Annotated in this window: 61 protein-coding genes and 1 riboswitch (1 of these 62 running past the window's edge); of the genes, 26 read left to right on the top strand and 35 right to left on the bottom strand. The window is 69.4% G+C overall.

From position 1 onward, the window contains the following. Positions 1-346, top strand: the 3' portion of a protein-coding gene (locus G5C66_RS16810; protein WP_165112115.1) for a PH domain-containing protein. 1229 nt of this gene lie to the left of the window's left edge; 346 of the gene's 1575 nt are visible here — the last part of the coding sequence; its start codon lies beyond the left edge, outside the window; its stop codon occupies positions 344-346. 40 nt (positions 347-386) lie between these two features. Then, on the top strand, positions 387-794 hold the full coding sequence (locus tag G5C66_RS16805) for a VOC family protein (protein ID WP_165112114.1): 408 nt from the start codon (positions 387-389) through the stop codon (positions 792-794). Positions 795-796: 2 nt separating this feature from the next. On the opposite strand, the gene G5C66_RS16800 is transcribed toward G5C66_RS16805, so the two are convergent. Then, entirely contained in the window at positions 797-1849 is a 1053-nt protein-coding gene (locus G5C66_RS16800) for a WD40/YVTN/BNR-like repeat-containing protein (RefSeq protein WP_206444205.1), read from the bottom strand. A 285-nt stretch (positions 1850-2134) separates the two neighbouring features. Here G5C66_RS16800 and G5C66_RS16795 point away from each other — a divergent pair, with 285 nt between their 5' ends. Beyond that, positions 2135-3940: a glycoside hydrolase family 3 protein gene (locus tag G5C66_RS16795; RefSeq protein ID WP_338144207.1), complete on the top strand. Its 1806-nt coding sequence runs from the start codon at positions 2135-2137 to the stop codon at positions 3938-3940. Between the two features lie 60 nt (positions 3941-4000). Here the strand turns inward: G5C66_RS16795 and G5C66_RS16790 are convergent, their stop codons facing one another. The 4 genes from G5C66_RS16790 to G5C66_RS16775 all read right to left on the bottom strand — a co-directional run bounded on the left by G5C66_RS16790 (position 4001) and on the right by G5C66_RS16775 (position 7706). Beyond that, positions 4001-4804 (bottom strand): M57 family metalloprotease, encoded by an 804-nt coding sequence (locus G5C66_RS16790; protein ID WP_165112112.1) that lies wholly within the window; start codon positions 4802-4804, stop codon positions 4001-4003. 162 nt (positions 4805-4966) lie between these two features. Beyond that, positions 4967-6055, bottom strand: a complete 1089-nt coding sequence (locus tag G5C66_RS16785) for an ABC transporter substrate-binding protein (RefSeq protein WP_165112111.1) — start codon at positions 6053-6055, stop codon at positions 4967-4969. A 23-nt stretch (positions 6056-6078) separates the two neighbouring features. Next, positions 6079-6894 carry an ABC transporter permease subunit gene (locus tag G5C66_RS16780; RefSeq protein WP_165112207.1) on the bottom strand — a complete coding sequence of 272 codons (816 nt, stop codon included), beginning with the start codon at positions 6892-6894 and terminating at the stop codon, positions 6079-6081. 5 nt (positions 6895-6899) lie between these two features. Beyond that, positions 6900-7706, bottom strand: coding sequence for an ABC transporter ATP-binding protein (locus G5C66_RS16775; RefSeq protein ID WP_338144206.1), 807 nt, complete (start codon positions 7704-7706; stop codon positions 6900-6902). Positions 7707-7751: 45 nt separating this feature from the next. On the opposite strand from G5C66_RS16775, the gene G5C66_RS16770 reads away from it, so the two are divergent. Continuing rightward, on the top strand, positions 7752-8534 hold the full coding sequence (locus G5C66_RS16770; protein WP_165112110.1) for an exodeoxyribonuclease III: 783 nt from the start codon (positions 7752-7754) through the stop codon (positions 8532-8534). A gap of 922 nt (positions 8535-9456) precedes the next feature. Here the strand turns inward: G5C66_RS16770 and G5C66_RS16760 are convergent. The 5 genes from G5C66_RS16760 to G5C66_RS16740 all read right to left on the bottom strand — a co-directional run bounded on the left by G5C66_RS16760 (position 9457) and on the right by G5C66_RS16740 (position 12075). Then, a complete protein-coding gene (locus tag G5C66_RS16760; protein ID WP_165112109.1) occupies positions 9457-9651 on the bottom strand; it encodes a DUF397 domain-containing protein in 195 nt (64 codons plus the stop codon). A 272-nt stretch (positions 9652-9923) separates the two neighbouring features. After that, on the bottom strand, positions 9924-10778 hold the full coding sequence (locus G5C66_RS26890; RefSeq protein ID WP_165112108.1) for a Scr1 family TA system antitoxin-like transcriptional regulator: 855 nt from the start codon (positions 10776-10778) through the stop codon (positions 9924-9926). A 9-nt stretch (positions 10779-10787) separates the two neighbouring features. After that, positions 10788-11297: a DUF6879 family protein gene (locus G5C66_RS16750; protein WP_165112107.1), complete on the bottom strand. Its 510-nt coding sequence runs from the start codon at positions 11295-11297 to the stop codon at positions 10788-10790. Continuing rightward, complete coding sequence (locus G5C66_RS16745; RefSeq protein ID WP_165112106.1) at positions 11278-11544, bottom strand: hypothetical protein; 267 nt, start codon at positions 11542-11544, stop codon at positions 11278-11280. Before G5C66_RS16745 ends, G5C66_RS16750 begins: the two co-directional genes overlap by 20 nt. A gap of 204 nt (positions 11545-11748) precedes the next feature. After that, positions 11749-12075: a TfoX/Sxy family protein gene (locus G5C66_RS16740; protein ID WP_165112105.1), complete on the bottom strand. Its 327-nt coding sequence runs from the start codon at positions 12073-12075 to the stop codon at positions 11749-11751. A 190-nt stretch (positions 12076-12265) separates the two neighbouring features. Between G5C66_RS16740 and G5C66_RS16735 the strand changes: the two genes are divergently transcribed. Both G5C66_RS16735 and G5C66_RS16730 read left to right on the top strand, forming a co-directional pair. Then, positions 12266-13357: a DNA recombination protein RmuC gene (locus G5C66_RS16735; protein WP_165112104.1), complete on the top strand. Its 1092-nt coding sequence runs from the start codon at positions 12266-12268 to the stop codon at positions 13355-13357. Positions 13358-13361: 4 nt separating this feature from the next. Next, the gene (locus G5C66_RS16730) at positions 13362-13805 is read left to right on the top strand and encodes a DUF6542 domain-containing protein (RefSeq protein WP_165112103.1); all 444 of its coding nucleotides are present in this window, start codon (positions 13362-13364) and stop codon (positions 13803-13805) included. Positions 13806-13814: 9 nt separating this feature from the next. Here G5C66_RS16730 and G5C66_RS16725 read toward each other — a convergent pair whose 3' ends face one another. Together G5C66_RS16725 and G5C66_RS16720 are read right to left on the bottom strand one after the other, a co-directional pair. Continuing rightward, positions 13815-14444 (bottom strand): L-threonylcarbamoyladenylate synthase, encoded by a 630-nt coding sequence (locus G5C66_RS16725; protein ID WP_165112102.1) that lies wholly within the window; start codon positions 14442-14444, stop codon positions 13815-13817. Between the two features lie 33 nt (positions 14445-14477). Next, positions 14478-15476 (bottom strand): 4-hydroxy-3-methylbut-2-enyl diphosphate reductase, encoded by a 999-nt coding sequence (locus tag G5C66_RS16720; RefSeq protein WP_165112101.1) that lies wholly within the window; start codon positions 15474-15476, stop codon positions 14478-14480. A gap of 65 nt (positions 15477-15541) precedes the next feature. On the opposite strand from G5C66_RS16720, the gene xseA reads away from it, so the two are divergent. Together xseA and G5C66_RS16710 are read left to right on the top strand one after the other, a co-directional pair. Then, positions 15542-16774: an exodeoxyribonuclease VII large subunit gene (gene xseA / locus G5C66_RS16715; protein WP_165112100.1), complete on the top strand. Its 1233-nt coding sequence runs from the start codon at positions 15542-15544 to the stop codon at positions 16772-16774. Continuing rightward, the gene (locus G5C66_RS16710; RefSeq protein ID WP_165112099.1) at positions 16767-16970 is read left to right on the top strand and encodes an exodeoxyribonuclease VII small subunit; all 204 of its coding nucleotides are present in this window, start codon (positions 16767-16769) and stop codon (positions 16968-16970) included. The genes xseA and G5C66_RS16710 overlap by 8 nt, the downstream gene beginning before the upstream one ends. A gap of 136 nt (positions 16971-17106) precedes the next feature. On the opposite strand, the gene G5C66_RS16705 is transcribed toward G5C66_RS16710, so the two are convergent. Continuing rightward, a complete protein-coding gene (locus G5C66_RS16705) occupies positions 17107-17727 on the bottom strand; it encodes a DUF4245 family protein (RefSeq protein ID WP_165112098.1) in 621 nt (206 codons plus the stop codon). Positions 17728-17834: 107 nt separating this feature from the next. On the opposite strand from G5C66_RS16705, the gene G5C66_RS16700 reads away from it, so the two are divergent. From G5C66_RS16700 to G5C66_RS16665, 8 genes are all read left to right on the top strand, one after another. After that, positions 17835-18224 carry a TOBE domain-containing protein gene (locus tag G5C66_RS16700; RefSeq protein WP_165112097.1) on the top strand — a complete coding sequence of 130 codons (390 nt, stop codon included), beginning with the start codon at positions 17835-17837 and terminating at the stop codon, positions 18222-18224. After that, positions 18221-18976 (top strand): molybdate ABC transporter substrate-binding protein, encoded by a 756-nt coding sequence (gene modA, locus G5C66_RS16695; protein ID WP_165112096.1) that lies wholly within the window; start codon positions 18221-18223, stop codon positions 18974-18976. Before G5C66_RS16700 ends, modA begins: the two co-directional genes overlap by 4 nt. Before the next feature lie 58 nt (positions 18977-19034). Then, positions 19035-19796: an ABC transporter permease gene (locus tag G5C66_RS16690; protein WP_165112205.1), complete on the top strand. Its 762-nt coding sequence runs from the start codon at positions 19035-19037 to the stop codon at positions 19794-19796. A 79-nt stretch (positions 19797-19875) separates the two neighbouring features. Further along, complete coding sequence (locus tag G5C66_RS16685) at positions 19876-20574, top strand: ATP-binding cassette domain-containing protein (RefSeq protein ID WP_165112095.1); 699 nt, start codon at positions 19876-19878, stop codon at positions 20572-20574. Between the two features lie 43 nt (positions 20575-20617). Then, positions 20618-21637 carry a class II fructose-bisphosphatase gene (gene glpX, locus G5C66_RS16680; RefSeq protein ID WP_165112094.1) on the top strand — a complete coding sequence of 340 codons (1020 nt, stop codon included), beginning with the start codon at positions 20618-20620 and terminating at the stop codon, positions 21635-21637. Positions 21638-21782: 145 nt separating this feature from the next. Then, positions 21783-22706: an alpha/beta fold hydrolase gene (locus tag G5C66_RS16675; protein WP_165112093.1), complete on the top strand. Its 924-nt coding sequence runs from the start codon at positions 21783-21785 to the stop codon at positions 22704-22706. A 4-nt stretch (positions 22707-22710) separates the two neighbouring features. Beyond that, the gene (locus G5C66_RS16670) at positions 22711-23376 is read left to right on the top strand and encodes a TetR/AcrR family transcriptional regulator (RefSeq protein ID WP_165112092.1); all 666 of its coding nucleotides are present in this window, start codon (positions 22711-22713) and stop codon (positions 23374-23376) included. 33 nt (positions 23377-23409) lie between these two features. Continuing rightward, positions 23410-24387 carry a cytochrome c oxidase assembly protein gene (locus G5C66_RS16665; RefSeq protein ID WP_165112091.1) on the top strand — a complete coding sequence of 326 codons (978 nt, stop codon included), beginning with the start codon at positions 23410-23412 and terminating at the stop codon, positions 24385-24387. A 12-nt stretch (positions 24388-24399) separates the two neighbouring features. On the opposite strand, the gene G5C66_RS16660 is transcribed toward G5C66_RS16665, so the two are convergent. After that, positions 24400-25470, bottom strand: coding sequence for an ABC transporter ATP-binding protein (locus tag G5C66_RS16660; protein WP_165112090.1), 1071 nt, complete (start codon positions 25468-25470; stop codon positions 24400-24402). A 242-nt stretch (positions 25471-25712) separates the two neighbouring features. On the opposite strand from G5C66_RS16660, the gene eat reads away from it, so the two are divergent. Genes eat through eutC form a run of 3 tightly spaced genes read left to right on the top strand, consistent with a single transcriptional unit; the run spans position 25713 to position 29364 of the window. Continuing rightward, positions 25713-27152, top strand: coding sequence for an ethanolamine permease (gene eat / locus G5C66_RS16655; RefSeq protein ID WP_165112089.1), 1440 nt, complete (start codon positions 25713-25715; stop codon positions 27150-27152). Beyond that, complete coding sequence (locus G5C66_RS16650; protein WP_165112088.1) at positions 27149-28564, top strand: ethanolamine ammonia-lyase subunit EutB; 1416 nt, start codon at positions 27149-27151, stop codon at positions 28562-28564. The genes eat and G5C66_RS16650 overlap by 4 nt, the downstream gene beginning before the upstream one ends. Continuing rightward, positions 28561-29364, top strand: coding sequence for an ethanolamine ammonia-lyase subunit EutC (eutC, locus tag G5C66_RS16645; protein ID WP_165112087.1), 804 nt, complete (start codon positions 28561-28563; stop codon positions 29362-29364). Before G5C66_RS16650 ends, eutC begins: the two co-directional genes overlap by 4 nt. Here eutC and G5C66_RS16640 read toward each other — a convergent pair. The 3 genes from G5C66_RS16640 to G5C66_RS16630 form a co-directional block, all read right to left on the bottom strand. Next, complete coding sequence (locus G5C66_RS16640; RefSeq protein ID WP_165112086.1) at positions 29312-31033, bottom strand: sulfatase-like hydrolase/transferase; 1722 nt, start codon at positions 31031-31033, stop codon at positions 29312-29314. The two genes, eutC and G5C66_RS16640, sit on opposite strands and share 53 nt — an antisense overlap. Before the next feature lie 120 nt (positions 31034-31153). Further along, on the bottom strand, positions 31154-31849 hold the full coding sequence (locus G5C66_RS16635; protein WP_165112085.1) for a DUF1707 SHOCT-like domain-containing protein: 696 nt from the start codon (positions 31847-31849) through the stop codon (positions 31154-31156). 69 nt (positions 31850-31918) lie between these two features. After that, entirely contained in the window at positions 31919-32584 is a 666-nt protein-coding gene (locus G5C66_RS16630; protein WP_165112084.1) for a DUF1707 SHOCT-like domain-containing protein, read from the bottom strand. A gap of 137 nt (positions 32585-32721) precedes the next feature. Between G5C66_RS16630 and G5C66_RS16625 the strand changes: the two genes are divergently transcribed. Then, positions 32722-33633, top strand: coding sequence for an NAD(P)-dependent oxidoreductase (locus G5C66_RS16625; RefSeq protein WP_165112083.1), 912 nt, complete (start codon positions 32722-32724; stop codon positions 33631-33633). Between the two features lie 8 nt (positions 33634-33641). Here the strand turns inward: G5C66_RS16625 and thiC are convergent, their stop codons facing one another. From thiC to G5C66_RS16585, 8 genes are all read right to left on the bottom strand, one after another. Continuing rightward, the gene (thiC, locus tag G5C66_RS16620) at positions 33642-35327 is read right to left on the bottom strand and encodes a phosphomethylpyrimidine synthase ThiC (protein ID WP_165112082.1); all 1686 of its coding nucleotides are present in this window, start codon (positions 35325-35327) and stop codon (positions 33642-33644) included. Further along, positions 35324-36106 (bottom strand): bifunctional hydroxymethylpyrimidine kinase/phosphomethylpyrimidine kinase, encoded by a 783-nt coding sequence (thiD, locus tag G5C66_RS16615; RefSeq protein WP_165112081.1) that lies wholly within the window; start codon positions 36104-36106, stop codon positions 35324-35326. Before thiD ends, thiC begins: the two co-directional genes overlap by 4 nt. Further along, positions 36103-36735 carry a thiamine phosphate synthase gene (locus G5C66_RS16610; RefSeq protein ID WP_165112080.1) on the bottom strand — a complete coding sequence of 211 codons (633 nt, stop codon included), beginning with the start codon at positions 36733-36735 and terminating at the stop codon, positions 36103-36105. Before G5C66_RS16610 ends, thiD begins: the two co-directional genes overlap by 4 nt. Next, positions 36732-37496, bottom strand: coding sequence for a thiazole synthase (locus tag G5C66_RS16605; protein ID WP_165112079.1), 765 nt, complete (start codon positions 37494-37496; stop codon positions 36732-36734). Before G5C66_RS16605 ends, G5C66_RS16610 begins: the two co-directional genes overlap by 4 nt. Then, complete coding sequence (gene thiS / locus G5C66_RS16600; RefSeq protein ID WP_165112078.1) at positions 37493-37693, bottom strand: sulfur carrier protein ThiS; 201 nt, start codon at positions 37691-37693, stop codon at positions 37493-37495. Before thiS ends, G5C66_RS16605 begins: the two co-directional genes overlap by 4 nt. Then, positions 37690-38808 carry a glycine oxidase ThiO gene (gene thiO / locus G5C66_RS16595; RefSeq protein ID WP_165112077.1) on the bottom strand — a complete coding sequence of 373 codons (1119 nt, stop codon included), beginning with the start codon at positions 38806-38808 and terminating at the stop codon, positions 37690-37692. The genes thiS and thiO overlap by 4 nt, the downstream gene beginning before the upstream one ends. Beyond that, positions 38808-39419, bottom strand: a complete 612-nt coding sequence (gene thiE / locus G5C66_RS16590) for a thiamine phosphate synthase (protein WP_165112076.1) — start codon at positions 39417-39419, stop codon at positions 38808-38810. The genes thiO and thiE overlap by 1 nt, the downstream gene beginning before the upstream one ends. Next, positions 39413-39522, bottom strand: a riboswitch (TPP riboswitch). (Overlaps the previous gene by 7 nt.) 45 nt (positions 39523-39567) lie before the next feature. Then, a complete protein-coding gene (locus G5C66_RS16585) occupies positions 39568-40158 on the bottom strand; it encodes a carboxymuconolactone decarboxylase family protein (RefSeq protein ID WP_165112075.1) in 591 nt (196 codons plus the stop codon). A gap of 100 nt (positions 40159-40258) precedes the next feature. On the opposite strand from G5C66_RS16585, the gene G5C66_RS16580 reads away from it, so the two are divergent. Next, on the top strand, positions 40259-41947 hold the full coding sequence (locus G5C66_RS16580; RefSeq protein WP_165112074.1) for a FumA C-terminus/TtdB family hydratase beta subunit: 1689 nt from the start codon (positions 40259-40261) through the stop codon (positions 41945-41947). Between the two features lie 67 nt (positions 41948-42014). Beyond that, complete coding sequence (locus G5C66_RS26080; protein WP_165112073.1) at positions 42015-42326, top strand: TFIIB-type zinc ribbon-containing protein; 312 nt, start codon at positions 42015-42017, stop codon at positions 42324-42326. A 1-nt stretch (position 42327) separates the two neighbouring features. Here G5C66_RS26080 and G5C66_RS16570 read toward each other — a convergent pair whose 3' ends face one another. The 6 genes from G5C66_RS16570 to G5C66_RS16545 all read right to left on the bottom strand — a co-directional run bounded on the left by G5C66_RS16570 (position 42328) and on the right by G5C66_RS16545 (position 46111). Beyond that, complete coding sequence (locus G5C66_RS16570; RefSeq protein WP_165112072.1) at positions 42328-42870, bottom strand: GNAT family N-acetyltransferase; 543 nt, start codon at positions 42868-42870, stop codon at positions 42328-42330. Positions 42871-42930: 60 nt separating this feature from the next. Next, the gene (locus G5C66_RS16565) at positions 42931-43140 is read right to left on the bottom strand and encodes a hypothetical protein (RefSeq protein ID WP_165112071.1); all 210 of its coding nucleotides are present in this window, start codon (positions 43138-43140) and stop codon (positions 42931-42933) included. Between the two features lie 46 nt (positions 43141-43186). Beyond that, positions 43187-44221: an SPFH domain-containing protein gene (locus tag G5C66_RS16560; RefSeq protein ID WP_165112070.1), complete on the bottom strand. Its 1035-nt coding sequence runs from the start codon at positions 44219-44221 to the stop codon at positions 43187-43189. A gap of 15 nt (positions 44222-44236) precedes the next feature. Further along, positions 44237-44683, bottom strand: a complete 447-nt coding sequence (locus G5C66_RS16555; protein ID WP_165112069.1) for an NfeD family protein — start codon at positions 44681-44683, stop codon at positions 44237-44239. 61 nt (positions 44684-44744) lie between these two features. Then, positions 44745-45245 (bottom strand): DUF6328 family protein, encoded by a 501-nt coding sequence (locus G5C66_RS16550; RefSeq protein ID WP_165112068.1) that lies wholly within the window; start codon positions 45243-45245, stop codon positions 44745-44747. Continuing rightward, positions 45245-46111, bottom strand: coding sequence for a glucose 1-dehydrogenase (locus G5C66_RS16545; RefSeq protein ID WP_165112067.1), 867 nt, complete (start codon positions 46109-46111; stop codon positions 45245-45247). Before G5C66_RS16545 ends, G5C66_RS16550 begins: the two co-directional genes overlap by 1 nt. 39 nt (positions 46112-46150) lie before the next feature. On the opposite strand from G5C66_RS16545, the gene G5C66_RS16540 reads away from it, so the two are divergent. Then, entirely contained in the window at positions 46151-46813 is a 663-nt protein-coding gene (locus tag G5C66_RS16540) for a spermidine synthase (protein ID WP_165112204.1), read from the top strand. Positions 46814-46831: 18 nt separating this feature from the next. Further along, positions 46832-48235: a class II fumarate hydratase gene (locus tag G5C66_RS16535; protein ID WP_165112066.1), complete on the top strand. Its 1404-nt coding sequence runs from the start codon at positions 46832-46834 to the stop codon at positions 48233-48235. A gap of 42 nt (positions 48236-48277) precedes the next feature. Here the strand turns inward: G5C66_RS16535 and G5C66_RS16530 are convergent, their stop codons facing one another. The 3 genes from G5C66_RS16530 to G5C66_RS16520 all read right to left on the bottom strand — a co-directional run bounded on the left by G5C66_RS16530 (position 48278) and on the right by G5C66_RS16520 (position 51785). Next, positions 48278-48991 (bottom strand): aggregation-promoting factor C-terminal-like domain-containing protein, encoded by a 714-nt coding sequence (locus G5C66_RS16530; protein WP_165112065.1) that lies wholly within the window; start codon positions 48989-48991, stop codon positions 48278-48280. Positions 48992-49179: 188 nt separating this feature from the next. Then, complete coding sequence (locus G5C66_RS16525; protein ID WP_165112064.1) at positions 49180-50586, bottom strand: PhoH family protein; 1407 nt, start codon at positions 50584-50586, stop codon at positions 49180-49182. Between the two features lie 422 nt (positions 50587-51008). Continuing rightward, a complete protein-coding gene (locus tag G5C66_RS16520) occupies positions 51009-51785 on the bottom strand; it encodes an isoprenyl transferase (RefSeq protein ID WP_165112063.1) in 777 nt (258 codons plus the stop codon). An 88-nt stretch (positions 51786-51873) separates the two neighbouring features. On the opposite strand from G5C66_RS16520, the gene trhA reads away from it, so the two are divergent. Then, positions 51874-52614, top strand: coding sequence for a PAQR family membrane homeostasis protein TrhA (gene trhA / locus G5C66_RS16515; protein WP_241248599.1), 741 nt, complete (start codon positions 51874-51876; stop codon positions 52612-52614). On the opposite strand, the gene G5C66_RS16510 is transcribed toward trhA, so the two are convergent. Then, a complete protein-coding gene (locus G5C66_RS16510; protein ID WP_165112062.1) occupies positions 52575-53840 on the bottom strand; it encodes an MFS transporter in 1266 nt (421 codons plus the stop codon). The genes trhA and G5C66_RS16510 overlap by 40 nt on opposite strands. Before the next feature lie 56 nt (positions 53841-53896). Here G5C66_RS16510 and G5C66_RS16505 point away from each other — a divergent pair, with 56 nt between their 5' ends. After that, positions 53897-54859, top strand: coding sequence for an ArsR/SmtB family transcription factor (locus tag G5C66_RS16505; protein ID WP_165112061.1), 963 nt, complete (start codon positions 53897-53899; stop codon positions 54857-54859). Positions 54860-54881 lie beyond the last annotated feature (22 nt).

Here is a 54881-nt window from a genome sequence, read left to right as displayed (position 1 = left end):
CACCTGGATCTGGTGGATCCCGGTCGTCATGATGGCGCTCGCCCTCGTCCTCGGGCTGCTCGGTGCCGAACTGCGCCACCGGCACCTCGGCCACGCGCTCACCGACCGCTACCTGGTGGTCCGCTCGGGCTCCTACACCGCCGTGCGCACCGCCCTGCAGACCGACGGCATCATCGGCTGGCGGGTCAAGCAGACGTTCTTCGACCGCCGCATCGGCCTGGCCCAGGTCACCGCGATGACCGCGGCCGGTCATGAGCACGTCGACATCCCGGACGTGCCGCTCGAGACGGCCGTCGCCCTCACGGCGGCGGCGACGCCGCGTACGGTCTCGGAGTTCGTCGAATAACCCGTTCCACTTCGAACCGGCTTCGGTGGATGATCCGGCCATGACTATCCAGATCCGCCACCTCACCTTCGACTGTGCCGACCCTCGCAAGCTCGGGGAGTTCTGGTCGGCGGTCACCGGCTGGCACCTCTTCTATGACGAGGACCCTGAGGTGATCGTCGCCCGCAGCTTCCCGTCGAAGGAGCTGATGTTCCTCTTCGTCCCGGTGCCCGAGGCGAAGTCGGCGAAGAACCGGGTCCACATCGACATCAAGCCGGAGGACACCACCCGCGACGAGCTCGTTGAGCGTGCGCTCTCGCTCGGCGCCACCGTCTTCGGCGACCACCGCAAGGAGGACGGGACCGGCTTCGTCGCGCTCCGCGACCCCGAGGGCAACGAGTTCTGCATCGAGCGCGGCGAGCACGAGATGGCCTCGAGCGGACCGATGACGATCGGGCTCAAGATCTGAGCTCAGCGGGCGAGCACCCCGACCCGTCCGCCCGCACCGGCGGCCCAGCAGGTGCCCTTGGCGCAGTCGACGGTGTGGAAGCGGGTCTGGGTGGCGCCGAACGGCTTCCAGGAGCGGCCGTTGTCGTGGCTGATGTCGCTGCCGTTGGGGCCGACGGCGATCGCGGTGCGGCCGCCGATCCAGGCGACCGCCTCGCGGTATCCGCCCAGGTCGGAGTCGGAGTTGGTCCAGGTGCGACCACCGTCGGACGAGTAGGCGGCGCGGTCCACGCCGTCGTCCTCGAGGCCGAAGTCGCCACCGACCGCGATCCCCTGGCGAGGGTTGCGGAAGCCGAGTCCGAAGACGCCAGCGGCCTCGCCGGTCGCGATCGTGGAGTCGGCGGCAGACCAAGAGCGACCACCGTCGTGGGTGGCGTAGATCTTCGCGGCGGCACCGCCACCGCCGATCCACGCCTCGCGCGCCCCCGCGGTGACCAGGCAGGTCCCGCTGGCCGAGTAGCCGAACTCGCCGGGCGCCTCCAGGCCCTGCGTGTCCGCAATCGTCCAGGTGTCGCCGCCGTCGGAGGTCGTGATGATGCGCCACTCGCCGTCGACCGGGTCGCTCATCGCTATCCCGCGCTTGCCGCCGGGCCAGAAGTCGACGCAGTTGTAGAAGGCGGTCGGCTCCGCGGACCGGAACGTCTCGGTCCAGGTCGCTCCGCCGTCGACGGTCTTGTAGATCCGGCTCGCCTCGCCCTCGCCGATGGAGAGCACCACCGCCTCGCTGGCCGAGCGTGCCTCGACATCGCGGAAGAGCAGGTCGTCGGCTCCAGGCGGCGAGACCTCGTCCCAGGTCTGGCCGCCGTCGGTCGTACGGAACACTCCCCCGCCATCGCCGCCGACCCACGCGGTCTCCGCGTCGACGGCGTCGAGCGCCCGGAATCCCTGCGTCGTATCGACGTTCACAGACGTCCAGTCGTACGCACCCCCTGACTGCACTGCCTGCGCCGCCGGCGCGAAGGTGAGGGTGGTGAGAGCGAGAGTGGCCGCCGCTGCGGCTCCGACAACGATGCGCACGAAGGATCACCCTGGCCCTGCGAGGCCGTTCTGTCCACCGATCCGGCAAAACTCGTCCGCCGAATCGGTGGCAATGACAGGCGAATCTGTAGTTGTGGGCGCCGAAAGTCGAGTTTCGTCCTCCACAAGTGCCGATTCGGCGGGCCAGACGTGCGGACTCGGGAATTTTCTTCCGTGACCGGTTGGTAGCGCCTAGAGTGAATCGCCGTGCCGCACACCAGCGGTGCAGATGGGGAGGTTGTCATGAGCAGAACGACACTGACCAGACGCGGAAGGTTGGCGGCTGTGGGACTCGCGGCCGCGGTGGCGGTTGCGACGCCGTACGCAGCGACGCACGCCGCAGAGCCCGATCCGCCCACGACGACCGCCGCCAAGACTCCGACGCAGCACGGCCAGATCGTCTCGCTGATGCGACACATGTCGCTGCAGCAGAAGGTCGGCCAGCTCTTCGTGATCGAGGTCTACGGACGCGACGCCAACAACGTCAGCGACACGGCGAAGGCCGGCAACCAGCGGCTCTACGGGGTGGACACCCCGGCGCAGGCGATCGCGAAGTACCAGCCCGGCGGGGTCATCTACTTCACCACCCGCGGCCCCGACAACATCGGTGACGCGGCCCAGGTGGCGACGCTCTCCAACGGTCTCCAGCGCGCCGCGCTGCAGCAGCGGCCCAAGATACCGCTCAACATCGCGGTCGACCAGGAGGGCGGCGCGCTCGTGGCCCGCTTCGGTCCGGCCAGCGGCGCGACCCAGATGCCCGGCCAGATGGCGCTGGGCGCCGGCGGCTCGACCGAGGACGCAGCCCGCTCTGCCGAGGTGATCGGCACCGAGCTGGCCGCCGTCGGGGTCACCCAGGACTACGCGCCCGTCGCCGACGTCAACCTCAACCCCAACAACCCGGTGATCGGGATCCGCTCGGCCGGGGCCGACTCGGCCGCGGTCTCCGACATCGTCGAGGCCGAGGTCGGCGGGTTCGACGACGGCGAGCTCTCCTCGATCGCCAAGCACTTCCCGGGCCACGGAGACACCGGCACCGACAGCCACTACGGCCTGCCCGAGGTGACCCACAGCCGCGAGGAGCTCGAGGCGATCGACCTGCCGCCGTTCAAGGCCGCGATCGACGCCGGGATCGACGCGATCATGACGGCCCACGTCACCGTGCCCGCGATCGACCCGAGCGGCGAGCCGGCCACCATGTCCGAGCCGATCCTCACCGGCCTGCTCCGCGAGGAGATGGGCTTCGACGGCCTGATCGTGACCGACGCCCTCGACATGCAGGGCGCGAGCGCGACGTACCCGCCCGATGTCGCCCCGGTCGAGGCATTCCTCGCCGGCGCCGACCAGCTGCTCATCCCGCCGCAGATGGACACGGCGTACGCAGCGGTCCTCGACGCCGTCAAGGACGGCACCATCTCCCGCAAACGGCTCGACGAGTCGGTCTACCGGATCCTCGAGCACAAGCTCGAGAACAAGATCTTCGAGAGTCCGTACGTCGACGTGGCTGCCGCTCCGGCGGTCTTCAGCAACCCGGTGCACAAGGCCGACGCGCAGGCGATCTCCGACCGCACCACCACGTTGGTGAAGAACGACGACGACCTGCTGCCGCTGGCACCGGGGGCGAAGAACGTCCTGGTCGCGGGCTGGGGCGTGGACACGACGGCGGGCATCGCGGCCGGGCTCCAGAAGCGCGGAGCGACGACCCAGGTGCTGCAGTCGGGCACCACTCCGACCGACGCGCAGATCAACGCCGCCGTCGAGGCCGCCGCGGGCAAGGATCTGGTGGTCGTGCCGACGAACAACGCCTGGCAGATCAACCCGGCGACCGGCCAGCCGACCCCGGCGTCCGTGGCCCAGACCAAGCTGGTCAAGGCGCTGCTCGCCACCGACGTCCCGGTGATCGTGACCGCGATGCGCAACCCCTACGACGTCACCTCCTTCCCCGAGGCCGCGACGGTGCTCGACACCTACGGCTACACCTCCCACCAGCTCGAGTCGCTGGTGCGGGTGCTCTACGGCGAGGTGAACCCGAGCGGCAAGCTCCCGGTGGAGATCCCGGATCTCTTCCCGCTCGGGCACGGATTGTCGTACTAGGGACCACATGACGGCGGCCCTCCCGGAATCCGGGAGGGCCGCCTTCGTGCTGCTGGAGGATCAGGAGCCGTACAGCGCCCGGATCCCGGCCGCGTCGGAGGCCTGGAACTCCAAGTCCTCCGAGCCACCGTTGCACTGCGGGTAGTGCATGATCGAGGAGGAGTCGTACGGGGTCAGCGCACGCCAGTTGTTGTCCTCGAAGCAGGTCGCCGCCTCCGGGCGGGTGTGCTCGTGGCGGAACCCGAGGGCGTGACCGAGCTCGTGCGCGAGGATGTCACCCGGCTCCCAGTTGCCCGACGAGAAGATCGAGTCGTCGATGAGCACGTTGCGCGAGCGCTTCGAGGTCGAAGGAAAGAACGCCCGCGCGATGTACTGCGAGGTGCTGACCGGCTCGACCGAGAAGAGCACGTTGGAGTTGCGGGTGTTGCACGAGCCGTCCTGGGCGGGGACGTAGGTGAACTCGACCGCCGAGCTCGCCGCCTCCCACAGGCCGGCACCCTGCTCCATCGCGGTCACGATGCCTGCCTTGTTGGTGCCGAACCTGTCCGAGACACAGTAGGTCAGGTTGAGCGCCTGGGAGGCCGACCACTTGTCGTCCCGGCCGCTGACGGTGTTGACGATGAGGCCGTCCTTCGGGACGTGCTTCGGCGTCGAGACCATCGACTCGTAGAACTTGTGCAGGTCGCCCTGGTTGGACACGACCTCGTCGCCGTTGACGATGTACTGACCGTCGACGTCGACGTACGTGGACGCCTCGAACTCCTGGTAGCTCGGGGCCTCCTCGGCAAATGCGGGAACCATCGACGCAGTCAGCGCCGCGGCACCCGCAGCCGCGGCGATCATCATGGGAATACGAACTCGCATAGCTCTTCCTCCTGGATTCGTGAACGACCGCCGGCGATTGACGCCGGCGGCCACAGGAGATTCAAGCGTTACGACTAGGGGTGCACTATAGAAACTGCGGCGAAATTACCGTTGAACAGGCAAAAGTTTCGAGATGAATTCCTGCGTTTGCCGCTGGGAGCGTCACGGAGCGGGCCAGATCACCTTGTCGTTGTCGTCGACGACGGCCTCGGCGAAGGAGGAGTCGAACCAGGAGGCGGCCTGCTCTGGCGTGACCTTCTGACCTGCGTACGCCGTCACGACCCCGGCCAGCGCCGCGACGTTGTCGGGGTCGACCGAGCCGAACTTGCCCGGGAGCGGGTTGTCGGCCGCGACCGCGACCTCGGTGCGCCAGATGGCCGTCTCGTGTTTCTCGTCGGACTCGGCGCCGGCCAGGTCGTGCTGGTAGCCGATGCACTCCTCGACGTGGTCGGCGGCGGCGCAGTAGGTGTAGGCCCTGAGGACGGCCCTCAGGAAGTCCTCGACGGCGGTGGGGTGCTTCTCGGCCCAGGCGGGATTGACGGAGTAGGCACCGAGGGAACCGGGCACGTCGAAGTCGGTCGGCTCCCAGACCGTGACCTCCTCGCCGGCCTCCTTCAGCTGGTTGGGCTCGTTGGAGACGAACCCGACCAGCGCGTCGACCTGGCCGCGCGGCAGCACGCCGGGGTCGTAGCCGACCTTGACCTGCTTCACCTTCGCCATGTCGACGCCGGCCTCGGCGAGCATCGCCTGCACGCCCACCGGCACCCAGCCCTTGTGGCCGAGCGTCTTGCCCTCGAGCTGCTTCAGGTCGGTGATCGAGGCGCCGGTCATCAGCACGTCGAGACCCGCGTTGGAGTAGGACGAGACGCCCAGCACCCTCAGGCCGCTCGCGTTGGAGGTCATGATGTCCTGCTCGGAGAGCGGCCCGACCTGCACCTTCCCGGCGGCGATCAGCTTGGCGTTCTGGGAGACGTCGCCCGAGCCCGGCTGGAGCTCGACGTCGAGGCAGAGGTCGTTGAAATAGCCGAGCTGATCTGCGGCGATGGCCTCCATGATCGAGGCCGACGCCTGCCAGTAGTAGCCCGACATGTAGGTGATCTTGCCGGCCTTCTCGTTCTGCGCGCAGCGCTCGGCCGAGACCGCGCTCCCCTGCTCACCGGCGGAGTTCTGTGAGGGCCCGCAGGCGGTCAGCGCACCGAGCAGGACGACCGCCGACGTGAGGGCAGCAGCGATCGGACGTACGCGAGACATGAAGGGCTCCTTCAACGCAAGGATCAGGACTCGTGCCAGTGGAGCACTCGACGCTCGGTGAGCGTCACGAGCCAGAACAGCAACGACCCGAGCGCCGCGAGGACGAAGATCGCTGCCCACACCGTAGCCAGTCTGTTCTGTGAGCTGGCCACCTGTATCACGCTGCCGAGGCCGTCGGCCGACCCCGCCGCGGAGAGCTCGGCCACGACGGCGCCGATCATCGACAGCGGGAAGACGATCCGCAGGGACGCGAAGACGTACGGCAGCGAGGCCGGTACCCGCAGGTGACGCAGCACCTCCAGCCGGCTCGCGGCCACCGTGCGGTAGACCTGCAGCACCGGCGCCGGCACCGCCCGCAGCCCGGTCGCCACGTTGATCAGGATCGGGAAGAAGCAGACCAGCGCGGTCAGCACGACCTTCGGCCCCATCCCGAAGCCCAGCGCGACCACGAGAAGCGGCGCGATCGCCACCAGCGGGGTCACCGAGAGCACCACGGCCAGCGGCATCACCGCGCGACGTACCACGCCGATCTCGCTCACCACCACGGCGAGCGCGAAGGCGGCCAGGAACCCGATCCCGAGCCCCACCAGCGCCTCGCCGAGCGTGACCAGGGTGTTGGACAGGAAGTAGCCCGGGTCGCCGGTCAGCACGCTCGCGATGTCGCCCAGCGGTGCGAACAGGTAGGGCATCCGCCGCGCGCCCACCTCCCAGCCGAACCCGAGCACCACGAGGAGGAGGACGAAGGGAAGCCAGTACGCCGGCCGGAGCATCCTCGCGCGGCGCCGGCGGCTCCGCGCGCCGTTCGTCCCGGTGGCCGGGGCGACCACCTCGCCGATCACACGACTCAACGGACGACCTCGCTGTGGCTGAACGCGTCTCGCAGGCTCTCCCGGAGGGTGAGCTCGTAGGCGTGGAACTCCGGCGAGGTGATGATCTCCTGGTGCCTCGGGCGGGGCAGGTCGATGTCGATGACGTCGGTGATCCGGCCCGGACGCGGAGCCATCACCACGACCTTGTCCGAGAGCCTGACCGCCTCCGAGATCGAGTGGGTGACGAAGACGACGGTCGCGCGGGTCTGCTCCCACAGCTCCAGCAACTGCTCCTGCAGCGCCTCCCTCGTGAACTCGTCCAGCGCACCGAACGGCTCGTCGAGAAGGAGCACGTCGGGGCGCAGCCCGAAGGCGCGTACGATCGCGGTCCGCTGCTTCATGCCGCCGGACAGCTCGGCGGGGAGCTTGTGGAGCGACTCCCCCAGACCGACCTCGCGCAGCATCGCCTCGAGGTCGGGGCGACCACGGTCGTACTTGTCTCTTGGGCGCTGCCGGTTGACCTTGTGGGGTAGCGTCACGTTGCCGAGCACGCTCAGCCACGGCAGCAGCGCGGGCGACTGCGGCACGAACCCGAAGGCCTTCGCCTCGGCCGCCTCCCTCGGCGTCAGTCCGCACACCGTGATCGTGCCGGCGTCGGGCCGCTCCTGCCCGCTGACCAGCCGCAACAGCGTCGACTTGCCACATCCCGAGGGCCCGATGATGCTCACGAACGTGCCGGGCTCGATGGTCAGCTCGATGTCGTCGAGGGCTACCAGCGTGGAGAGGTCGGCCTGCTCATAGAGACGACGGACCCCGTGCATCTCGATCGTCGCGCTGCCCACGCCTCAAACGGTAGTCCACGACCGCCAGTGGATAGTCTGACGGGCGTGCGTATCGCCACCTGGAACATCAACTCCATCCGCTCCCGCATCGACCGCGTCGAGGCCTTCGTCGAGCGTCACTCGATCGACGTGCTCGCCCTGCAGGAGACCAAGGCCAAGCCCGACCAGATCCCGACGATGGGGCTGGAGGCCCGCGGCTACGAGGTCGCCTCGGTGGGGTACGACCAGTGGAACGGCGTCGCGCTGATCTCCCGCGTCGGCCTGGACGACATCCAGGTCGGGTTCGAGGGGATGCCGTCGTTCAGGGACGTCGCCGAGGCGCGGGCGCTCACCGCGACCTGCGGCGGGGTGCGGGTGACCTCGGTCTACGTGCCGAACGGCCGCAAGCCCGACGACCCCCACTACGCCTACAAGCTGGAGTGGCTCGCCGCTCTCCAGAAGGCCGCCACCGCCTGGTACGACGGGCCCTCGGCCATGGTCGGCGACTGGAACGTCTGCCCCTACGACGAGGACTGCTTCGACCCCAAGCAGTTCGTCGGCAAGACCCACCTCACCCCCGCCGAGCGCGACGCCTTCTTCGCCATCGAGAAGGACTTCAAGGACGTCGTACGCCCCTTCGTACCCGGTCCCGAGGCCTACACCTACTTCGACTACTACCGGCAGCGCTTCGAGCGCAACCGCGGCCTGCGCATCGACTTCGTCCTCGGCTCGCCGTCGTTCGCTTCGCGGGTCACCGGCGCCTTCGTCGACCTCGACGAGCGCAATCCCGCGATCGGCACCGGCTCCCCCTCCGACCATGCTCCGGTGATCGTGGACCTAGCCGACTGACCGGAGACGGTGTACCGAACACGTGTTCGGCGCGTCGCGCGTCGGTGTACGTCCCACTGAGTACGCTACCCCTGTATGTACAACTCGAGGGGAAGGCGAGTTGGCAGGGGTCGATCCGTACATTCGGAGCGACGCACTCAGGGAGCGAGCATGGCGAAAACCCGGGTCCACGAACTAGCAAAGAGTTCGGGATCGAGTCTCAGGAAGTCCTCGAACAACTGAAGTCGATGGGCGAGTTCGTAAAGTCCGCATCGTCCACCGTCACACTCCACGCCGAGATGGCTTTCCGCCGATCCCGCATCCAGCAACGATCCGGAATCCAAACGCCCCAACCTTCGGTCACCCCTCGCCAACAGGCAGTACCCAAGACGCGCTCCAACTCGTGGGACGTAGCGGGCATCTCAGAGGCAGGAAGGGCCGTGTGGTTCCGATACGGCCTCGGAGAGAACGACGCCAGCTTGGCAACCTTTCTCCTGGAGAAGGGTTTGCTGCCCGAGGATCTTCACCTCGACATTCGCGGACGCAAAGCGGTCCACAGGCTCCGAGGTGGAGAGTCGCGCGCGGTCATTGCCCGCGAGATGCGCGAGGCTCGCCGTACGCCGCCAGCGAAGGCCCGGAGCCTCCCCTCCACCGCAGTGCGCCGTTACCCCGCTTCGAGTTCACACAAAGCATCGAGGGCTAGCGACAGTTGAGGCTCGTAGAACTCGGCAGCCTCTAACGAGGACACTAGGCAGTGCTAGCGGCGTAGGTCTCTGGCGTCTGTCAGGCTGCGCAGGGCGGCGTTCAGGATGGGCCGGCGACCGGCGCATGCCTTGGGGGTGAACCAGGATTGCCAGCAGGACATGCAGCGCAGGACGCCAGGGTACTCGGGGTCTGCCTCAACACTGCCGCTGCATTGCGGGCACGCATCCATGACGACTCCCTACGAAACGTCGAACTCCCCCACCTTGGCACCGGCCAGGAAGTCTGTCCACTCAGTCGCCGTGAACAGGACGATCTTGCCGGTCACGGAGTTGCGAACCGCCACCTTGCCGGGGAGGTTGGTCGCGACCTCCACGCACCTCGGGTCAGAGTTGTCGTAGGAGCACTTGGTCGACGTGCGGAACTCGAACTTCATGCGCTTACCTCTCGTGGGTCCTCATGGACGGGCTTGTACGACCCCAACGCCCCGAGCCGCCTGCGCTCCTCGGGGGACAACTTCAGGCACGGGGGATGCCTCTCCGACCTCGGCCAGTCCAGGAAGCACGTTCCGCAAGTCGTTGAGTCCATCGCCGCACCTTCGTTGATCGAAACTGGATCCCGAGACGACCGCTAACGGAGGAAACCCTTCGGCCGCCTCGGGCTCCGTCAGTTTCGTGCGGCCCGAGCACGCGCTGCCAGAAAGTTGCTTCAGGTTTCTCGAAGTCGTGCCCGTGCGGTCTCGACGTGCTCAGTTGCCGCCGAGCCGAAGACCGCCTGAGCCTTGAGCGCGTCGAATGTGCGCAGGAAGTAACCCACGTCCTCAGGACGTGAGTTGCGCAGCATGCCCGACCAGAACTCCTGCCGAACGAGTTGGTCATCGAACAGGTAGAACCCTTCGCCGGGGAACAACAGGGTCCTAGGCTGCCCGAGCGGGATGATCCCAACCGAGACGTAGGGCATAGCGGCAATCTCCAGCAGCCTGTCGAACTGCTCGTTCATCACCTCAGCCCCGCCGATGTTGTTGTAGAGCGCCGATGCCTCCAGGACGAAGATGAACGCGTTCGTGCCCGTGCCTAGCAGTCGTTGCCGCTCCAGGCGGTTTCGAGCTGCGTCCTCGGCGTCCTCGACGGGGAGGCCGTGGTGGCGGGCGTGGATCTCGAACTGCGTTGCCGCGTAGCGGAAAGTCTGCAAGTAGCCCGGGATGTGTACGGCCTCGTAGACGCGCAGCAACTTGGTCCGCTCGAACAGCGGCATGCTGCGGATCTGGATGTGCTTCATGCCGGCGCGGAGCTCGCGGCGGTACTCCAGCCACATCTGCTCGACCTCGCGGCGTGCGGCGACCAGCGCCTGTATCTGATCCTCGGCTCCACACGCGGTCGCCCACGCCTTCACGTCGGCCTCGGTCGGGCTCTGGCCACCGTGCTCGATCTTGGAGATCTTCGACTTGTTCCAGCCGCAGCGCTCAGCCAGAGCCACACCACTCAGACCCGCGTCCAGGCGGAGGTCGCGGAGTCGAATGGCGAAGGCACGTTTAGCAGCGTCTGATGGCTGCTGGTCAGCCACGGCGAACTCTCAAGTTGCCACGTACTCGCCGTGAGGCGTGGCGAGGTCCCAGGCGGCCTCGAACGCTCCACGGCAGAACTTCACTGTTTCAGGGTCGCGGTGCACCTGGATCTCGGTGCGCTCGGCATTGCCGCCGAGCACGTTGAACACGACAAAGTCATCGAGCACGAAGCAGTCGTTGCCAGGCAGCGGAAGGTTTGAGGTCAAGCGTCGCGGGAGCCAACGGAGTTCCTCGCCGGCCTCGACCGCGAAGCCGCTAGTGTCGACCAACATTCGCTGGTACTCCGAGAGCGGCTCAGACACGACCCGGACTCGCCGGACACGTCGACCAGCGGCAGCCTCGGAGGCAACCCTGTCGCGCCACGGTGTCAGATACTTGGTGACGGTCTCCTCGTCCCCGTTGCGCCATGCATCGAGCAACTCGTCGTCAATGGCGTACCAGTCACGCAACTCAAGTTTGAGGAAGGGACGGCCTGCCCAGATCAGCGCGGTGCGCTGCTCAGCCGAGATCAACTCCATAACGCTCCTTGGCGTACTTCTTGACGAATGCGTTCACGGTGCGGTCGGACATCTCGCCGAACGTCTCATCCGGCGCGAGACTAACCAACTGCTCCCGCACACTCTCCCCGCGCGCCTTGAGTTGGACGATCCACGAGTCCCGATCGGTCTCGTAGAACGTCTCGCAGTCATCGCCACCGCTCGAATCGGGATCCTTGATGTAGAACGTAGCGGTCAGGTTGTCGTCCTGGCCCGAGAGTTGCTCCATGTTCCGCCCTCCTGATGGAACTGCCGTGGTGGCCTCAGCCTCGCGGGCCGAAGTAAAGAGGTCAAGGGCTACGTCCCAGCTCGCACCGAAATGGTCCCGTCTGCGTACAACTCCAACAGCGCCACAACGGCCTCGTTCGTCGCCGTCCCCGAGCGGTCACCGGGGCCATTGTCGACCTCGCCGACCGAGCGCTGCCGGGACCCGCTACTTCGGTGGCTTCGGCGGCAGCGACTCGGCCGTCTCCACGCCGCGCGTGACCCAGTCGGCGAGCGCGTCGCCGCGCAGCAGGTCGGCGGCGACGTTCACGTAGCCGGACATGGTCCGGGCGCCCATCACCATCGGTTCCGCCCCGGCTGCGATCGCGGCCTCGTAGGCCGACTTGCCGGTGCGTACGAGCAGGTCGTCGGCGCCCACCGCGCACGCCATGTTGCCGTTCACCATGAACGCCAGCCCACCGAACATCTTCACCTCGGTGACATCGGTGGGCATCAGGGCACGGACACGTTCAGCGAGCTCGGCGTCGTAAGCCATGTCTCCATGCAACCACGAACAAGTTTCGGCGGTCATGATCAGCGCTGGAGCGCCCCTCGTCTGGACGCAGCGCAGTGAGGAGCGAAGCGACGAACGGAGCGGAGGAAGACGAGGGTCAAGCGCAAGCGCTGCGCGAGTTGCGCAGCAATCGCAGACAAAATTGTCGGTGGTGCCTGCGAGGATCTGAGGTATGGAGATCTGGATCCTTGTACTCGGGCTGGCGATCGGTCTCGTCCTGGGTGCGCTGCTCGGTGTGCTCTGGGTGCGTGCGCGGAGCGTGGAGACGGTCGCGGCGGGGATGGTGGACCAGGCCGAGGTGATGCAGGGGCTCGACCGGCTCAGCGACCAGATGCAGCACCTCGACCGCGAGCGGGCCCGCTGGCAGGGACAGTTCGAGACCGAGGTCGGGCGGCTGCAGACCGAGACCCGGTCGCTGTCGACGGCGCTGCGGAAGCCCCAGGTCCGGGGCCGCTGGGGCGAGATGCACCTGCGCCGCGCGGTGGAGCTGGCAGGCCTGGTGGACAAGTGCGACTTCTCCGAGCAGGTCCAGCTGGAGAACGGACGGCTGCGCCCCGACCTGGTGGTCCACCTCTCCGGCGGCAAGGAGCTGGTCGTCGACTCCAAGGTCCCGCTCGACGCCTACCTCGACGCCGCAGCCGCGGACAACGAGGACGACTACCGCGCCCACCTGCGCCGACACACCGCCCAGCTGCGTACGCACGTGGACCAGCTGGCCTCGAAGTCCTACTGGCGCTTCCTGGATGAGTCGCCCGAGTTCGTGGTGCTGTTCGTGCCCGCGGAGTCGTTCCTGTCCGCGGCGCTGGAGACCGAGCCGGGCCTGATCGAGTACGCCGGAGAGCGCCGGGTCGTGCTGGCCTCGCCGACCACGCTGATCGCGCTGCTGCGCACCGTCGCCCACGGCTGGTCCCACGAGGCGCTCGCCGAGCAGGCCCGGGAGATCCACCGGCTCGGCCGTGACCTGCACCAACGGCTCTCCACGATGTCGACCCACCTGGACGGGATCGGGCGGTCGCTCAACACCGCGGTGACCCGCTACAACCAGGCGATCGGATCCCTCGACAACCGGGTGCTCGTGGCCGCCCGTCGTTTCAATGAATTATCGGTAACCGACGCCGATCTGGAGACGCCCCGCCCCGTCGAGATACGCGCTGTGGAGCGGCTGAGCAGCGTAAGGGAGGATGATCGGCGCGCCGCCGAAAATGACGGTGTGGAGGGCCCTACCGTGGGTTCTGATACACAGGCTGCATACGAGAGATCGTGACCCCATGAGTCAGCGCACCATCTGGGAGGAAGGACGAGAGTCCGGCCGCCATGTTGTCGCGCTCGGATCCGCCACCTCGCTGACGGTCACCTTCGTCGATCTGCTGATCGACGACCAGATCGGCCTGCTCTTCGACTTCACCTTCGTGGCGATCGCGGTGACGCTCGCGCTCATCGTCAGGCCCAGCGACTTCTTCGTGGTCGGCGTGCTCCCGCCGCTGATCATGCTCGGCATCTTCATCCTGCTGGCCGCGACCCAGCCCGGGTCGATCGCCGATGCCGACGACGGCTTCGTCCAGGCCGTGGTCAGCGGCCTGGGACACCACGCGATCAGCCTCTTCATCGGCTACGCGCTCTGCCTGGGCTCCCTGCTGATGCGCCGCCGGGTCCTGCGACAGCGCAGCGAGACCCGCGACGAGGTCGAGCGCGAGCGCGCGCTCGCCTCCTGACGTCGGTCCTCAGTCCATGGCCAGGAAGCCGGAGACGTCGCCGGCACCCTCGCGGATGACCTCGGGCTGACCGTCGGACCAGTCGACCACCGTGGTCGGCTCCGCCGGGGTCTCGCCCGCCTCGATCACGATGTCGACCTGGTGGTCGAGCGCCTCCTTGACGTTCCAGCCGAAGACCTCCGGCTCGGTCTCACCGGGCAGGATCAGCGTCGAGGACAGCAACGGCTCACCGAGCTCCTCGAGCAGCGCCTGCACGACGGCGTGCTCTGGGATGCGTACGCCGACCGTCTTCTTCTTCGGGTGCATCAGCCGTCGCGGCACCTCAGGGGTGGCCGGGAGGATGAACGTGTAAGGCCCCGGCGTCGCGTGCTTGATCGCCCGGAACGCGCTGTTGTCGACGTGGACCATCGTGCCGAGCTGGGCGAAGTCCTTGCAGATAAGCGTGAAGTGGTGGCGGTCGTCGAGACCACGGATCCGCAGGATCCGGTCGCGGCCGTCCTTGTTGCCGATCCGAGAGCCGAGCGCGTAGCCGGAGTCGGTGGGGTATGCGATCAGCTGGTCGTCGCGCAGGGCATCGACGACCTGGCTGATCAGACGGGGCTGCGGGTTGTCAGGGTGTACGTCGAGAAATCGGGCCACCCCTCGACCCTAACGCCCACGGGCGGGATGGGATCAACCCTTTGCCGCGGCCGCCTTCAAGTCCTTGCGCAGCTCCTTGGGCAGCGCGAAGATCAGCGACTCCTCGGCGCTCTTGTGGGCCTTGGCGTCGGGGAAGCCACGTTCCTTGAGGAACTCGACGACACCCTCGACCAGCTTCTCGGGCACACTGGCACCGGAGGTGACCGAGACGCTGCGTACGCCGTCGAGCCAGGACTCGTCGATCTCGCTGGCGTCGTCGACACGGTAGGCCGCCTTCGCGCCGGCCTCGAGAGCGACCTCGACCAGGCGGACCGAGTTGGAGGAGTTGCCGGAGCCGACGACGATGACCAGGTCGCTGGTCGCGCCGATCTCCTTGACCGCCTGCTGGCGGTTCTGGGTGGCGTAGCAGATGTCGTCGCTGGGCGGGTCGAGCAGCTCGGGGAACTTCTCCCGGAGCGCGGCGACGGTCTCCATGGTCTCGTCGACCGAGAGAGTGGTCTGAGAGAGCCAGACGACCTTGGACGGGTCGGGGACCTCGATGCCGGGTACGTCGTCGGGACCCTCGACGAGCGTGGTCGCCTCCGGCGCCTCGCCCATGGTGCCCTCGACCTCCTCGTGACCGGCGTGGCCGATCAGCAAGATGCTGTAGCCCTCGCGCGCGAACCGCTTGGCCTCGAGGTGGACCTTGGTGACCAGCGGGCAGGTCGCGTCGATCGTCTTCAGCTCACGCACCGCGGCATCGGCGTGGACCGCCGGCGAGACGCCGTGGGCGGAGAAGACGACGGTCGCGCCCGAGGGGACCTCGTCGAGCTCGTTGACGAAGACCGCCCCGCGGTTGCGGAGGTCGTCGACGACGTGCTTGTTGTGCACGATCTCCTTGCGCACGTAGACCGGTGCGCCGTAGAGGTCCAGAGCCTCTTCCACGGTGATCACGGCCCGGTCCACCCCCGCGCAGTAGCCGCGCGGCTCGGCGAGGAGGACGGCCTTCTCGTCGTCGGTGATCAGGCGTGGGGTGCCGAGGTCGATGCTCATGGCTTCAGTCTAGAGACCGTGGCGTGACAGCTCTAATGTCGGTGGGCCGCTCTAGGGTTGGCGACATGGCCCTGGACACCTCCCCCGAGTCGCCCGCTCCGGTGCGGCAGATCGCGAACGCGATCGGCGGCTGGATCGACAGGCTCGGTGCGGTCTGGGTCGAGGGGCAGGTGGCGCAGCTGAGCCGGCGGCCGGGGATGCAGACGGTCTTCCTGACGTTGCGCGACTCGGTGGCCGACATCTCGGTGCCGGTGACGTGCACCCGGTTCCTGCTCGACAGCCTCAACCCGCCGTTGGTCGAGGGCGCGTCGGTGATCATCCACGCGAAGCCGTCCTACTACGCCAACCGCGGCACCCTTTCGCTGCAGGCCCGTGACATCCGTCCGGTCGGGCTCGGCGAGCTGCTCGCCCGGCTCGAGCAGCGGCGACAGCTGCTGGCCGCCGAGGGACTCTTCGCGGCCGAGCTCAAGCGACCGCTCCCCTTCCTGCCGACCAAGGTCGGCCTGGTCACCGCGGCCAACTCCGCGGCCGAGCGCGACGTGCTCGAGAACGCGCGGCGACGGTGGCCGCAGGTGCGGTTCGAGGTGGCGTACGCGGCGATGCAGGGGTCGCGCAGCGCGGCCGACGTCGTCGAGAAACTGCAACGGCTCGACCGCGATCCCGAGGTGGACGTCATCGTCGTCGCCCGCGGCGGTGGGTCCGTCGAAGACCTGCTGCCGTTCTCCGACGAGCACCTGATCCGGGCCGTGCACGCCGCGCGCACCCCGGTCGTCTCCGCGATCGGCCACGAGCCCGACTCACCGCTGCTGGACCTGGCTGCGGACGTACGGGCCTCGACACCGACCGATGCCGCCAAGCTGGTCGTGCCCGACGTCGTCGAGGAGCAGCGGATCGTCGCCACCGGACGCGACCGGCTGCGTGGCGGGATCGCCGCGCTGCTCCACCGCGAGCAGACGCTGCTCGACGCGCTGCGCTCCCGCCCGGTGCTGGCCGACCCGCGCTCCCTGATCGACGCCCGGCGCGACGAGGTCACCTCGCTGCGCGATCGTGCCCGTCGCACCGTCGGGCACGCCCTCGACCGGGCGGCCGACGACATCGGCCACCATCGCGCGCGTGCCCGCGCGCTCTCACCGCTGGAGACCCTGCGGCGGGGCTACGCCGTCGCCCAGGACGCCGACGGGCACGTGCTCACCAGCGTCGCCGACGCCGCCGAGGGCGCGGCCGTCAGCATCCGCCTCGCCGACGGCCGCCTGTCCGCAACCATCACCAAGACCGAGAAAGACCCCGCCGATGACTGACGATGCCGACAAGAACCTCTCCTACGAGCAGGCCCGCGAAGAGCTGGTCGAGGTCGTCCGCAAGCTCGAGGCCGGCGGCATCACCCTCGAGGAGTCGCTGGCCCTGTGGGAGCGCGGCGAGAAGCTGGCAACCCTGTGCCAGGAGTGGCTCGACGGCGCCCGGAAGAAGATCGACGCCGCGATCGGCGAAGACTGACCCTTCCGCTGGTCGAGCCGCGAGCGCCAGCGAGCGTGCCGAGACCAACACAGTCCCGTCAAGCGCCGATGGGCTGTGTTGGTCTCGACACGCCTCCGCCTAGCGGCTCCGGCGGCTCGACCAGCGGCGAGCCGCTCTACTTCAGGGGCTCGGTGGTGAGGAGCGCGAGGTAGTCGCGTACGTCGCCGTCCTTGGGACCCCAGAGCATCAGGGTCTGGCCGTCGACCTCGGCGGAGTAGGCGTTGTCGCCGTCGGAGTCGGTCCACTCGGTCCAGGTGGTGGCGACATCGGTCGGGATGCTGACCTCGTCGCCCTTCTTCGCCTGAGTGTCGACGTTCTTCTGGGCCAGCGCCTGCGCCGAGCGGGCGGAGAGCTCCAGGCCGACGTAGGAGGTCTCGCCCTTGACGAACGACATGGTCCAGGCCGGCTCCTCGCCGCCCTTGTAGGACGGGTCGGTGTTGGCGTACCAGCCCGAGGGCAGCTCCCGCGGGTAGACGACGTCGAGGTCGGCGGCCTGGGCGCTGCGTACGGCCTCGGACCAGTCGGCCTTGTAGGTCTCGTTGGCGCCGCTGACCTCGCGCTCGAGGTTGCCGCGCCACTGCACGATCAGCACGATCGGGACGACGAGGGCGAGCAGGAAGATCATCGACCCGATGAGAGCACCGAACGTACGCGGGTAGCTGCGCGCCGGGACCTCCGGCTGCTCGCTCGTCGGCTGATTCGACGGCTGGGCGGGCTGCTGATCGGTGTGGCTCACGTCCTCCATGGTCCCACTCGATCGCGAACGCCGCGAAACCTGGAGCAGTTGTTCCGCAGATGAGGATATTCGACGCACGATTGCTCCGCAGATGCGATACTCCTCCGGTGACCTCCTACCGCATCGCCGACGCCGCCGAACTCCTCGGCGTGAGCGACGACACCGTTCGCCGCTGGGTCGACGCGGGACGGATCGAGGCGACCACCGAGAACGGCCGCGCCGTCATCGACGGCATCGTCCTGGCCGAGCTGGCCTCGGAGCTCGCCGATGCCCCCGACCCCGACCGGGCGAAGGCGGTCAGCGCCCGCAACCGGATGCTCGGGATCGTCACCAAGACCACCTTGGACACCGTGATGGCCCAGGTGGAGATGGTGTGCGGGCCCTACCGGATCGTCTCGCTGATGAGCGCCGAGGCGGCCATCGAGCTCGGCCTCGAGCCCGGCGTCAGCGCGGTCGCGTCCATCAAGTCGACCAACGTCGTCGTGGAGCGCCCATGATCAAGCACCCTGTCATCGCTGTCGGTATCGCCGTCGCAGTCACCCTCGCGCTCGCCGGCTGCGGCAGCGCGAGCGGACAGGGCGACGAGCAGGAGCTGACCGTCTTCGCGGCCGCCTCGCTGACCGACACATTCACCCGGCTGGCCGAGGAGTTCGAGAAGGACCATCCCGGGGTGAAGGTGACCACCAGCTTCGGCGGCTCCTCGGACCTGGTCGCCCAGATCGAGGACGGCGCCCCGGCCGACGTGTTCGCCTCGGCCGACACCAAGAACATGGACAAGCTCGGCGACCTGGCGACCGACCCGCAGGACTTCGCCTCCAACACCCTGGAGATCGCCACCCCGCCGGGGAACCCGGCGAAGATCACCGGCTTCCAGGACCTCGCCGAGGACGGCACCAAGGTCGTGGTCTGCGCGGCCGAGGTCCCGTGCGGCAGCGCGACCGCCGAGATGGAGACCAAGACCGGCGTCGACATCGAGCCCGTCAGCGAGGAGCAGTCGGTCAGCGACGTACTCGCCAAGGTCACCTCCGGTGACGCCGACGCCGGGCTGGTCTACGTCACCGACGTGGCCGCCGCCGGCGACACCGTGACGGGCGTCGAGTTCGAGGAGGCCGACCAGGTCGTCAACACCTACCCGATCAGCGCCCTCGAGGGTGCCGACGAGACCGACCTGGCCCAGGAGTTCGTCGACCTGGTGCTGAGCGAGACCGGGCAGAAGGTGCTGAGCGATGCCGGCTTCGGCCAGCCCTGATCTTCTCGGGAGGTCCGGACGGACGGACCGGCAGCGGGGGGCCGGTCCGTCCGTCGGGATGCCGCGCTGGCTGTGGTTCCCGGCGGCGATCGCCGCGGCGTTCATCATCGTCCCGCTGGCCGCGATCGTGCTCCGCGTCGATCCGGCGACCCTCCCCTCGCTGATCACCTCGCCGTCGGCGCTGGAGGCGCTCTGGCTGAGCCTGCGCACCGCGGTCGCCAGCACCGCGCTGTGCGTGCTGCTCGGCGTACCCCTCTCCACGGTGCTCGCCCGCACCAGCTTCCGGGGCCAGGGGCTGGTGCGCTCGCTGGTGCTGCTGCCGCTCGTGCTGCCGCCGGTCGTCAGCGGGCTCGCGCTGCTCTACACCTTCGGCCGCCGCGGGCTGCTGGGGCAGTCGCTGGACGTGGTCGGCATCCAGATCCCGTTCACCACCCTCGCCGTGGTGATGGCGCAGACGTTCGTCGCGCTGCCGTTCCTGGTGATCAGCCTCGAGGGGGCGCTGCGCACCAGCGGCACCCGCTACGAGGCGGTCGCGGCCACGCTCGGTGCCCGCCCCACCACCGTCTTCCGCCGCGTCACCCTCCCGCTGGTCGCGCCGGGCCTGCTCTCCGGCTCCGTCCTCGCCTTCGCCCGTTGCCTGGGCGAGTTCGGCGCCACGATCACCTTCGCCGGCAACCTCCCCGGCGTCACCAGCACGATGCCGCTGCAGGTCTACCTGCTCCGCGTCGACGACCCCGACGCCGCGGTCGCGCTCTCACTGGTGCTGGTCGTCGTCGCGATCGCGGTGATCGGCTTCGCCCGTCACGGGAGGGCCCTGTGAGCGAGCGCAAGCGAGCGAACCATCAGATCCACACGCCGCCATCTCCGTACGATGGCGCTTGCGCTACGGAGGTGGCGGCGTGAGCTCGCTGCACCTGCGCGCCGTGATCGCCCAGCGCGGCATCGACGTCACCCTCGACGTGGCCGCCGGCGAGACGGTCGCGCTCACCGGCCCCAACGGCGCCGGCAAGTCGAGCCTGCTGGGGGTGATCGCCGGTCTCCTCCGTCCCGACGCAGGAGAGGTACGCCTCGGCTACCGCATCATCGACACCACTCCCCCGCACGCCCGCGGGGTCGCGCTCCTGGCCCAGGACCCGCTTCTGTTCCCGCACATGTCGGTGCTGGCCAACGTCGCCTTCGCCCCTCGCGCTCGAGGCGTACGCCGCCACCGGGCCCACGAGCTCGCCACCCGCTACCTCGCCGAGGTCGGCGCCGAGGAGCTCGCCGGCCGCAGGCCCACGCAGATCTCCGGCGGTCAGGCCCAGCGGGTCGCGGTGGCCCGGGCGCTCGCCGCCGACCCGGAGCTGCTCCTGCTCGACGAGCCGATGGCCTCGCTCGACGTCGACGTGCGCCCCGCGCTGCGGCAGACGCTGCGTACCGCTCTCGAGGGCAGGACCGCCATCATCGTCACCCACGACGCCGCCGACGCCCGAGCGCTCGCCGACCGGGTGGTGGTGGTCGAGCACGGTCGCATCGTCGAGGACGGGCCCACCGAACAGGTGCTGAACGACCCGCAGTCAGGTTTTGCTGTGAGGCTTGTCTCTGGATCGATCAAGTGACACCGGGGTCGCGCCACCCGACGTGGCGGATAGATTGATCCCCATGAACGACACCCAGCCGCTCGGCGTCGCCCCCACCGCCCCTGACCGCAACCTGGCCCTGGAGCTGGTGCGCGTGACCGAGGCAGCGGCGATGGCCGCAGCCCGCTGGGTGGGTCGTGGCGACAAGAACGGCGCCGACGGTGTCGCGGTCAACGCGATGCGCACGATGATCTCCACGGTCGCCATGAACGGCACGGTCGTGATCGGCGAGGGCGAGAAGGACAACGCCCCGATGCTCTTCAACGGCGAGCAGGTCGGCGACGGCACCGGCCCCGAGTGCGACGTCGCGGTCGACCCGATCGACGGCACCACTCTGACGGCCAAGGGCATGAGCAACGCGGTCGCGGTGATGGCGGTCGCCCCGCGCGGCAGCATGTACGACCCCAGCGCCGTCTTCTACATGGAGAAGCTCGTCACCGGTCCCGAGGCCGCCGATGTCGTCGACATCCGGCTGCCGGTCGCCGAGAACATCGCCGCCGTGGCGAAGGCCAAGGCCACCACGCCCTCCGACATCACCGTGATCGTGCTCGACCGCCCGCGCCACGACAAGCTGGTCGAGGAGATCCGCGAGACCGGCGCCAGGATCAAGTTCATCGTCGACGGCGACGTCGCCGGGGCGATCTCGGCCGCCCGCGCCGGCTCCGGCGCCGACCTGCTGATGGGCATCGGTGGCACCCCCGAGGGCATCGTCGCCGCCTGCGCGATGAAGGCGCTGGGCGGCACCATCCAGGGCCGGCTGTGGCCGAAGGACGACGAGGAGCGCCAGCGCGCCCTCGACGCCGGTCACAATCTCGACCCCGACTTCGTGCTCCACACCGACGACCTGGTGACCGGCGACGACTGCTTCTTCGTCGCCACCGGCATCACCGACGGCGACCTGATGCGCGGCGTGCAGTACCTCCCCCACGGCGCCGTCGTCACCGACTCCCTGGTGATGCGCAGCCGCTCGGGCACCATCCGGAAGGTCACCTCCGAGCACCAGCTCGCCAAGCTCAAGGCCTACAGCGCGATCGATTTCTGAGTCCGAGCCTGGCCCGGCGCTTGCGCCCGGGCCAACGCGAGGAGATCGAGCGAGCCCCGTGCCGGCGAGCTGGCGAGCCGGCACGACGGGCGGGTCGAGATCCACGCGGCCGGAGACATCTGGCCCCGTCCCGTAAAATCTCGGCATGACCACCGCCGCCGGGCCGACCGAGTCCACCGCCTTCCTCCCCGGAGGAGTCGAGCTTGCGTACGACACGTTCGGCGATCCCGGCGCTGACCCGCTCCTGCTGATCATGGGGCTCGGCGGCCCGCTGACCTGGTGGGACGTCCGGCTGTGCGAGCAGCTGACGCAGGCGGGGTTCTACGTGATCCGCTACGACAACCGCGACATCGGACGCTCCTCGCCTCACCCGAGCGACGAGCGGATCACCCTCGCCAGGCTGGCGCGGGCGTTCGTGGGGTTGCCGACCCCGTCCCCGTACGCTCTGACCGACCTCGCCGACGACGCGGCCGCGCTGCTGACCCATCTCGGCATCGAGTCCGCCCACGTGTGGGGCGTGTCGATGGGCGGGATGATCGCCCAGACCCTCGCCATCCGCCACCCCGAGCGGGTGCGCTCGGTGTGCTCGACGATGTCCACCACCGGCCGTCGGGGCGTCGGCTTCCAGCACCCGACCCTGCTGCCTGCGCTGGTCATCAAGAAGCCCGGGCTGGAGGGATACATCGAGCGCCAGATCAAGGGCGGCCTCCAGATCGGCTCGCCCGCCTACCCGGAGCCCGAGCACGAGGTACGCCAGCGGGCGATCGACACCTGGAACCGCGGCGTCGACGCAGCCGCCGTCGCGCGCCAGATGCTCGCCATCCTGACCCAGCCCGACCGCACCGAGGACCTCGGGCGGCTGAAGGTCCCGTTCAGCGTGATCCACGGCCTGACCGACAAGATGGTCCACGTCTCCGGTGGCCGGGCCACCGCCGCGGCCGTCCCCGGCTCCGAGCTCACCCTGATCAAGGGCATGGGCCACGATCTTCCGCAGGGCCTGTGGCCGACCTTCATCAAGATCGTGCGCCGCACCGCCGACCGAGCCGCCGACCGCACCGTCACGGCCTAGACGGATGCACACCACGGTCCCCGGGGACGAGCCGGGGTCGCTGCTCGCCAGGGCACTCGCGGACGTCGCCGAGCCCATCGAGGACGAGGCGGTGACCGCGAAGCTCCTCGATGCCGCAGCGGAGCAGTTCCGCCAGATCGGCATCAAGCGCACCACCATGGAGGAGGTCGCGAAGCGGGCCGGGGTCGCCCGGATCACGGTCTACCGCCGCTTCGCCAACAAGGACGCCCTGGTCGAGCAGGTCGTACGCCGCGAGTTCCGGCGCTACTTCGACCAGTTCGTGCTCGACATCGCCGACGCGGCTGACGCCGCCGAGCGGGTCGAGATCGGCTTCGCCAGCGCGATGCGGGCGATCCGCGGCAACCCGCTCGTCGGCGGTCTCCTCGCCGTCGAGACCGACTCGCTGGTGCACTCGATCGTCGGCGACGGCGGCCGCACCGTGGCCACGGTCGCGCGCTTCGTCGCGGGGCAGCTGCGGCGCGAGCAGCGGGCCGGCAACGTACCTGCCGATATCGAGGTCGACCTCGTCGCCGAGCTGATGGTCCGCACCTCGACCTCTTTCCTCGTCACGCCGAGCGAGGTCGTCGACATCGACGACGAGGCGCAGCTGCGCGCGCTCGCCCGGCTGTTCCTGGTGCCGCTGATCAAGCCCGCCGGCCGCCTGGAATAACCTCCGGCCGCGCCCCGGAGATACCGTGAGACCATGCACGACCACGGCTCCCTGCCCGCGCTCGGCTGGTCCGAGTTCTTCACCACCTGGAGTCTCCAGCCCGGCTGGCTGCTCGCCGTGGTCATCCTCGGCGCGGGATACCTCACGCTCCGCAACGCCGCCGGCGCGGCGTCGACCGTCAGGGGATGGCGGGTCGCGTCGTTCCTGACCGGGCTCGGCCTGACGTACGTCGTGGTCGCCTCGGCCATCAACGGCTACGCGATGGCGCTGGCCTGGATGCACATGGTGCTCCACCTGACCCTGATCATGGTCGTGCCCACCCTCCTGGTGCTCGGGCATCCGCTCACCGTCATCGCGGAGACCGGTCCGCGGGCCGAACGAGCGATGCGCTCGCTCCCGGTCACCCTCCTGGTCCACCCGGTCACCGGCACGCTGCTCTACGCGCTGGTCATCATCGGCACCCACCTGTCCGGGTTCATGGACTCGATGGCGCAGAGCACGCCGCTGATGGTCGGCGAGCAGGTCGCCTACATCGTCGCCGGCTTCCTCTTCCTCACCGGCACGATCGGCGAAGAGAAGGTGCGTCCCGACCTGCCCTACCTGGGCCGGATCTCACTCCTAGTGCTCGGAATGGTGCCCGACACCATCGTCGGGATCGTCATGCTGCAGACCGAGCGCGACCTCTACCCGGTCTACTCCGGCGCCCGACCTGAGTGGGCGCTCGACGCGGTGCGCGACATCCAGACCGCCGGCGGCCTGATGTGGGCCGCGGGCGACGCCGGGATGATGTTCCTCGCCATCGGCCTGGTCATCGCCGTGGTCGCCTCACCCGAGCGCCGGGCCAAGATGACCGGCCGCTTCCTCGACGGTGTACGCAGCGCGCGGCTCGCCGAGGAGAGCGCCCGAGGTACGACGGAGGGCCCCGCCGAGCCGGGATCCGTGGATCCCGACAGCGACGAGGCCCTCGATGCCTACAACGCGATGCTGGCCAGAATGAACCAGCAGCACTGACTCACCTCGTCGTCAGTTGACCCGCGCCTCGGTGTTGGTGTCGAAGACGTGGACGTCCTCGGGGTCGGTGGTGACGTAGATGGTGTCGCCCTTGCTGACCTGGTCCTTGGAGGAGACCCGGACGATCAGGGTGGACGGGACGCCCTCGACGTCGCTGGTGCCGTAGACGTAGGAGTCGGAGCCGAGCTCCTCGACGACGGTCACCTGGACCGGCAGACCGCCCTGGCCCTCGCCGATGACCCGGAAGCTCTCCGGGCGCACGCCGACGGTGATCTCCTTGGGCAGGTCGTGGCCGCTGATCGGCACGACGTACTCGCCGATCTTGGCGCCGCCATCGGCCGTGGTGGCCTTGATGAGGTTCATCTGCGGCGAGCCGATGAAGCCGGCGACGAAGAGGTTGACCGGCTTGCGGTAGAGGTTGAGCGGGGTGTCGACCTGCTGCAGCACGCCGTTGCTCATCACCGCGACGCGGTCGCCCATCGTCATGGCCTCGACCTGGTCGTGGGTGACGTAGACGGTGGTGATGCCGAGCTCGGCCTGGAGCTTGGCGATGTCGGTGCGGGTCTGCACGCGCATCTTGGCGTCGAGGTTGGACAGCGGCTCGTCCATGCAGAAGACCTGCGGCTGGCGGACGATCGCACGGCCCATGGCAACGCGCTGGCGCTGACCACCGGAGAGCGCCTTCGGCTTGCGGTCGAGGTAGTCGGTCAGACCCAGGGTCTTGGCCGCCTCGGCGACGAGCTTGTCACGCTCGGCCTTCGGGACCTTCGCCATCTTCAGCGAGAACGCCATGTTCTCGGCGACGCTCATGTGCGGGTAGAGCGCGTAGTTCTGGAAGACCATCGCGATGTCGCGGTCCTTGGGGGCGACGTTGGTGACGTCGCGGTCGCCGATCTTGATGGCGCCCGAGTTGACCTCCTCCAGCCCGGCGAGCATGCGCAGGGTCGTGGTCTTACCGCATCCGGACGGGCCGACGAGCACCATGAACTCGCCGTCCTTGATCTCGAGGTCGATGCCCTTGACGGCGGGCTCCGCGGCGCCCGCGTACCAACGCTGCGCCTTCTCGAACGTAACTGTTGCCATGATTCCGTTGTCTCCTTCACCGGCAGGTACGTGCCGGACGATCCGTTGTGAAGTGACCGGGGCCACATTTGCCCCGGCTGGGACACCATAGCCGATCGATCCCTAACGTGCAGCAGGTGTAACCCCGCGAGCACGACGGGAAACCGCTCGGAAACAGTTGATTCATAGCCTCACCGGTGACCGGTCCCGAGGCTGCGTGCCGCCTCCGGATCCACCCCCAGCGCACGTGGTAGGAGTCAGCAATGTCAGCAAGCGACCCGTCAGGAGCGCACGCGCAAGGCGTCGACGAGCATCTGGAGTCGGCGGCCTATCTGCAGAGGCGCCAGCTGAGGTCGGGCAGCGCCGGGTGGCTGCTCCTGGCCGGTCTCGGCGTCGGCTACGTGATATCCGGCGACTACTCCGGATGGAACTTCGGCCTCGAGCAGGGTGGCTTCGGCGGCCTGGCGATCGCGGCCGTCGTGATCGCCGCCATGTACCTGGCCCTGGTCCTCGGGATGGCAGAGCTGTCCTCGGCGCTCCCGGCCGCAGGCGGCGGTTACACCTTCGCCCGCCGGGCCCTGGGCGCCTGGGGCGGCTTCGCCACGGGAACGGCGATCCTCATCGAGTACTCGATCGCCCCGGCTGCCATCGCGACCTTCATCGGCGCCTACGTCGAGTCCCTCGGCCTGTTCGGCATCACCAACGGGTGGTGGGTGTACCTCGCGGCGTACGCCCTGTTCATCGGGGTCCACCTGGCCGGTGTGGGCGAGGCGCTGAAGGTGATGTTCGTGATCACCGCCGTCGCCCTCGTCGGCCTGGTGGTGTTCGCGGTCGCGGCCGTCCCTCACTTCGACCTGGCCAACCTGACCGACATCGCGTCGACCGACGCCGTCGGCGCCTCGGCGTTCCTGCCTCACGGATACCTCGGCATCTGGGCTGCCATCCCGTTCGCCATCTGGTTCTTCCTCGCCGTCGAGGGGGTGCCGCTGGCCGCCGAGGAGACCGCGGACCCGGAGCGCAACGTGCCGCGGGGCATCATCGCGGCGATCGGGGTGCTGCTCGTGACCTGCGTGGTGGTGCTGGTGCTGACCACCGGAGCCGGTGGCGCCGAGCAGATGTCGGACTCCGGAAACCCGCTGGTCGAGGCGCTCGGCGACGGCACCGCGGCCACGCTGGTCAACTACATCGGCCTGGCAGGCCTGATCGCGAGCTTCTTCTCGATCATCTACGCCTACTCGCGCCAGCTGTTCGCGCTCTCTCGCGCCGGCTACCTGCCCACCGTCCTCTCGGTGACCAACTCGCGCAAGGCTCCGACGCTGGCGCTCGTCATCCCTGGCATCATCGGCTTCGTGCTGTCACTGACCGGACAGGGAGCGCTGCTGCTCAACATGGCCGTCTTCGGAGCCGCGCTGAGCTACGTCCTCATGATGGTCAGCCACATCGTGCTGCGGGTGCGCGAGCCGAACATGCCACGGCCGTACCGCACCCCAGGCGGCGCGATCACCACCGGCTTCGCGCTGGTCGTCGCCGTGATGGCCGTCATCGCCACGTTCCTGGTGGACCCTGTCGCCGCGGGTTGGTGCCTGATCGTCTTCGCCGGCTTCATGCTCTACTTCGCCGTCTACAGCCGGCACCACCTGGTGGCCAACTCGCCCGACGAGGAGTTCGCCGTGCTCGCCCAGGCCGAGAGCGACCTGACGTGATCCACCGCCAGCAGGTCTCCGGTGTGACGTACGCCTTCGACGGGCTCGTCGAGGTGATGGCCAAGGCGACCCCGCTTCGCTCCGGTGACCAGCTGGCCGGCTGTGCCGCCGAGAGCGACGGCGAACGTGCGGCTGCCGGCTGGGTGCTCGCCGATCTGCCGCTGGAGGTCTTCCTCAACGAGGAGATCGTCCCGTACGACACCGACGAGGTCACCCGGCTGATCATCGACGGCCACGACCGCAGCGCGTTCTCGGCGATCTCGCACCTGACGGTCGGCGGGCTGCGCGACTGGCTGATGGAGATGGCCGCGCACGATCACGGTGCCGAGCACCTGGCCGCCGTCGCGCCGGGGCTGACCCCCGAGATGGTGGCCGCGGTCAGCAAGATCATGCGCAACCAGGACCTGATCGCGGTGTCGGCCGCCGTGCAGGTGACGACGGCGTTCCGGACCACCATCGGCACCCACGGAACCCTGGCCACGCGGCTGCAGCCCAACCATCCCACCGACGACCCTCGCGGCATCGCGGCCGCGGTGCTCGACGGGCTGCTGCTCGGGTGCGGAGACGCGGTGATCGGGATCAACCCGGCCACCGACTCACCCCAGGCCACGGCCGACCTGCTCCACCTGCTCGACGCGATCCGCACCCGCTACGACATCCCGGCCCAGTCCTGCGTGCTCTCCCACATCACCACCACCCTCGGGCTGGTGGAGGCGGGGGCTCCGGTGGATCTGGTGTTCCAGTCCATCGCCGGCACCGAAGGAGCCAACGCCGCGTTCGGGGTGAACCTGCAGCTGCTGCGCGAGGGCAACGAGGCGGTACGCAGCCTCGGGCGCGGCACGGTCGGCGACAACGTCATGTACCTGGAGACCGGGCAGGGCTCCGCACTGAGCTCGGGGACACATCTGGGTGTCGGCGGAGCGCCGGTGGACCAGCAGACCCTGGAGACCCGCGCCTATGCCGTGGCCCGCGACCTGCGTCCCCTGCTGGTCAACACGGTCGTCGGGTTCATCGGCCCGGAGTACCTCTACGACGGCAAGCAGATCATCCGAGCCGGCCTGGAGGACCACTTCTGCGGCAAGCTGCTCGGTCTGCCGATGGGCGTGGACGTCTGCTACACCAACCATGCCGAGGCCGACCAGAACGACATGGACAGCCTGCTGACGCTGCTCGCTGCGGCGCGGGTGCCGTTCGTCATCGCCGTTCCCGGGGCCGACGACGTCATGCTCGGCTACCAGAGCCTGTCGTTCCACGATGTGCTGACCACCCGTCGCACGCTCGGTCTGCGACCGGCCCCCGAGTTCGACGCCTGGCTGCGCAGGGTGGGGATCGTCGACGACGCCGGCAGGCTCACCCCCTTCGACCCGACGACCTCACCGCTACGCTCGCTGGCCTCGGCGGTGGCGCCATGACCTCGAACAGCCCGGTGGGCCAGGACTTCTGGGACGAGCTGCGCAGAACCACCCAGGCCAGGATCGGGCTGGGCCGGACCGGCACCGCGCTGCCCACCAGGCGAGTGCTCGAGCTCGCCGGCGCACACGCAGCCGCGCGCGATGCCGTCCACATCCCGCTGGACGTCGAACGGCTGGCCGCGCAGGTCCGCGAGATCGGGATCGGCGAACCGGTGCTGGCCACCAGCCGCGCCTCATCGCGCGATGAGTACCTGCGCCGGCCCGACCTCGGACGGCAGCCGGCGCCCGGCACCGACATCCCGGAGTCCGGCGCCGACATCGGCCTCGTCCTCGCCGACGGGCTCTCCCCGACGGCGCTCGACCGCCACGGGGCCGCGCTGCTCGCCGAGCTGGTGAGCTGGCTGCGCGACCGGTACACGCTGGCGCCGCCCATCATTGCGACACAGGCTCGGGTGGGTCTGGGCGACCATCTCGGCGCGGCAGCCCGGGTGCGCACGTTGCTCGTGATCATCGGAGAACGGCCCGGCCTGAGCGTCTCCGACAGTCTGGGCATCTATCTGACGCACCTGCCCCGGCCTGGACGCACGGACGCCGACCGCAACTGCATCTCCAACATCCACCCGCCCGACGGGCTCGGGTACGCCCGGGCGGCCCAGGTGGCGGCGGGCCTCGTCGAAGGCGCCCGCGCGCTGGGCCGCTCGGGGGTCGACCTGAAGGACAGGTCCCGAACCGAGGCGCTCGGCCCGCCTAGCGGGTCAGAGCCCGGCATACAGCCGGGGCACAGCCCTCGTAGGCGTTGAGCCGGCGCATCAGGTCACGGGCGTATGGCTTCGCGTGGTCCTCGGCGAAGACGTTGCGGTCCTCCCACGGCCGGTCGTAGCGGTAGAGCTCGTAGGCGTAGTCGGTGCCCTTCCACGACTTGTCCAGGTCGAACCGCACCAGCAGCCCGCGCGAGCCACGCACCGCGATGTAGGACGGGATGATGTCGATGGTGCCGCCCGAGCCGCTGTCGAGGTCGACCTCGCCGGGGTGGGACTTGGCGTAGGTGTGCTCGAAGAAGGCGTATCTCCCGCCCGGCAGCCGCGGCCGGCTGAGGGTCTCCGCGAACGAGCTCCCGGAGACGTACGCCGGGGTCGGGGCGCCCGCGATGTCGAGGAAGGTCGGCGCCAGGTCGATGTTGTTCACGAACTGGCTGCGCTTGCCGGGCACCACGTCGGGGCCGACGACGACCAGCGGGACCCGGGTGTCGGAGTCGTACGGTGCGCCCTTGCCGCCGTTGAGCTGGTGCTGGCCGAGGTGGAAGCCGTTGTCCGAGGTCAGCACGATGTAGGTGTCGTCGCCGGCTGCCTCGCGGACCTGGGTGATCATCCGGTCGATCGACTGCACCATCCGGGCACGGTCGCGGTACTGGCTCAGCGCGGTCTCGTCGCTCAGCGAGACCTTGTTGGTGCGCCAGGCAGGAGCCTGGGACGTACGTCCGGCGCGGTCGAGGTAGGTGGGCGCGTTGTCCCAGCGGTCGTCGCCGTAGCCGGGCAAGTCCTTCAGGGTCAGGTCGGCGCACGCGACGCGGCCACAGTTGCCGCCCGCGGGGTCGCCGGCGGGCGCCTGGTCCGCGAAGGCGGGCGGGAACCAGGTGTCCAGGCCCGGGTAGTGGTGACCGAGCCGGGAGTGGGGACCGTAGGCGGCGATCTCGAGGAAGTAGGGGTTCTCGTCGTCGCGGTGCTCGTTGATGAAGTCGAGGGCGTAGTCGCGGGTGACGTTGGTGGCGTACGCCGCGTCCTTGCGCTGCACGGTGGCGTTCTGCGCGGGGCGCGGGTGGTTGCGCAGCCGCACCGCGCCGTTGCCGTCGAGGAAGGTGCTCTGGAAGCCCCAGCCGCCGTAGGCCCCGCCGAGGAGCGCGTTCCAGGAATCCCAGCCGGGCACCTTGGGCGGCGGGACCCGCGTGCCGTCGGAGCCGATGGTGGCCTCGTAGGCGTTGATGTACTTCCCGACGAACCCGGTCGTGTAGCCCGCCTCCTGCAGGCCGATGCTGAACTGCTTCTCGACGTTGCCGTAGCGCTGGAACGCCGACCAGCCGCCGACCGGGTGCTCCGGGTCGTTCTGGGTGTTGGTGAGCACCTTGGTGTGGTGGGGCGTCTGCCCGGTCAGCAGCGCCGCGCGCGAGGGGCAGCACAGCGAGTCGATGACGAAGGCGTTCTGGTAGGTCGCACCCTCAGCCGCCATCCGGGTCGCCTCCGGCATGGTGCGGAGCAACTCCAGGGAGAAGTCGTCCATCAGGATGAGGATCATGTTGGGGCGCTCGTCGGTCGTGGCGGCCAGCTCCGCCGCTTCCTTGACCGGCGCGGCCGACGGGCCAGCCGCGGCGGAGCCGGCGGCGAGCGTCTTCGGACCGATGACGAGGAGCCCGGCGGCGAGCGCCGCGGCCGCCACGATCGCGGCACTCAGCAGTAGGCTCCACTTCGGCTTCATCCCGAGTCTCCTTTGTCTACTATGTAACTACACAATAGCGTGTTCAGGTGAGGTTAGTGCCTGATTTCCAGGCACGACAAAATCGGTCCGCGGAGCGGACCTTCCCCCGAGATGTGTTGCTCAGTGCATGCCGTGCGGCGGGAGCTCGTGCGGCGGCGGCAGCCGCAGCTGCCTGGGACCCTTGGCCCCCTTGAGCGGCTTGCGGATGACGGTCACGCCACCCATCAGCGCCAGGCCCTTCACCCGCAGCACCGGACCACCGGTCGGCTCGATCCCGCGTGGACCGACGTAGCCGCCCATGATGCCGACGCCCTGCATCACGACCTGGACGTCAGGGCCGACGGTGATGTTGACCCCACCCATGATCGCGTTGGCGTAGATCACGGTCTCCTGCGCCGAGAACTGCGCCTGCCGCATGTCGAGCTCGGCACCGCCCATCAGCGCGATCACGTTGCCGGTCGCCGGCACCGTCCAGACACCGCGCCGGTCGACGCCGCTCATGATGGCGACGTAGAGCTGGCTCTCGATCGGCTTGTCCGCGAAGACCGCGGGGCTGCTCCCGGCGTCGGGCTTCGCTACCGGCACCGGCGGCGCGGGAGTGCCCGCTGCCGGAAGGTCGACCGTGATCGGGATCAGGTCGGCGTACGTCTTGGCCTTGAAGGTCGCCTCGAGGCGGTCGTCGAGCTCGTCGATCTCCAGGCGGCCCTCGCCTGCGGCCTCGCGCAGGATGTCGGCCACCTTGTGGCGGTCGGCATCGCTGATCCGGAGATTCGGATCAGGAAACTGGTCGCGAAATGGCTCGGGGGTCGTTCCCATGGGGCGAATGCTAGTGGGGGCTTCGGGCGTGCGCCTCACTAATCCCCCCGATGGCATTCACCCCGCGGGCTACTCCAAGCCGAGGTGCTGCTTCAGCGTGCGCTTGGGACCCCGTGGACCCCGGCGCTTGACCGTGACATCGCCCAGCACCGCGATGCCGCGCACCCGCACCACGGGCGAGTCGGCGGAGAGCACCTCCGGCACCTTCGCGGAGGGCTCCTTGAAGTCGCCGAGCACGCCGTTGCCCTCCACGATCACGTGGACGTGCGGCGGCACGGTGACCTTGACGCTGCCCAGCACCGAGGTCGCGTGGATGACCACCTCGCGGGCGGAGTAGTGCGCCTCGCGCAGGTCGATGTTGGCGTCGCCCAGCACGGCGTTGACCGAGAGATGCTGCGGGACCATCCACACGCCCTTGCGCTCGACGTTGCTCAGGAACGCGCTGGCGCTGTCGGACTCGTCGCCCCGGCCGTAGACGACCGGGACGGCGGCAGCGGGCGCGGCCGGGGCCACCCGCGGTTGCCCCGCGACCGGGAGGTCCTGCGTGATCGGCTCGAGGTCGGCGTACGTCTTGGCCTTGTAGGTCTCCTCGAGCCGCTCCTCGAGCTCGTCGATGTCCAGGCGGCCCTCCCCCGCTGCCTCGCGCAGGATGTCGGCCACCGCGTGGCGGTCGGCGTCACTGACGCGGAGGTCGGCACGGCGCGGCTGGCCGGGGTGCGGTTCGGGGAGGCCCATGGCCCTTGATGCTATCGACGCAGGCGGCATCCGTCTCTCAGGTTCAACCCTGAGTCTTTACTCAGGATCGCACTTACCTGAAGGTGCGTACCCCAGTAAATAGTGGGTACTCCCCACGGCCGACGCAGTCCTCCAGCATGGATGACGTGACTGAATCCACTGATCGATCCGACCGAGACTCCATCCGCACGACCGACTTCACGATGCTCGGCACCGGGGCGATGGGTAGCGCCCTGGCGGCCGCGCTGCTCGACGCCGGCCGTTCCGTGACCGTCTGGAACCGCACCCCCGGCCGCGCCACCGACCTGGTCGCGCGCGGCGCGCGCGCCGCCGACTCTGTCCGCAAGGCGGTGCTGGCGAGCCCGGTCGTCGTCGCCTGCCTGCTCAAGCACGCCTCGGTCGAGGAGACCCTCGGCCCGGTCGCCGCCGACCTCCGGGGTCGCACCCTCCTCAACGTCACGACCACGTCCCCGAATGAGTCGCGCCAGCTCGCCGCGTGGGCCGCCGAGCACGGTGTCGACTACCTCGACGGCGCCATCATGGCCGTGCCGGCGATGATCGGATCCCGCGCGGGGCAGATCTTCTACAGCGGCTCGCGGGCCGCGTACGACTCCCTCCTGCCGACCCTCGAGGTCTGGGCCACCAGCGAGTTCCACGGCGAGGACGCCGGCCGGGCGTCGCTGGTGGACCTGGCGATGCTGTCGGGGATGTACCAGATGTTCACGGGCTTCTTCCACGGCGCGGCGATGGTCGCCTCGATGGGGATGAGCGCCGCCGACTTCGCCGCCCGGCAGGCGCCCTTCCTGGCCGCCATGACCGAGGGGCTCGACGGCTACGCGAAGGTCATCGACGGTGGTGACTACACCGTCCCGGGCCAGCAGAGCCTGGACTTCTCCGACCTCACCCACATCGTGCGCGCCAGCGAGGAGGAGGGGGTCGACCCCTCCCCCATCGCCGGCGTCCAGGCGCTGATCAGCGGACAGATCGCCGCAGGGCACGGCTCGGAGGGACTCGCCAGGATCTACGAGAGCCTGCGGTCGGACGCGTAGCCGGGTGCTCAGTCGGCGAGCGGGAGGTAGACGCGACCTCCCGCCGCCGCGAACTCCTTCGACTTCTCCATCATCCCGGCCTCGATCTCCTCGGGGGTCGCCCCGTCGTTGCCGAACCGGTCGCGTACGTCCTGGCTGATCTTCATCGAGCAGAACTTCGGGCCGCACATCGAGCAGAAGTGGGCGGTCTTGGCGTTCTCGGCCGGCAGGGTCTCGTCGTGGAAGCTCTCCGCGGTGACCGGGTCCAGGGAGAGGGCGAACTGGTCGCGCCAGCGGAACTCGAAGCGCGCCTTGGAGAGCGCGTCGTCGTGGTCGCGTGCTCCGGGGTGGCCCTTGGCGATGTCGGCGGCGTGCGCGGCGAGCTTGTAGGTGATCACGCCGGTCTTCACGTCGTCCTTGTCCGGCAGGCCGAGGTGCTCCTTCGGGGTGACGTAGCAGAGCATCGCGGTGCCGTGCATCGCGATCGTGGCCGCGCCGATCGCGCTGGTGATGTGGTCGTAGCCCGGCGCGATGTCGGTCGCGAGCGGGCCCAGCGTGTAGAACGGCGCGCCGTGGCACCACTCCTGCTGGAGACGTACGTTCTCCTCGACGAGGTTGAGCGGGACGTGGCCGGGGCCCTCGACCATGACCTGGACGTCGTGCTCCCAGGCTCGTTCGGTCAGCTCGGCGAGGGTGCGCAGCTCGGAGAGCTGGGCCTCGTCGTTGGCGTCGGCGGTGCTGCCCGGGCGGAGGCCGTCACCGAGGGAGAAGGCGACGTCGTACTGCTTGAAGATCTCGCAGAGCTCGTCGTAGTGGGTGTAGAGGAAGTTCTCCTGGTGGTGCGCGAGGCACCAGCCGGCCATGATCGAGCCGCCCCGGCTGACGATGCCGGTGACCCGGTTGGCGGTCAGCGGGACGTAGCGGAGCAGGACCCCGGCGTGGATCGTCATGTAGTCGACGCCCTGCTCGGCCTGCTCGATGACGGTGTCGCGGAAGACCTCCCAGGTCAGCTTGTCGGCCTCGCCATTGACCTTCTCCAGCGCCTGGTAGATCGGGACGGTGCCGATCGGGACGGGGCTGTTGCGCAGGATCCACTCCCGGGTGGTGTGGATGTCGTCGCCGGTGCTCAGGTCCATCACGGTGTCGGCACCCCAGGTGATCGCGTGGGTGAGCTTGTCGACCTCCTCGGCGATGCTGCTGGTCACCGCTGAGTTGCCGATGTTGGCGTTGACCTTCACCAGGAACCGCTTGCCGATGATCATCGGCTCGGACTCGGGGTGGTTGACGTTGTTGGGGATGATCGCGCGGCCCGCCGCCACCTCCTCGCGGACCAGCTCGGGGTCGCAGTTCTCCCGCACTGCGGCGTAGGCCATCTCCTTGGTGATGATGCCCTTGCGTGCGTAGTGCATCTGGGTGATGTTGGTGCCTCTGCGCGGCTGGCGGCGCTCGCCCTGCCACTCCTGGCGGGCCGCGCCGCGGCGTACGGCTGCCTTGCCGTTGTCCAGCAGCTCGGTCCGGCGACCCTCGTAGGTCTCGGTGTCGCCTCGCTCCTCGATCCACTCCTCGCGGCGCGGCGGGAGGCCCTGCTCCGGCTGCGATCCGGGGCCTTCGGTGCAGTAACGGTCGAAGGTCTCGCCGTTGGTCAGCGCGACCCGGGTCACCGGGACCTTCAGGTCGCCGAGCTCGAGGCGGGTGTGGGCGGGGTGGACGGTCATCGTGTTCCTCCGGATGTGTGGGCGATCGGCCCTCGGCTGCGGCCGAGGGTCCAGGTCTTGCTGATGGCGAGCTGTCGGGTGACGTACGCAGCGGCCTGCTCCGCCGCCTCCCGCAGCGGTGCGCCGTGGGCGAGGTGAGCGGCGAGGGCGGAGCTGTAGGTGCAGCCGGTGCCGTGGTCGTTGGTCGTGGGGATGGCGGGGTGTCGGAGGGGTATCGGGGCGCGTCCCGGCTCGGCGAGCCAGTCCGTGCACTCCCCGGTGGCCGCGGGGTCGCCGCCGGTGACGATCACGGCCGGCTTCAGCCCGGCCAGCTCCTCCGCCAGCTCTCGAGGTGACCCGTCCCGACCGGTCAGGGCCCGGGCCTCGGCGAGGTTGGGGGTGACGACGGTGGCGACCGGGAGGAGATGGTCGAGGTAGGCGCGGCGTACGTCCTCTCCGCCGAGGACGGCACCGGAGGTCGCGACGAGGACGGGGTCGACGACGAGCAGGCGGCCGGCGCAGAGGCGGGCGACGAGCTCGACCGTCTCTGCGCTGCCGAGCATGCCGGTCTTCACCGCCGCGACGGGAAGGTCGTCGAAGACGGCGTGGAGCTGTGCCTCGACGGTGGCGAGCGGGATGGCATGGATGTCGCTGACCCCGGTCGTGTCCTGGGCGGTGACGGCGGTGATCACGCAGGCGCCGTGGACCCCGAGCGCGGCGAAGGTGGCCAGGTCGGCCGCCGTACCCGCTGCTCCGCCGGAGTCGGTGCCCGCGATCGTGAGGGCGACCGGCGGGTTCACGTGGTCACCGCCGGGGCGAGGAGGGCGGCGAGGAGATCACGTACGACCTGTGCCGGCTCGTCGGCACGCATCACCGCGCCCATCACCGCGACCCCGTGAGCCCCGGCCGCCACCGCCTCGGCAGCGTTGTCCGGGGTGATCCCGCCCAGGGCGTACGTCGGGAGCGGCAGGTCCGCGAACGCATCCGGCCCCAGCGGCGGCCCGTACCCGGGCTTGGAGTCGGTCAGCGCATAGGGGCTCAGCATCGCGTAGTCGAACCCGTCCTCGGCGGCTCGGGCCACGTCGGCGGGGCTGTGGCAGCTGCGGCCGAGCTGTAACACGCTGTTCGTCGGACTATCCGGTCGTTCTGAACGGGCGGGAAGCCCACCGAACGACGTGTTACAGCTCGCGGAGGCGGGCAGGTTCAGGCCGACCGCACCGGGCAGCGGGGTGTGGGCGGCGATGACGTCGAGGCCCCGGGCCATGAGCAGCTCGGCCAGTCTGGCTCGATGCTCCAGGGGCTCGTCGAGCTCGCGGAGTACGACGTGGGTCAGGCCGGCCTCGGCGCAGGCTGCGATCGTGGCGAGCAGGCTGCGGCCGAGCGGCAGCTGGGAACGGTCGGTGAGCACCAGCAGTCGCGGCAGACTCATGCGATCCGGCCTTCCATCGGTGACGAGGCGCGGGCGACGGCCTGGCGCGGGATCCGGCCGGCGCCGCGGGCGGTGTGGCCGGCCTCGACCGCGAGCCGCAGTGCACGGGCCATCGCGACCGGGTCGTCAGCACGCGTCACCGCGGTGGCGGCAAGGACGGCGGAGCAGCCGAGCTCCATCGCCAGGGCTGCGTCCGAGGCGGTGCCGACGCCGGCATCTAGCACCACCGGCACGTCGACCGCAGCCACGATGGCTTCGATGGCGTGAGGGTTGAGGATGCCGAGCCCCGACCCGATGGGCGAGCCGAGCGGCATCACCGCCGCACAGCCGGCGTCCTCGAGCCGGCGGGCGAGGACGGGGTCGTCGGTGGCGTACGGAAGGACCGTGAAGCCCTTGCGCACCAGCTGCTCGGCGGCCTCGACGAGCTCGACGGCGTCGGGCATCAGCGAGGTCTCGTCGCCGATCACCTCGAGCTTGACCCAGTCGGTCTCCAGCGCCTCGCGAGCGAGCTGGGCGGTCAGCACCGCCTCCCGTGCCGAGAGGCAGCCGGCCGTGTTGGGCAGGATCGGCACCTTCGCGGCGCGCAGTGTCTCGAGCAGCCCGCCGGCCGCCGTCGAGGACGTACGCCGCATCGACACCGTCACCATCCCGGGCTCGGCCGCAGCGATGACGTCCGGGAGCAGCGCCAGGTTGGGCAGGCCGCCGGTGCCGAGGAGGAGGCGCGAGGACAGCTCACGCCCGGCGATCTTGAACACGCTCATCCGCCCTGCACCGCCGTCACGATCTCGACGACGTCGCCGTCCTGGAGCGAGCGTTCCGCCCAGTCGTCGCGAGGAACGATCTCCTCGGCGACGGCGACCGCGACACCACTCGGCCGCCGGTCGCCGGTCCTGGCCTCGAGCAGATCGGCGACGGTGCCACCGACCTCCATCGGCTCGCCGTTCACGGTGATCCTCATCCGTCCTCCTTCATCCGGAACCGGCGCGGGTCGACCGCGGGCTCCACCGTTCCTGTCTCGATGTGATCGGCGACCAGCCGCGCGATGAGCGGCGCGAGCAGGACCCCGTTGCGATAGGCGCCCGCGGCGAGCAGAACCCCCGACTCCTGGGTCGGACCGACCAGCGGGAGGTTGTCGGCGGTGCCGGGGCGATCCCGTGAGGTCACCTCCACCACGCTGGCCCGGTCGAGGCCTGGCACCACCCGGCGGGCGGAGTCGAGCAGCCGCCACACGCCCTCGACCGTCGGCAGCAGCGGGCCGTCGCGCTCCTCGGAGGTCGCCCCGATGACGACCTCGTCGCTGTCCGTCCGCGGCACCACGTACACCTGCTCGCCGTGCACCCAGGCGCGCACCGTCCGCTCCACCCGCTCCGGCGTCCGCAGGCGCACCACGTCGCCGCGTACCGGGCGGATGAGGGAGGAGTACTGAGCTGGGAGGTTCGCACCCGTGGCGATGACGGTCGCGTCGACGGCTGTGTTGGTCTCGACACCGGCTCGCTGGCGCTCGCCGGGCTCGACCAGCGGCGAACCGGCGGCTCGACCAGCGGTTGCGTCGGTCGAGCCGACGTCGTGAGGAACGAACGACGTCGTGTCGAGACCAACACGGTCGCCGACACGCGCGAGCAGCGCCGCGACTACGGCACGCGGATCGACGGAGTGGTCGTCGGCGAGGAAGGCGCCGCCGGCGACCCGGCCGAGCCCGGGTTCGTAGCCCAGCAGGTCTCGACGCCCCAACCGTTCGTAGGAGACCCCGGCGAGATCGAGCACCGCGAGCTGCCGCTCGACCTGCTGGACGTCCCCGGCGTCGACACCGGCCAGCAGCGTCCCGCGGGTGTGCACGGACACCCCGAGCCGCGACGCAAAATCGGGCCAGAGCGCGAGCGACGACAGGCACAGGCGGGTGAGATCCTCCTCGCCGTGCCAGGCCTCGCCGGCCGGGCTGAGCATGCCGGCCGCGGCGTACGAGGCCCCCGAGCCCGGCGCCGGATCGACCACCGCGACGTCATGGCCCCGACGGATCAGCTCGTCGGCGACGGACAGTCCGACGATCCCGGCTCCGAGGACGCGCACCCGCATCACGCCACCGCCGTCACGAGCTCCTTCGCGGCCTGGACCGGATCGGGTTGTCGCCAGAGCCCGCCGATCACGGCGACCCCGTGGGCGCCGGCAGCGCGCACGGGCCCGGCGGACTCGGCCGAGATACCGCCGATCGCGATCAGCGGCAGCACGCCGGCGGCATCGGTGATGGCGGAGACGCCCAGCGGGTCGGGAAGTCCGGCCTTGGACGACGTGGCGAAGACCGGCCCGAAGCCGGCGTAGTCGGCGCCCGCGGCCGCAGCCGCCTCGACCGCGGCGCGGTCCCGGCAGGTCGCGCCGATGACCAGCCCGGGCGTGACCGCGTCGGCGATCCGCCGGGCCTCGGCCAGCGGCAGGTCGGAGGCGCCGAGATGGACGCCGTGCGCACCGGCGGCGAGCGCCACGTCGAGCCGGTCGTCGACGACGACACACGCCTCGTACGCAGCGACCAGCTCGATCACGCTCGCGGTGAGCACGACCAGCTCACGTGTGGTCGCGGCCTTGTCGCGTACTTGGAAGCCGTCGACCCCTGCCGCGGCGAGCGCGGGCAGGAGCGTCAGGTCGTCGGTCGTGGAGACGAGGCAGAAGAGCCTCGGGAGGGCAGACAGCACGTCAGGTCACTTCCTTCGCCGGCATGATCCGGATCAGGTATTACGGTCGGAGCGGCTCCAGCTCCCTCTCAGCCCGCTGCCGCGGACTCCCGTGTGGGTTTGGGTCTCGATCACTGTAACGGAATCGTGGGGACCCGACGCAAGGGGTTCACCCGATCGTGGACGGCTGGCCTCCGCGCTGCGCGAGCGGCTTGAGCTCGCACGCCTCCGCGAAACCGTCGGACTCGATGCCCAGCGCGATGTTGGTGCGGGTCGAGAAGTTGGCGAACCCGATGACCGCGGTCAGCTCGACCACGGCGGCCTCGCCGAGCTGCGCGACCAGGCCCGACACCATCTCGTCGGTGACGGTCGGCTCGGCCTGGCTCATCGCCTCGGCGTACGCCATCACGTCCCGCTCCAGCGGGGTGAACAGGTCGGACTCACGCCAGCGCGGCACCTCCCGCGCCTTGTCCATGTCGAGGCCGCGGTTGTGCGCCTCGAAGTAGTTGAAGTCCAGGCACCAGCTGCACCCCACGGCCGAGGCGACGGCCATGTGGGCGAAGGACTTCAGCTGCTCGTCGCAGGCGTCCCACTTCTGCACCTTGGACCCGAGGCCGGACATGCCCATCAGCACCTTCTGGTTGTGCCAGTAGACGCCGACCGAGGACGGCACCTGGCCGAGCATCTTCATGGCGAACCGCTTGATCAGCATCCCCTTGAAGCCGGTGACCTCCGCGGGCGCGATTCGGGTGGCAGTCATTTGTCCTCCTGGTTCCCGGCCCCGCTCTCCGGGGCGCTCGACATCTAGACTCCGGACGCGCGCGATCTGTGACATCCCCGGCGGCGTACGATTCCCTTCCGTGGCTGACGTTGAGTTCCGGTACTCCGACCTCCTCCCCACCGGCAAGGACGACACTCCTTACCGGTTGATCACCAGCGAGGGGGTGGAAGAGATCGAGGTCGACGGACGCAAGTTCCTCAAGGTCGACCCCGAGGCGATCCGCCTGCTGACCGCCGAGGCGATGAAGGACATCAACCAGTACCTCCGTCCGGCCCACCTCAAGCAGCTCCGCAAGATCATCGACGACCCCGAGGCCTCCGGCAACGACCGCTTCGTCGCGCTCGACCTGCTCAAGAACGTCAACATCTCCGCCGGCGGGATCCTGCCGATGTGCCAGGACACCGGCACCGCGATCGTGATGGGCAAGAAGTCCGAGGGCGTGCTGACCGGCTCCGACGACGCCGAGACCGTCAGCCGCGGTGTCTTCGACGCCTACACCAAGCTCAACCTCCGCTACTCGCAGCTGGCCCCGCTGACCACGTACGAGGAGAAGAACACCGGCTCCAACCTGCCCGCGCAGGTCGAGATCTACTCGACGGCCGAGGGCGAGAACGGGCCGGAGTACAAGTTCCTCTTCATGGCCAAGGGTGGCGGCAGCGCCAACAAGTCGTTCCTGTTCCAGGAGACGAAGGCGATCCTCAACCCGGACAAGATCCTGACCTTCCTCGACGAGAAGATCCGCTCGCTCGGGACGGCCGCGTGCCCGCCCTACCACCTGGCCGTCGTCATCGGCGGGACGTCGGCGGAGTTCGCGCTGAAGACGGCCAAGTACGCCTCGGCCCACTACCTCGACAACCTCCCGACCGAGGGCTCGATGAGCGCTCACGGCTTCCGTGACCTCGACCTGGAGGAGAAGGTCTTCGAGCTGACCCAGTCCTTCGGGATCGGCGCCCAGTTCGGCGGCAAGTACTTCTGCCACGACGTACGCGTCGTCCGCCTGCCCCGCCACGGCGCCTCGTGCCCCGTCGCGATCGCGGTCTCCTGCTCCGCCGACCGCCAGGCGCTGGGCAAGATCACCCGCGACGGCGTGTTCCTCGAGCAGCTCGAGACCGACCCGGCGCAGTACATGCCCGACGCCGGGATGGCCGAGGAGATCTCGGCCGGCGAGGTCGTCGACATCGATCTGAACCAGCCCATGGAGAAGATCCTGGAGACGCTGTCGCAGCACCCGGTCAAGACCCGGCTCTCGCTGACCGGCCCGATGGTCGTGGCCCGCGACATCGCGCACGCCAAGATCAAGGAGCGGCTCGACGCGGGCGAGGAGATGCCCGACTACATGAAGAACCACCCGGTCTACTACGCCGGCCCGGCGAAGACGCCCGAGGGCATGGCGTCCGGCTCCTTCGGACCGACGACCGCCGGCCGGATGGACTCCTACGTCGAGCAGTTCCAGGCAGCGGGCGGCTCCATGGTCATGCTCGCCAAGGGCAACCGCTCCAAGGTCGTCGCCGAGGCGTGCGGCACCTACGGCGGCTTCTACCTCGGCTCGATCGGCGGCCCCGCCGCCCGCCTCGCGCAGGACTGCATCAAGTCCGTCGAGGTGCTCGAATACCCCGAGCTCGGCATGGAGGCGGTCTGGAAGATCGAGGTCGAGAACTTCCCCGCCTTCATCGTCGTCGACGGCGAGGGCAACGACTTCTTCACCGACCCGAGTGGGACGACCACGGTCCCGCTCACCGGCATCCGGGTGCGCTCCAAGGAGCGCTGAGCCTCGGCGGATGCGGGACGACCGGATAGGTTGATGGGCGCTGATCCCCGACGACGAGGAGACCCCCATGCAGTGCCCCATCGACGGTGCCACCCTGGTGATGAGCGAGCGCCAAGGCATCGAGATCGACTACTGCCCGCAGTGCCGTGGCGTGTGGCTGGACCGCGGCGAGATCGACAAGATCGTCGAGCGGTCCGTCGGTTCCCCGCAGCCCGGCAGCTACCAGCAGCCCCGCCAGGAGCAGCGCGACGAGCGGCGCTATGAGAAGCGGGACTACGACAAGCGGGAGTACGAGCGGCGCGACTACGACGACGACCACCGCTACGACAAGCGTCGCAGCCACCACCGCGAGTCCTGGTTGGGCGACCTCTTCGGCTGACCTATGTCCGGCGCTCACGTCGGAGCAGCCCGAAGACCCACGAGTCCGACACGACGCCGTTGACGATGCAGTCCTCGCGAAGCGTCCCCTCCAGCCTGAAACCCAGCTTCTCCAGCACCCGGGCGGAGGGGGCGTTGCGCGTGTCGGCCTCTGCCTGCACCCGGTTGAGGTCCAAGGTGTCGAACGCCCATCCCAGCAGCGCGCCCGCGGCCTCGGTCGCATAGCCGTGCCCCCAGGCCGCCTCACCGAGGCAGTAGCCGAGCGACGCGCTGCGGAAGTCGGGGTTCCACGAGTTCAGCGTGCACCAGCCCAGGAAGGCCGAGTCGCGCTCGATCGCCACGCGCACCCCGCTCCCCTCCGCCGCCATCTCGCGGCACCGAGCGATGAACTGCTCCGCGCGAGTGCGCTCGGTCCACGGCGGCGAGTCCCAGTAGCGCAGCACATGGGCGTCGCTCTGGAGCGCGAACAGCGGCTCCGCATCGGCGTCGGTGAAAGGCCTCAGCAGCAGGCGGGACGTACGCAGCGTGGGCGTGGACAGGGCCATGGCCGCATCCTGCCGCCCCGGTGCGCCGGTCGCGACAGGTTTCCGGCGGCCGCAGAGTCGCTAGACGTCGTTGTCGCGCCGGTTCTCCGGGGGCGCGGCGTCGGGGCCGGAGCCACGGGTGTCGGGCTCCCCGGACTCGGACTCGGGGTACCCGGCGGTCGAGTCCGACGGCGCGATGGGCCTTCCGGCCACCTCCGGGTCCATCTGCTGGACCTCGGAGACCTGCCCGTTCTCCTCGGTCTCTTCCTGATCATCGCGTGGTTCGCTCATGGCCGCTCGGTACCCGCCCGAGCGGCTCACGATGCCCGAGTGCGGGTCACCCGACGATGCGATCCGCGCGAGCGGACTCCTCCTTGGCCGCCTCGACGGCCTTGGCGGCCTCCTCGTGCGCCTCTCGCTGGGCCTGCTCGATGGCGTTGCGCGGACCGGGAAGCGGCGGCGTACGTCGTTCTTCGCCGTTGTCCTTGCTGTTGTCCACCGACTTCGACGCGCTGTCGGCGAAGGCACCGGTGACCGTACGCATCGCCTCGGTGAGCTCGCCGGGGATGACCCAGAACGAGTTGCCGTGCGCGGCGAGCGAGGGCAGCATCTCGAGGTACTTGTAGGCCAGGACCTTGGCATCGGCGTCGTTGGCGTGGACCGCCTGGAAGACCCGTTCGAGCGCCTTGGCCTCACCGTCGGCTTCGAGCACCCGGGCCTGCTGGTGACCCTCGGCCTCCAGGATCGACTTCTGCCGGGTGCCCTCGGCCTCGAGGATGAGCGAGGCCCGCTTGCCCTCGGCGTGCAGGATCGCGGCGCGCTTGTCGCGCTCGGCGCGCATCTGCTTCTCCATCGCCTCCTTGATCGAGGCCGGCGGGTCGATCGCCTTGATCTCGACCCGGTTGACCCGGATCCCCCACTTCCCGGTGGCGTCGTCGAGCACCTCACGCAGCCGGGTGTTGATGGTCTCGCGGGACGTCAGGGTCGTCTCCAGGTCCATCGACCCGATCAGGTTGCGCAGCGTGGTGACGGTGAGCTGGTCGATCGCCTGCAGGTAGTTGGCGACCTCGTAGGCGGCCGCCCGCGGGTCGGTGATCTGGTAGTAGAGCACCGTGTCGATCGCGACCACCAGGTTGTCCTCGGTGATCACCGGCCGTGGGTTGGAGGAGTAGACGGTCTCGCGTACGTCCAGCTTGGTGTTGACCCGGTCCACCAGCGGGATCACGAAGTTGAGCCCCGGCTGCAGCGTGATCCGGTAGCGGCCGAACCGCTCGATGTTGTAGCGCCGGGCCTGCGGCACGATCCGCACCGTCGAGGCCACTCCCCCGACCACCAGCCCGATCAGAACCAGCACAAGCAGCAGAAGTTCCATGACGTACGTCCCTCTCTACGGCGACAGCGACAGCGGGTCCCGGGGGTGCACGAGCGCCGTCGCGCCTTCGATCTCGAGCACGTCGACCCGACAGCCGACCGGGATGACCAGGTCCTCGTCGTAGGGCCGGGCGGTCCAGTCCTCGCCGGCGAGCCGCACCAGGCCGTGCGCGTAGCTGACCTCGGCGAGGACGACCGCCTGACGGCCGACGAGCGCGTCGGTGCCGTCACGCACCGGCGGCGGCAGCGCCATGTGACGGCGTGCGACGGGCCGTACCAGCAGCACGCTGCCGCCGCCGGCGAGCACGAAGACGAGCACCTGCACCAGCACCGGGGCGCCCAGCGCGGCGCTCCCGGCGGCAAGCAGCGCCCCGCCGGCGACGAATGCGAACGCCAGCGTCATCGTGAACGCCTCGGCGACTCCGAGCAGCACCGCGACGATGATCCAGAAGATCGACCACATAAGCCCACCAGACTCGGTTTCCCGTCCAGCGTACTCCGGCTGTGGCGGTCATCACACCGGGTCAGTGGGAGTTGTTTCGCCCATTCAGCAACGGCAGGCCCGCCCAGAGGGAGACGAACAGGAGCAGCACCGCGATCGCGGCGATCACCGCCGCGGTGAGCGAGACGACGACGTCGAAGACGAGCAGCACGACCAGCGCCGAGACGATCGCGAAACCCACCAGCCCTGCCCGGGCACAGAAGTGCGAGGCCGTCACCAGCCACGGCCGCTGCCGGCGCCGGAAGAGCATCCGGTGGAAGGAGACCGGGGCGATGATGAGGCAGGTGGTGACGACCGCGCCGACGAGCACGACGAGGTAGATCGTCTGCTGGTGGTCGTTCAGCTCCGGGAAGCGTGGCGAGAACGGCACCGTCAGCAGGAACCCGGTCAGGATCTGCACCCCGGTCTGCAGCACCCGCAGTTCCTGGAGGAGCTCGTTCCAGTTGCGGGTGATCCGCTCCTCCGGCCTCTCGTCGGGGCCACCGCCTTCGATCCCGCTGCCGCCGAAACCGCTGGTAGCCATCAGAACACCGGCCGTCCCCCAGTCACCCCGAGGACGGTTCCGGACACGTACGACGCCTCGGCGGGCGAGGCCAGGAAGACGAACGCCGGCGCGACCTCGGCCGGCTGGCCGGCGCGGCCCAGCGGCGTGTTCGCCCCGAACTTCTCCACCTTCTCCGGCGCCTGCGTCGCCGGCTGCAGCGGCGTCCAGATCGGTCCAGGCGCCACCGCGTTCACCCGCACCCCGTCGGGGCCGAGCTCGGCGGCGAGGTTGACGGTGAAGTTGTTGATCGCGGCCTTCGTCGCGGCGTAGTCGAGCAGGCTGGTCGAGGGCTCGTACGCCTGGATCGAGGCGTTGTTGATGACGCAGCCGTTGCTCTTCCGCAGGTGCGGGACGGCAGCGCGGGTCAGCCAGAGCAGGGCGTAGAGGTTGGTCTTGAAAGTCCGGTCGATCCGCTCGTCGTCCATGTCGGTCAGGCCCTTGTCACGGGCGTACTGATAGCCGGCGTTGTTGACCAGGATGTCCAGGCCGCCGAGCTCCTGCACCGTGCGTTCGACGACCTCGTCGCAGGCCTCGCGCTCGCGCAGGTCGATCGGCATGGCCAGCACCGTCCGGCCGGCATCCTCGACCAGCTTCGAGGTCGTCTGCGCGTCCGGCTCCTCCTCGGGGAGGTAGGTGAAGGCCACGTCGGCCCCTTCCCGGGCGTACGCGATCGCGACCGCGCGGCCGATGCCGGAGTCGCCGCCGGTGATCAGGGCGACCTTGCCCTCGAGGCGGCCGTGGCCCTGATAGCTCGACTCGCCGTGGTCGGGCACCGGCTCCATCTCGCCGGTCAGCCCCGGAGGCTCCTGCTGCTGGGCGGGGAACTGGGTGTTGTCATCGCTCATGGCGGGCCCGGTACCCAGATCCGACACAATGGAACCGTGATGGAATCGGTGATCGTCGACGGTGGTCTGGTCCTCAAACATCGGGCGGACGGCCATCTGGAGCTGCGGGCCAACGGGATCTTCGTGATGGACACCCGGGAGACCTCGACCGAGAAGGCGCTCGCGACGCGTGCGCTCGAGCTGCACGCACAGCCGCAGCACGTGCTCATCGGTGGCCTCGGGCTCGGGTTCACGCTGGAGGCGGTGCTGGCCGACCCGCGGGTCGAGGCGGTCACCGTCGTCGAGATCGAGCCGCGGCTGGTCGAGTGGATGCGTGCCGGGCGGATCCCGCACGGCCCCGCGCTGCTGGCCGACGAGCGCGTCCGGGTCGAGGTCGCCGACGTGGCCGTGGTCCTGCGGGAGAGCAGCCCGGAGGCCTACGACGTCGTGCTCCTGGACGTCGACAACGGCCCCGGCTACCTCGTCCACGACGCCAACGGGGCGCTCTACGAGGCGCCCGCGCTCGCCGACGCGCGACGAGCCACCGCTCCGGGTGGCACGGTGGTGGTGTGGTCGGCGGCAGAGGCGCCGGCGCTGCTGGAGGTGATGGCGCAGGTCTTCGACGACGCCGAGGCGCTCTCCTACCCGGTCGACCTGCAGGGTCACGAGGAGACGTACTGGCTCTATGCGGGGACGGTCACACACGGGAATGGCACCAACTAGTCAAAGGTTGAACTAGACATGGTCGAACTAGACACGGACGACAAGAGCTTTCGCATCGAGCACGACTCCATGGGTGAGGTCCGGGTCCCGAAGGATGCGCTGTGGCGCGCCCAGACCCAGCGGGCCGTGGAGAACTTCCCCATCTCCGGGACGCCGATCGAGCCGGCGCTGATCCATGCGATCGGCCATGTGAAGGCCGCTGCCGCCAAGGCCAACCGCGACCTCGGCGTGGTCCCCGCCGACAAGGCCGAGGCGATCATCGCGGCCGCGGGCGAGGTCTCCGACGGGCGCCACGACGACGCGTTCCCGATCGACGTCTTCCAGACCGGGTCGGGCACGTCCTCGAACATGAACGCCAACGAGGTGATCGCGTCCCTGGTGGCGCGCGGGGGTGGCGACGTACATCCCAACGACCACGTCAACGCTTCCCAGTCCTCCAACGACACCTTCCCGACCGCGATCCACGTGGCCGCCGCCGTGGCGGTCAGCGACCAGCTGCTGCCCGCGATCGACGTGCTCGCCACCTCGCTCGAGGCGAAGGCCACCGAGTTCGCCGGCCTGGTGAAGTCGGGGCGTACGCACCTGATGGACGCGACGCCGGTCACCCTCGGCCAGGAGTTCGGAGGGTACGCAGCCACGATCCGCTACGCCGCCGAGCGGCTCGAGGCGGTGCTACCGAGGGTGCGCGAGCTGGCGCTCGGCGGCACCGCGGTCGGCACCGGGATCAACACGCCCGCCGGCTTCCCGCAGGCCGTGATCGCCGATCTGTCCGAGCGCACGGGCCAGCCGTTCACCGAGGCCCGCAACCACTTCGAGGCGCAGGGCACCCGCGACTCGCTCGTCGAGCTGTCCGGCGTACTGAAGACGATCGCCGTCGGCCTGATCAAGATCAACAACGACCTGCGGTGGATGTCGTCGGGCCCGACCACCGGTCTGGCCGAGATCCACCTGCCCGACCTCCAGCCGGGCTCGTCGATCATGCCCGGCAAGGTGAACCCGGTCGTCCCGGAGGCGACGCTGATGGTGGCGTACCAGGTGATCGGCAACGACGCCGCGGTGACCGCCGCCGGTGCCTCGGGCGCCTTCGAGCTCAACGTCGCGATGCCGGTGATGGCCCGCAACATCCTCGAGTCGATCCGCCTGCTCTCCACCTCGATGACCGTGCTGGCCGAGCGCACCGTCGACGGGATCGTGCCGATCCCCGAGCGTCTCCGCGCCTACGCCGAGTCCTCCCCCTCGATCGTCACGCCGCTCAACAAGTACATCGGCTACGAGGCCGCCGCCAAGGTCGCCAAGCAGGCCCTCGCCGAGGGCGCCACGATCAAGGAGACGGTCATCAAGCTCGGCTACGTCGAGAAGGGCACGATCACCGAGGAAGACCTCGACAAGGCCCTCGACGTGGAGTCCATGACCCACCCCTGAAATCGCCGAGTCGGCTCAAGACGAGCCGACTCGGCGGGTTGCTCAATACCAGCCGACGGACTGGGAGTGGCTCCAAGCGCCGCACGGGGAGCCGTAGCGGTCGTTGATGTAGCCGAGGCCCCACTCGATCTGGGTGGCGGGGTTGGTCTCCCAGTCGTCACCGGCGGAGGCCATCTTGGAGCCGGGGAGGGCCTGCGGGATGCCGTAGGCGCTGGAGGAGGGGTTGGCGGCGGTCGGGTTCCAGCCCGACTCCTTCTCCCAGAGCGGCTCGAGGCAGGAGAACTGGTCCATCCCCCAGCCGAAGTCGCCGAGCATCGACTTGGCGATGTCCTTGGGGTTGCGGAGGTCGATCTCGATCTCCTCGACGCCGGCGATCGCCCGGACGTCGTTGCCGGCCGACAGCGCGGCCTGCTTGCCCGGGTCGGCGACCTCGCGGCGGTCACCGGCCGAACGCGACAGGGAGGAGGTCTCGCTGCCGCGCGCGGCGGACTCGGCCTCGATCGCGGCGCGCTGGGCGTCGGTGAGCTCGGGGAGGTCGGTGGAGGCCGACTCACCCGCGCTGAGCTTCGCGTCGTCGGTGGCGGGCCCGGTGAAGGCCACTCCACCGCCGACGGCGGCGCTGGTCCCGCCTAGCGCGAGGACGGAGAGGAGGAGGGTGGTCTTGGCGGTCGTACGCGCAGCCTTGTGCGGAACGTCGACAAGCGGATTCGCTGGCGCACCGCGATGTCGCGGGGCACGATGAACAGGCTTGGACACGGGCTCTCATTCGGGGGCTGAGGCATTACAGACCCGCAAACAATGCATGAGCGACCGAGCCGTATCAAACCGGACGCACCGTTTGTAGGTCAGAAATGACCGTCCTGAGCATCACTTCCGTAACACGAGTCACACAAATAACAACCGCCCCAGACCTCACAGGTCTGGGGCGGTTGACGTGACAAGGATTACGGGACGACGTTCTCCAGCATCTCGGTGACGAGCGCCGCGATCGGCGAACGCTCGGAGCGAGTGAGGGTGACGTGCGAGAAGAGCGGGTGTCCCTTCAGCTTCTCGATCACCGCGACGACACCGTCATGGCGTCCGACCCGGAGGTTGTCGCGCTGAGCGACGTCGTGGGTGAGCACGACCTTCGAGTTCGCCCCGATGCGGGAGAGCACCGTGAGGAGCACGTTGCGCTCCAGCGACTGCGCCTCGTCGACGATGACGAAGGAGTCGTGCAGCGAGCGGCCACGGATGTGGGTCAGCGGCAGCACCTCGAGCATGCCCCGGTCCAGGATCTCGTCGATCACGTCCTGGGACGTGACGGCCGACAACGTGTCGAAGACCGCCTGGCCCCAGGGCGACATCTTCTCGTTCTCGGTGCCGGGCAGGTAGCCCAGCTCCTGGCCGCCGACGGCAAACAGCGGACGGAAGATGACGACCTTCTTGTGCTGGTTGCGCTCCATGACCGCCTCCAGCCCAGCGCACAGCGCGAGCGCGGACTTGCCGGTGCCGGCCCGGCCACCGAGGGAGACGATGCCCACCTCCGGGTCGAGCAGCATCTCGAGCGCGATCCGCTGCTCCGCGGAGCGGCCGTGGATCCCGAAGGCCTCCCGGTCGCCGCGGACGAGGTGGACCTGCTTGTCCGGCCCCACCCGACCGAGCGCGGTGCCCCGGTCCGACATCAGCACCAGGCCCGTGTGGCAGGGCAGGTCGCGGGCGGCGTCGAGGTCGAGGACCCCGTCGTCGTAGAGCTCGTCGAGGTCCGCGGCGGTGACGTCCAGCTCCGCCATCCCGGAGTAGCCCGGGTCGGAGTCGTTGATCCGCTCACCGCGGTAGTCCTCGGCCTTGAGACCGACGGCGGAGGCCTTGATCCGCATCGGCAGGTCCTTGGAGACCAGCGTGACGTCGAGGCCGTCGCCCTTCAGGTTGCGCGCGACCGCGAGGATCCGGGTGTCGTTGTCCCCGAGCCGGAATCCGCTCGGCAGCGAGGACGGGTCGGTGTGGTTGAGCTCGACACGGATCGTGCCGCCGTCCTCACCGACAGGGACGGCCGTGTCGAGGCGTCCGTGGGTGACCCGCAGCCCGTCGAGCTGCCGAAGTGCGGACCGGGCGAAGTAGCCCAGCTCCGGGTGGTGCCGCTTCCCCTCCAGCTCGGTGATGACCACCACCGGGAGGACGACCTGGTGCTCGGCGAAGCGCGTCATGGCCTTCGGGTCCGAGAGCAGGACGCTCGTGTCGAGAACGAACGTACGCGCTGAAGGCGACTCGCTCTCCGAGGCTGTGCTGGACGGGGATGGCTCCGACGCCGGTGTCGGAGCGGCCGACGTATCGGCCTCGGTGACATGCTCGTTCGTGGTTCGGTTGGCCACGCGGATCACCTCTCGCGACCGGCTCATACACCCATGAGTCCGGTCATTTCATCGTTAATCAGATGGACCGGACGGTGGACCGTCAGTCGGGGTGCCGACCGCCTCACACCCGTCGGGATCGAGGTGATCCTGACGCAGGTTCGGTTCGTGACTACTCACGTAACGGGCCTCCAGGTGCGACGGGATTTTGTTCCCCGCCGTTGCTCCAACGCTACGTCGCCGGACCAACGGTCCGTGGCAACACGCAGGATTTTTCTCGGTGAACACCGTGTGACGCCGCCGGTTTGTTCCATCCAGCGGTCAGCGCTGAGCGTCCCTCGTCTGGACGCAGCGGAGGAGGAGCGAAGCGACGACGGAGCGGAGGAAGACGAGGGTTACAGCGAAGCGCTCGCGAATTGCGAAGCAATCGCCAAGGGCTCAGCTCACCTGCCGAGGCGACGCTCCCGGTGCGCGTAGGCCCGCAGGGCACGCAGGAAGTCCGTACGCCGGAAGTCGGGCCAGTAGGCCTCGCAGAAGTAGAACTCCGACTTCGCGCTCTGCCAGAGCAGGAAACCGCCCAGGCGCTGCTCCCCCGACGTACGGATGACGAGGTCGGGGTCGGGCTGGCCCTTCGTGTAGAGATGGTCGGCGATGTGCTCGACGTCGATGATCTGGGCGAGCTCCTCCAGGGAGGTGCCGCGGTTGGCGTGCTCGTTGAGCAGGGCGCGTACGGCATCGGCGATCTCGCGGCGGCCGCCGTAGCCCACGGCGACGTTGACCAGCATCCCGTCGACGTCGCGAGTCGCCTCCTCGGCGGCCTTGAGCCGATGGGCCAGCCAGTCGGGCAGCAGGTCGAGCGCACCCACCGGATGGAGCCGCCAGCGGCGCTCGTCGGCCAGCGAGTCGACCGCGTCGGCGATGATCTCGAGCAGTGGCGCGAGCTCCTCGGCCGGCCGGTTGAGGTTGTCGGTGGAGAGCAGCCACAGGGTGACGACCTCGATGCCGATCTCGTCGCACCACGTCAGCAGCGGCTCGATGTTGGCGGCGCCGGCACGGTGGCCGTGGGCGGTCGACTGACCGACCTCCTTGGCCCAGCGGCGGTTGCCGTCGAGCATCACCCCGACGTGCTTCGGCAGCTTGGAGGTGTCGAGCTTCCGCAGCATCCTCGCCTCGTAGGCGGGATACAGAATTCGACGTACGCCGTCCTTCCAGTCTGCCACGAGGAGAAGGGTATCGGCGGCGTGGCGACATCACCCAGCGGGACGGGATTCACCGGATCTTCAGGGACGCCCGATAGCCTAGGTCGTCATGAGCGAGATGACGGACGCGATGCGCCACAAGGTCGGCACGATCAGCGACTCGGTCTCCTCGACCGTGCACGAGGCGCTCCCGAAGCTCCGCGGGTGGATCCACCTGGCCAGCGCCCCGCTCACCCTGGCGGCAGGGGTCGTGCTGATCGTGCTGGCTCCTTCCGGCGCCCCTCGGGTCGGCGCCGCGGTGTTCACGATGGCTGCGCTGCTGCTCTTCACCGTCTCGGCGGTCTACCACCGCGGCAACGCGATGGGTAAGTGGAGCGCCCGCGCCCATACGATCCTGAAGCGCTGGGACCACGCCAACATCATGCTGATGATCGCGGGCTCCTACACCCCGTTCTCGCTGCTGCTCCTCGACGGCGTCACCCAGGTGGTGCTGCTCTCGGTGGTGTGGACCGGAGCGATCCTGGGCGTCGTCTTCCGGGTCTTCTGGCCCGAGGCCCCGCGCTGGCTGTACGTCCCGAACTACATCGCGCTCGGCTGGGCGGCGATCTTCTTCATCCCGTCCTTCTTCGACGGCGCGGTCGCCCTCGGCGTGGGCATCGGCATCGCCACGTTCGTGCTGATCATCGTCGGCGGAGCGCTCTACACCGCGGGCGGCGTGATCTACGGCTTCAAGCGGCCCAACCCGTGGCCGCAGTGGTTCGGCTTCCACGAGGTCTTCCACACCTTCACGATCCTGGCGTTCATCGTCCACTACACCGGCGTCTCGCTGGCGACGTACTCGCTGCGCTGAGGCCGGGCCTGGGCGCGCGCCGCAGCGGCGTGCCGGGCGAGCAGCGCCGTGAGGATGCCGGTGACGGCGAAGAGCCCACCGAGCGCCATCCACCCGCCGGTGCCGTGGTCGATCGCGGTGGCGGTCACGACCAGCGGCGCGAGCATGTGGGCGAGCGCGTAGCCCATCTGGCTGACGCCCTGGTAGGCACCGGCCCGCTCCTGGTCGGCGAGCTCGAAGGCCAGGCCCCAGCTGCCCGCCTCGCCGCGCGTCTCGGCGGCCGAGGAGGCCACCGCGGCGACCAGCAGGAGCACGGTGGCGAACGCGGGCCCGGTGTAGGCCGCCGCAGCGAAGAGCACGCACGCGGCCAGCAGCAGGAAGCCGGCGCCTCGCACCGCCCGGCCCGCCGTGGCGATGTCGTGGGTGCCGCGCGAGGCCCGCACCTGGAAGAGCGCGACGTAGACCGTGTTCACCACCAGCAGCAGCGAGACCAGCACCGTCGGCGCATCGGTGTGGTCGGCCACCCACAGCGGCACCCCGATCGAGGTCAGCCCGAAGTGGATCGCCATCACCCCGCTGAGCAGGGTGGCGGTGACATAGGTGCGGTCACGCAGCGGCGACGGCCCCTTGGCCACGGCGTGCCCGGCGCCGGCGTCCATCGACTCGCCCAGCCCGGCGACCCGGCGCCTGAGCCCGACGAGCGGCACCGCCGCGAGCGTGGTCAGTGCCCCGACGAGCACCATCGTGGTGCGATAGGCCGTCCCGGTGTCCACGGCCAGAGCGATCGCCGCGAGCAGCGTGCCCACGCCGATCATCACGTTCATCACCACCCGCAGCCGCGCACGTACGGCCACCCGCTCGGGGCCGTCGAACCAGCGGGCGACCAGCGTCGACTGGGCACTCGCCTGGAAACCTCGTGAGGCCGAGACCCAGGTCGCGATCAGCACGAACGCGACCACGTCCCGAGCCAAGGCGTAGGCCAGCAGGGCGATGCCGTAGCTCGTCATCGCCACCAGCTGCACCCGGTCGGCGCCCCATCGGTCGCTGAGCCGCCCACCCGCGTACGTGGCCACGACCCCGACCGCGCCGGCGACGGTCAGCCCGATGCCCACGGTGACCGCCGAGAGGCCGATGGTTCGGGTGAAGTAGAGCGCGCTGACGGCGAAGAACATGCCGCGGGCGAGGGAGAGGGCGGCGATCGCGCCGACGAGCGGGCGCTCGACCGGGTCGCTCGGGGGTCGGATCATGGGCCAGTTGTCTCACCCGCAGCCCGGGCACCGTTAACGATGTAGCGTATTGCTTCATGATCAGGTACGAGCTGGCTGGTCCCGACCTGAGCGAGGTCAGATTCGCCATCTCGCCGCTCAACGAGCTCACCCTGTCGCTGCGTTCCCTGCGCGATCCCGGCCGCTTCCCGCTCCACCTGCCGTGGACCCGCTCCGTCGCCTCCGCCGACCTGGACCGCGAGGCTCTGCTGGCCCTGACCAACGACCGACTCTGGATCCCGGACTTCCTCAATCCGCGGCCGCGCACCCCGCTGTCCCGGCTCGAGGACGAGCTCGAGGTCGTCGCGGCGACGCCTCCGGACCGTCTCCGCGCCGACCTCGATGCCGTGCACTTCGACGGCGGCCCGCCCGAGGTCCTGAGCGGACGCCCGCAGGAGGTGCTGCGTCGCGTCGTCGCCGCCCTCCGCGGCTACTGGGACACCTGCTTCGAGCCGCACTGGCAGCGGATGCGAGCGGTGCTGGAGGCCGACATCGTCCACCGCGGACGCACAATCGTCCACTCCGGCATGGCCGCGATGTTCGCGGACATCTCACCACGGGTCGCGCTCGCCGACGACCTCCTCACCATCCAGCTGGTCACCTCGAAGGTCGACTACCGGCGTACGACCGCGGGCGACGGGCTGACCCTCGTCCCCACCCTCTTCACCCGCAACCCGTCGACCCCGATCTCACCGGAGGAGCCGCCGGTGATGTTCTACCCGGCACGCGGCCTCGGCACGCTGTGGACCACCGACCGTCCGCAGGCGCCCCGGGCCCTGCAGGACCTCATCGGCGCGACCCGATCCGGGCTCCTCACCCTGCTCGAGGCCCCGGCCTCCTCCACCGAGCTGGCCGTACGTCTCGGGGTCACCACCACGGCCGTCAACCAGCATCTCCGGGCGATGCGCGCGGCCGGGCTCCTGACCTCGGCCCGCCATGGCCGCTCGGTCCTCTACCTGCGCTCCGACCTGGGCGATCGTTTCATCCACGCCACGACGTGAAAGGGGGCGCGCGGCCACCGGC

Origin of the sequence: Nocardioides turkmenicus, assembly GCF_011045035.1 — a bacterium.
GTDB classification, from domain to species: Bacteria; Actinomycetota; Actinomycetes; order Propionibacteriales; family Nocardioidaceae; genus Nocardioides; species Nocardioides turkmenicus.
This window is presented reverse-complemented; position numbering and strand designations above follow the sequence as displayed.

Excerpts from the sequence above, each read along its gene's own strand:
- eutC (WP_165112087.1), top strand. The coding sequence starts at position 28,561 with ATGACCTCGAACAGCCCGGTGGGCCAGGACTTCTGGGACGAGCTGCGC.
- G5C66_RS16760 (WP_165112109.1), bottom strand. The coding sequence starts at position 9,651 with ATGAAGTTCGAGTTCCGCACGTCGACCAAGTGCTCCTACGACAACTCT.
- G5C66_RS16710 (WP_165112099.1), top strand. The coding sequence starts at position 16,767 with ATGACTGACGATGCCGACAAGAACCTCTCCTACGAGCAGGCCCGCGAA.
- trhA (WP_241248599.1), top strand. The coding sequence starts at position 51,874 with ATGAGCGAGATGACGGACGCGATGCGCCACAAGGTCGGCACGATCAGC.
- G5C66_RS16635 (WP_165112085.1), bottom strand. The coding sequence starts at position 31,849 with ATGGGAACGACCCCCGAGCCATTTCGCGACCAGTTTCCTGATCCGAAT.
- G5C66_RS16720 (WP_165112101.1), bottom strand. The coding sequence starts at position 15,476 with ATGAGCATCGACCTCGGCACCCCACGCCTGATCACCGACGACGAGAAG.
- modA (WP_165112096.1), top strand. The coding sequence starts at position 18,221 with ATGATCAAGCACCCTGTCATCGCTGTCGGTATCGCCGTCGCAGTCACC.
- G5C66_RS16560 (WP_165112070.1), bottom strand. The coding sequence starts at position 44,221 with ATGGAACTTCTGCTGCTTGTGCTGGTTCTGATCGGGCTGGTGGTCGGG.
- G5C66_RS16730 (WP_165112103.1), top strand. The coding sequence starts at position 13,362 with ATGAGTCAGCGCACCATCTGGGAGGAAGGACGAGAGTCCGGCCGCCAT.
- G5C66_RS16790 (WP_165112112.1), bottom strand. The coding sequence starts at position 4,804 with ATGCGAGTTCGTATTCCCATGATGATCGCCGCGGCTGCGGGTGCCGCG.
- G5C66_RS16510 (WP_165112062.1), bottom strand. The coding sequence starts at position 53,840 with ATGATCCGACCCCCGAGCGACCCGGTCGAGCGCCCGCTCGTCGGCGCG.
- G5C66_RS16785 (WP_165112111.1), bottom strand. The coding sequence starts at position 6,055 with ATGTCTCGCGTACGTCCGATCGCTGCTGCCCTCACGTCGGCGGTCGTC.
- xseA (WP_165112100.1), top strand. The coding sequence starts at position 15,542 with ATGGCCCTGGACACCTCCCCCGAGTCGCCCGCTCCGGTGCGGCAGATC.
- eat (WP_165112089.1), top strand. The coding sequence starts at position 25,713 with ATGTCAGCAAGCGACCCGTCAGGAGCGCACGCGCAAGGCGTCGACGAG.
- G5C66_RS16670 (WP_165112092.1), top strand. The coding sequence starts at position 22,711 with ATGCACACCACGGTCCCCGGGGACGAGCCGGGGTCGCTGCTCGCCAGG.
- G5C66_RS16625 (WP_165112083.1), top strand. The coding sequence starts at position 32,722 with ATGGATGACGTGACTGAATCCACTGATCGATCCGACCGAGACTCCATC.
- G5C66_RS16505 (WP_165112061.1), top strand. The coding sequence starts at position 53,897 with ATGATCAGGTACGAGCTGGCTGGTCCCGACCTGAGCGAGGTCAGATTC.
- G5C66_RS16550 (WP_165112068.1), bottom strand. The coding sequence starts at position 45,245 with ATGGCTACCAGCGGTTTCGGCGGCAGCGGGATCGAAGGCGGTGGCCCC.
- G5C66_RS16660 (WP_165112090.1), bottom strand. The coding sequence starts at position 25,470 with ATGGCAACAGTTACGTTCGAGAAGGCGCAGCGTTGGTACGCGGGCGCC.
- G5C66_RS16630 (WP_165112084.1), bottom strand. The coding sequence starts at position 32,584 with ATGGGCCTCCCCGAACCGCACCCCGGCCAGCCGCGCCGTGCCGACCTC.
- thiC (WP_165112082.1), bottom strand. The coding sequence starts at position 35,327 with ATGACCGTCCACCCCGCCCACACCCGCCTCGAGCTCGGCGACCTGAAG.
- G5C66_RS16675 (WP_165112093.1), top strand. The coding sequence starts at position 21,783 with ATGACCACCGCCGCCGGGCCGACCGAGTCCACCGCCTTCCTCCCCGGA.
- G5C66_RS16610 (WP_165112080.1), bottom strand. The coding sequence starts at position 36,735 with ATGAGTCTGCCGCGACTGCTGGTGCTCACCGACCGTTCCCAGCTGCCG.
- G5C66_RS16735 (WP_165112104.1), top strand. The coding sequence starts at position 12,266 with ATGGAGATCTGGATCCTTGTACTCGGGCTGGCGATCGGTCTCGTCCTG.
- G5C66_RS16535 (WP_165112066.1), top strand. The coding sequence starts at position 46,832 with ATGGTCGAACTAGACACGGACGACAAGAGCTTTCGCATCGAGCACGAC.
- G5C66_RS16540 (WP_165112204.1), top strand. The coding sequence starts at position 46,151 with ATGGAATCGGTGATCGTCGACGGTGGTCTGGTCCTCAAACATCGGGCG.
- thiS (WP_165112078.1), bottom strand. The coding sequence starts at position 37,693 with ATGAGGATCACCGTGAACGGCGAGCCGATGGAGGTCGGTGGCACCGTC.
- thiO (WP_165112077.1), bottom strand. The coding sequence starts at position 38,808 with ATGCGGGTGCGCGTCCTCGGAGCCGGGATCGTCGGACTGTCCGTCGCC.
- G5C66_RS26080 (WP_165112073.1), top strand. The coding sequence starts at position 42,015 with ATGCAGTGCCCCATCGACGGTGCCACCCTGGTGATGAGCGAGCGCCAA.
- G5C66_RS16545 (WP_165112067.1), bottom strand. The coding sequence starts at position 46,111 with ATGAGCGATGACAACACCCAGTTCCCCGCCCAGCAGCAGGAGCCTCCG.
- G5C66_RS16640 (WP_165112086.1), bottom strand. The coding sequence starts at position 31,033 with ATGAAGCCGAAGTGGAGCCTACTGCTGAGTGCCGCGATCGTGGCGGCC.
- G5C66_RS16555 (WP_165112069.1), bottom strand. The coding sequence starts at position 44,683 with ATGTGGTCGATCTTCTGGATCATCGTCGCGGTGCTGCTCGGAGTCGCC.
- G5C66_RS16745 (WP_165112106.1), bottom strand. The coding sequence starts at position 11,544 with ATGGAGCAACTCTCGGGCCAGGACGACAACCTGACCGCTACGTTCTAC.
- glpX (WP_165112094.1), top strand. The coding sequence starts at position 20,618 with ATGAACGACACCCAGCCGCTCGGCGTCGCCCCCACCGCCCCTGACCGC.
- G5C66_RS16565 (WP_165112071.1), bottom strand. The coding sequence starts at position 43,140 with ATGAGCGAACCACGCGATGATCAGGAAGAGACCGAGGAGAACGGGCAG.
- G5C66_RS16585 (WP_165112075.1), bottom strand. The coding sequence starts at position 40,158 with ATGACTGCCACCCGAATCGCGCCCGCGGAGGTCACCGGCTTCAAGGGG.
- G5C66_RS16605 (WP_165112079.1), bottom strand. The coding sequence starts at position 37,496 with ATGAGCGTGTTCAAGATCGCCGGGCGTGAGCTGTCCTCGCGCCTCCTC.
- G5C66_RS16665 (WP_165112091.1), top strand. The coding sequence starts at position 23,410 with ATGCACGACCACGGCTCCCTGCCCGCGCTCGGCTGGTCCGAGTTCTTC.
- G5C66_RS16570 (WP_165112072.1), bottom strand. The coding sequence starts at position 42,870 with ATGGCCCTGTCCACGCCCACGCTGCGTACGTCCCGCCTGCTGCTGAGG.
- G5C66_RS16750 (WP_165112107.1), bottom strand. The coding sequence starts at position 11,297 with ATGGAGTTGATCTCGGCTGAGCAGCGCACCGCGCTGATCTGGGCAGGC.
- G5C66_RS16690 (WP_165112205.1), top strand. The coding sequence starts at position 19,035 with ATGCCGCGCTGGCTGTGGTTCCCGGCGGCGATCGCCGCGGCGTTCATC.
- G5C66_RS16805 (WP_165112114.1), top strand. The coding sequence starts at position 387 with ATGACTATCCAGATCCGCCACCTCACCTTCGACTGTGCCGACCCTCGC.
- G5C66_RS16740 (WP_165112105.1), bottom strand. The coding sequence starts at position 12,075 with ATGGCTTACGACGCCGAGCTCGCTGAACGTGTCCGTGCCCTGATGCCC.